Source organism: Anabaena sp. 4-3 (assembly GCF_001597745.1).
Lineage (GTDB): Bacteria > Cyanobacteriota > Cyanobacteriia > Cyanobacteriales > Nostocaceae > Trichormus.
Genome location: NZ_LUHJ01000076.1, coordinates 167,556 through 225,226 on the forward strand (window position 1 = coordinate 167,556; position 57,671 = coordinate 225,226).

The following is a 57,671-nucleotide window of genomic DNA, read 5'->3' on the forward strand; positions in this document are numbered from 1 at the left end:
GGGATAATTCTCAATGCTTGATGCGTCAAACTAATTTGCAGTTACAGTGGTTAGGCATAGTTGCCCCATGCCCAATTCCCGATGCTCATATATGGTAAAATACATCAAGTTAAAACGCTTCAGTGCTATGATTACAGCAGCTATGCTCTGGCAGTTTGGCTGTTCTGTGACGTTAGCGCAGAGTAAAGACCCTCAACAAGCTGATAGATTCCCGCCTAGTCCTTTAGAAATCACTACACCAGATCCACTTTTACCATCTTTACCCAAAAAACAACCTTTAAGTCTTGCAGAACAACAGCAACTTCAGATAGCGTTGGATGAGTTAAATCAACAAGCGACGGCGAAATTGCAAGCTGGAGATAAAAAAGCGGCTTTTGAAATTTGGAACCGGGAGTTACGCTTGCGTCGCTATTTGGGTGCTGTGGGTGAGGTGCAAGCATTGTCACGAGTTGGTGATATTGCTTGGCAACAAAGCGATCGCCAACAGTTATACTATATTACACAACGTTTGCAGACTATTCAAAAACAAGCACAACCCAAAAAGTCTAAAACTCAAACTAACATTGATTTTCCACTGTTACAGGCGTTAGGTGTAGCTTATCAAAAAGTGCGATCGCCTAAACCTGCCATTGAAATTTATCAACAAATTTTGGCAGTGGTGCGACAACAACAAGATACATCTGCGGAAATTGATACCCTGAAAACTCTGGGAGAATTAAATCTGAGTTGGTTTAATTATCCGCAAGCTGCTACTGCTTACGAGGAATTGTTAAATTTTACGACTGCTAGGGGTGCAAGTCAAGATGAGTTAACATATCTGCAACAGTTAGCTTATATCTATCAGCAGGGGAAGCAACCACAAAAAGCTATTGAGGTGCTGAGTAGACTGAAAGCGATATACTCCCAAAATGATGATCAGACACAATTGCCGAGTGTGCAACAGGCGATCGCAGCTAATTATGAAATTCTCGCCCAAGAAAATCCTGATTTACTAGAAGCAGCTTTCACCAACTACCAACAAGCTTATCAAACAGCTTGGCAATTGCAACAATTTGCGCGTGCGGCTGAAGCATTGCAGAAATTAATCCCCTTATATCGTTCTCAAGGACAAATTGATGCAGCTTTGCAAACTAACCAAATTCTTTTAGAAACAGAAGTCAGAGCCGCTAATTATTATGGCATGATGCAAGCTTACGACCAAATGGGACAATTATATTTAGACAAAAAAGATTACCCACAAGCACTAACAGCTTTTCAATACGGTTTAGAATTAGCGCGACACATCAAACATCAAGAAGCATACTTTACTCAGCAAATTGAAACAGTATCAAAGCTAAATCAATAAATAGAAATGAAACCACAGATGCACAAAGATAATTTATCGGCGTTTATCTGTGGTTTCATACAACAAACCAGGATTTTATCAAAAGTTTAATCCTTGAGAGAATATCTGATTGTGAGCAATGCCACAAATATAGTATTGTTTATTAAACAAATTATCAACAATTCTTGATATATCTATTTCATCCGCGTTTATCTGCGTGCATCTGCGTTCACACTTTCACGACTTTTAAACTAGATAGACTACTATCAGCACAGCCTGTGATCAATCCCCCTACGGCTTGAATTTCCTGTAAATAATCAATTGTAGCTGGAGTAATGATTTCCCCAGGCATTAAAACGGGAATACCAGGGGGGTAAGGACAAACAATTTCCGCACAGATGCGATCGCCCGTCTGTTTTAGAGGTAAGATTTCAGTAACGGCAAAAAAAGCCTCACGGGGAGTAATCCCCGGAAAATACCTAAAACAATTGTCATTATCCCATCTCCTCGTCCCTTGCGGCGTAGGAGGTGGGGTTTTTTCTGCTAAACTCCTAAAACCCTGCACTAACTGATGAATATCATCTGCGGTGTTACCCAAGCTAATAATAAACGTGAGATTTTGCAGCGTTGCTAATTCAGCAGTTACACCAAGTTTATCTAAAATTTCCTCAACTGCAAACCCCGTTAAACCCAACCCAGAAACATTAACTGTTAATCTTGTTTTATCCAAATCAACAAACCCAGGTGATAAAGATGCCTCTGGTGGTTGCAAAACTGATAATCTGGGAATGTGACTAATTTTGTGTCTAGCTTCATGGGCTAGTTGCAAAGTGCGAGACATTAACTGTTTCCCTGCTAACGCCATTTGCTGACGCGCTGCATCTAAGGAAGCTAAAAGGATATAACTAGGACTGGTAGACTGTAAAAGTTGCAAAGCTTTATTTATTCGGTCAATATCAATTCTATTGCCTTGGATGTGCAGCATGGAAGCTTGCGTCATTGCACCTAAGACTTTATGAATTGACTGTACAGTTAAATCTGCACCTGCGGCTAAGGCTGAGATAGGTAGTTGGGGATGAAAAGCGAAGTGTGCGCCGTGTGCTTCATCGACCAGTAAGGGAATATGATATTCATGGGTAATGTGAGCGATCGCCTGTAAATCTCCACAAACACCATAATATGTGGGGTAAACTGTCAACACCGCTTTAGCATCAGGATGTTGTTGTAAGGCTGCTTTTACTCCATCAGGCGTGATACTGTGGGCAATATCTAAAACCGAATCATATTCAGGATTAACAAAAATCGGGATTGCACCTGAGAGAATTAAACCAGCGATCGCAGAAGAATGTACATTACGTGGCAAAATAATTTTATCCCCCACACCACAAGTAGCAAGAATCGCCGCCTCAACTCCACAAGTCGAACCATTGACAAGAAACCATGTATGTGCTGCACCAAAAGCTTCAGCCGCTAACTGTTGCGCCTGTTGAATCACACCTTGAGGAGCGGATAAATTATCTAAATCAGCCAACTCCGTTAAATCTGCACCAAATACAGCCTTACCCAGCAAATCAGCCAAAGGTTGATAAATTCCCCGTCCCCGCTTATGTCCAGGGGTATAAAAAGCCGCATGAGGACGTGCTGCACAGAGTTTTAAAGCTTCTAGTAACGGTGCTTGGTGTTGATTCATTTTCAGAAAGCGAGGAAGAAGTGGGGGAGATGAGGAAGCGGAGGAGCAGAGGAGAAGAACTTTTACCCAGTCAACAGTCAACCATCAACCATCAACCATCCCAATTTGTATCTTGCTTTGTTTCTAGCTAAAATAACACTTTTGGGTATAGTCATATAGGGAGATGTCAGGAATTCAGGTTGTCATCTAGTTTGGGAAGGTCGAATAATTGAGATAGATTGATCATGATTCATCCTAGAGCTATTTCTATCCCCGAACCACAAATACCCAATCCTGAACCAAACACATTACCAGAACCGCAACCCACACCGGGGCCTACAATTCCCCGTCCTTTCCCAGAGCCAGTACCAGAAACCGTACCTGCTCCTATCCCGCAAACTGTTCCGGGGCCTGTACCAGAACCAGTCCCTGCACCCATTCCCCAGACTATACCAGCACCCGTGTAGTTTACTTCTGTACATAAATTCAAAATCTAAAATCTAAAATGCTAAGAGCCGGAATTGTCGGACTTCCCAACGTCGGAAAATCTACTTTATTTAATGCTGTAGTGGCTAATGCTAAAGCAGAAGCGGCTAACTTCCCGTTTTGTACTATTGAACCCAATGTAGGCGTTGTTGCAGTACCGGATGAGCGTTTAAACGTGCTTTCTAATATTTCCGGTTCAGCCCAAATTATCCCCGCACGTATTGAGTTTGTGGATATTGCTGGCTTGGTGAAAGGTGCGAGCCAAGGTGAAGGACTAGGTAATCAATTTTTGTCTCATATCCGCGAAGTTGATGCAATAGTCCATGTAGTACGCTGTTTTGAAAATGATGATATTATCCATGTTGCTGGTTCGGTTGACCCAGCACGGGATATTGAAATCATTAGTCTAGAATTGGCGTTAGCAGATTTAGGACAAGTTGAACGCCGCATTGAACGTACCCGCAAACAAGCCCGCACCAGTAAAGATGCTCAATTTGAGGTGACAGTCCTCGAAAAATTAGCGGCTGCTTTAAATGAAGGTAAATCAGTCCGTCAAGTTAGTTTAAATGAAGAAGAAGCCGCAGTTATTAAAGGATTAGGTTTACTCACCAATAAGCCAATTATTTATGCTGCTAATGTTTCTGAAGATGACTTAGCAACTGGTAATGAATTTGTGGAACAAGTGCGACAAATTGCCGCACAAGAAAACGCTCAAGTTGTGATTGTTTCTGCTCAAGTAGAAGCCGAACTTGTAGAATTACCAGAAGAAGATAAAGCTGACTTTTTAGCATCTTTGGGTGTAGAAGAAGGCGGATTAAAGTCTTTAATTAGTGCTACTTATACTCTGTTAGGACTGAGAACATATTTCACCAGTGGACAAAAAGAAACCCGCGCTTGGACAATTCACGCCGGAATGTCAGCACCCCAAGCAGCAGGTGTGATTCATTCGGATTTTGAACGGGGTTTTATTCGGGCGGAAACCGTTGCTTACAATGATTTAGTTGTATCTGGTTCGTTGAATGCTGCTAAGGAAAAAGGCTTAGTTCGTAGTGAGGGTAAAGAGTATATTGTTCAAGAAGGGGATGTTATGTTATTCCGGTTTAATGTGTAGTTGAAGAAAGAATAATTGAACGCAGATAAACGCAGATAAACGCGGATGAATCTGTATTCTATTGGGTGGCAATGGGCTATAATTGCAGGTGTAGATGAGTCTGCACCTGCATCTCATCTTATGAATAAAACGCCAAAAATTGACAGACAACGGGAACATCAAGCCAATGAACGGACTTTTTTAGCTTGGCTGAGGACTTCTATAGCTTTGATTGGATTTGGTTTTGCGATCGCTCGTTTTGGTTTGTTTTTACGTCAGCTTAATTTGGCAATTACCCAAACAGAAACGTCGGTACATCCTATATTTAACTCTCAAAATTTAGGCATTACTTTAGTAATTTTTGGTATTGTCACTATTGCTTTAGCCGCATGGCGATACAATCAAGTTTTTTGGCAAATTGAACGCAGCAACTATCAAGCTAATCGTTGGGCTGTCTGGGTGATGACAGGGGTAGTCATCACTTTAGGTGTTCTGAGTTTGCCGTTGCTGTTGTTAAAAAATCATATTTCTCCTCGTCCATCTTCTCCCCTACAACCCCAGTCTCGCAATTTTGACAGGCGATGAGTTATTTAAAAAAATTGGTTTTCTTGTGGAACAGTCATCTTGACTGTTCTGGGCAGGCAGGATGCCCACCCCACAAGAGGAAATAAAGCTAATACACTATTTTAGCTGTGTCAGTGCATGACAATTTTTAGTCAGGAGTGTGTACACTCACTATCTGCGAACATAGCGACTAGCTAGTTGGATAGCGTCAGCGATATCAACATCACCATCTTTGTCTGCATCGAGGAAGTTATTCAAGACTGGATTACCAGCAGTTTGAGTATTCTGTGCATTAGCCCCAGATTTTAAGAAATTCAGCACTAACGGCACAACTACAGGCAGCAATTGTAAAATGGTGTTGGCATCTAACCCGGTACGCTGGGCTGTTACCCTTGCTACTTGTTCTTGGGTGTCAGGAGAAAATAGGGAATTTACAGCTTGTTCGTCAAAGGTACTACCAGCATACTGATTTACCAAAGCCTGTGCTGTTTCATTACCCTCTGTGGCTTGTTTTTGTTGTAAAGCAGTACGTACATAGTTACCAACAACCCCCATAACCGATTGCATAGTTCCTGGATCTGTACCTGTTGTTGTGCTTAAATCTTGTACACTATCGATAATAGTTTGTATTTGACTGATATTACCTTGTAGATTCGGGTTATTCACAGCATTGAGAACTTGATCAAAAAGTCCCATATTTTTGATTTCTCCTTTTGTTCTATTGGTAAATGGAAAGAAGAGACAAGGTAGACAAGGTAGAATTTTTATTAATCCCCAATGCCCCATGCCCCATGCCCCATGCCCATTGTGCAGAAATCTCACCTGCAAAACCAGGAACTTAAGGCTGAAAAATCGGGAGAGCGATCGCAAATTCTGTATTATGATTTAATTCAGACTTACAGGTGATTTTCCCTCGGTGTTTTTCCACTACAATCTGGTAGGTAATCGCTAAACCTAAACCTGTGCCAATTCCCCGTGGTTTAGTTGTAAAAAATGTCTCAAAAATTTTCCTTTGATTCTCTGGGGAAATACCAACGCCGTTGTCTGTAATTCGCACTCTCACCGTATTATCTTGACAGCGTTCCGTAATAATAGTTATTTCTGGTTGAAATTCGGGATTATTGGCGGCTTTTTCTTCTAAAGCATCAATGGCATTGCTGAGGAGATTCATAAATACTTGATACAATAAACCTTTATAGCCGGGAATGGTGGGGATTTCTCCATATTTGCGAACAACATTAATACCTTTTTTCAGGCGTGTATTCAAAATCAACAGTGTACTATCAATACAAGAATGTAATTCTACCTGTTGCAATTCACCATCATCTAAACGGGAAAAATCTTTTAAACCTCGGACAATTTCTTTAGTACGTTCAGCACCAACCATCATAGAATTAATCAGTTTTGGTAAGTCTTCTAAGAGAAACTCTAAATCAATTTCTTCGGCGACAGTTTCCACCGCAGGTGGTGGTGATGGTACTTCATTTTGATAGGTTTGCAGTAGTGTTAATAAATCATCAATATAGGTTTTGGCGTGGACTAAATTACCAGAAATAAAATTAATCGGGTTATTAATTTCATGGGCGACACCAGCTAGCATCCGCCCTAAGCTAGACATTTTTTCGCTTTGAATTAGTTGTGTTTGGGCTTGGGCTTGTTGTTCTAGCAAAAGCTGCTTGACTTGTTGAATTAACTGATTGAATGAATTAGTTAAACTACCAATTTCATCGGTGGTGGTTACGGGTGCTTGTAAATCAAAGTTGGCTTGTTGGGTGACTTGTTGAGCAATAGCTGTTAGTTTATTAATAGGTCGTGTGATAATGATGCTAGTGTAAGCTGCTAAGAAACTAGCGATCGCCACCGAAAGTAAAATACTAGCAATTATAATTTGCGCTTGCATCATCGCCGCCTGATTTTGGGCTGTATCCGCTTCCTCTTGGCGTTCTCGCACCGTTTTCACCAAGTCAGTCAACTCGTGGGAAAATTCTATTAGCTGCTTGACTTCGGAACTTTTACTAAAGTCGATTAATAATTTTTGTGCGGCGGTTTGTCCTTGGGGTTGTAAACTCAGGGTGATGATTTGCCCGTTGATTTCTATTAGTCGCTGAAAATAAACCTTGATAGTATCATCGTGCTGATTGAGCAATGCTTGTAAATCCTGGCGGGAATGAGTGCGGCTAAACTCACGCAATTGGTTAAGCACAGTTTTAGCTTCGGCTGCATGGGTGAACAATTCGGCATCTTCTTGTTGTAAAGCTTGCTTGTGTCCCAGTATAGAGATGATTTCATGCTGATGGGAATGAATTTCTAACAAAACTCCTTGTAAATCACTTAACAAGCCTCCTTCCTGATCTGCCAAAATCATTTTCTCTCTAGCTTGTTGAAAATAGCGATCGCCTATCACCAACCCCAACATTGTACCAAAAACCGCAATTCCCAACGCCACACCATAGCCACAGACAATTTTTCGCCGAATACTTAATCGGTGAAACTTGTTCTGTATACAATTCCAGGGTTTTAATTGAGATATCGCGCTCATTGTGCAACTTATACCAATTCAAAATTTAAAATTCCGGTATCTGGAAAACCCCTTTCCACACCTCTCCCCTACAAGGAGGAGTCACTGCGTTGCGCGGGTTTCCCGCGTTGTAGCAAGTGGCGTTAGAGGCTTTAACTTTCCCCCTTCCCTGGTAGGGAAGGGGGTTAGGGGGTTAGGTCTTAAGTGGGCATATTTTTCTATTTAGAAGTTCTTACGGTGGTAATGTTTCAGTAAATACCCTAATTGAAAATCACAAATCCAATCTAATTTGATACAAAACGCCCTATCAAGTTTACCAAAAGTTGGAATTTGTACCCTGGTAAGAAACACTGAAACTATTAAGATCAGAAGCATCTGGGTATTTCATATTTACCAATGCCACCCATGCCTCTGTCGCGTCTAATCACCTTAATTGTAGGTTTAATCGTCATTCTGGGACTCGCCCTGTGGCTGATTGATTCCCTCTCACGCCTGTATTGGCAGTTGTCTTACTCGCCATTTTTGGGTAATTTGCTGCTGTTGCTGCTAATTGTCCTGATTGGGGCGTTAGTTGCTGCTTTTGTCTATTACGTGGTAGTATTACAATCTGGTGAACAGCGTTCCCGACGCAACCGCCGACGGGTAACACCAGCACAGATTCCGGCTGCTAAGTCTGATGCGGCTTCTTCCACACTCCAGGCTGTCAGACAGCAAGTAGCACAAATTCAAGATGAAGTTGCACGCCAAGCTTTACTCAGTCGTTCTCAGGAAATAGAAGCTAATTTAGCTAGGGGTGAGATTCAAGTTGTGGTCTTCGGTACTGGCAGTGCTGGCAAAACTTCCCTAGTTAATGCTATAATGGGGCGGATGGTGGGCAGAGTAGACGCACCAATGGGGACAACCACCGCCGGGGAAACCTACTGTCTACGGTTGAAAGGTTTAGAACGAAAAATTTTAATTACCGATACACCAGGGATTTTAGAGGCTGGGGTGGCGGGAACAGAACGAGAACAATTAGCCAGGGCGTTGGCAACCGAGGCAGATTTACTGTTGTTTGTGGTGGATAATGATTTACGACGCTCAGAGTATGAACCACTCAGAGGTTTAGCAGAAATTGGTAAGCGATCGCTCCTCGTTCTCAATAAAACAGACTTGTATACAGACGAAGATACAGAAGCGATATTAGCAAGGTTACGCCAACGGGTGCGGGGATTTATTGCCACAAATGACGTAGTAGCGATCGCCGCTAATCCCCAACCAGCACAACTAGAAACCGGGGAACCCTTCCAACCAGAACCGGATATCGTCCCCTTACTGCGGCGCATGGCGGCAATTTTACGGGCTGAGGGTGAGGATTTGGTGGCTGATAATATTCTCTTGCAATCTCTGCGGTTAGGAGAAGAAGCCCGTAAACTCATCGATGCCCAACGCCGTCGCCAAGCTGATAAAATCGTTGATCGTTTCCAGTGGATAGGCGCGGGAGTGGTATCAGTTACGCCTTTGCCAGTAGTAGATTTACTAGCCACAGCCGCCGTCAATGCCCAAATGGTCGTAGAGATTGGTAGAGTCTATGGTTGTGAATTGAACATGGAACGGGGACGAGAGTTAGCTTTGTCTTTAGCGAAGACAATAGCGAGTTTGGGTATAGTTAAAGGTGCAATACAATTATTGTCTACAGCATTGCAATTAAATGTTGCCACATTTGTGATTGGCAGAGCAATACAAGGAGTAACAGCCGCATATTTAACCAGAATAGCAGGTAAAAGTTTTATTGAATATTTCCGCCATGATCAAGATTGGGGTGATGGTGGGATGACAGAGGTAGTACAGCGACAGTTTCAAATCAATCGCCGGGATGAATTTATTAAAGCATTTGTGCAGGAAGCCATTGCCAAGGTAGTTAAACCATTAACAGAGCGTGGTGAGATAATGGAACAGGAAAATGAGGGAATAGGGAATCGGGAATAGGAAATTGGCTGTAGGGGTTTAGCATTGCTAAATCCCTACTTTGTTAGAGCATCAAGTTTAGCTAATATTTCTAATCCTGCTTCTGCATTACCAATTGCAGCCATTGCTTTAAATCTGGTATGAGCATCAAATTCTGCTAGAGCAATAGTAGAAAGTTCTTCAATCAATTTATTGACACTGATACCTTTGGCTTGAGCAAGTTCTTTCAATCTATTATGCTTATCGTCTGGTAAACGAATCGTTAAAGTTGCCATTTGTGTTTAACTCCTAATAATTTCTTCTGGTTTTAATATAGATAATTTAGGAAATAACAATTCAGAATTCTGGAAATCTTTGACATTGTAAGTGGCAATAATTTGAGCATTTCCGGCAACCGCTAATTCAATTAAGTGATTATCAGCCTCGTCTTTTAAATTAGGTCGCCATAAATAGTATATATAAACCCATTGACTGACGCTCATTAATGATGCTATTAAAGCAGAAATTTCTTCAGTAGTTAAAGGGCATTTGGCGATAACTTCTGAGCGATGAATGACTGACTCATACTCAGAAAATAAAGCATTTCCCATCAAAGGCTGATATTCTCCTTTCAAACAGCGTCGAATCAGTTCTCTACTAGAACCTTGCGAGCTAATCAACGCACTGATAAAAACGCTGGTATCAACTACAATTTTAATCGCCATGTAGCTATGATAGCATATACGCTTTCATAATAGTCCTAGCCAAAAGACTAAAAAGCGATCGCCAAAGTAGTCAAGCCATTAACAGAGCGTGGTGAGATAATGGAACAGGAGAATGAGCAAATAGGGAATTGGGTGTAGGGGTTTAGCATTGCTCAACCCATAAAGTACAGGTTTATTTACGATTAGAAAAGAAACACAAAAAAAGTAACATAATTACAACCTTGTTTTTGCTGGGAACTAGATGTGTTATAAGTGGGTCAGCTTGGTTAAACGTAACTATGTCAATACAAGTTGAACGCCGTAGCAAAACTGGTTTATGCCAGTTGCATAACTCTTGTTCCAGAATCTATGCTAAGGTAATGTATCTTTAAACGATTCCGGAAACTCAGGGCAAGGGTGGGAAACTTAATACCAGGACTAACTCAGTAACCAACTCATGAACCACCACATGATCGGTAAAGTATTACAAGCACGCTACCAAATTGTCCAAAATCTGGGTGCAGGGGTATTTGGACAGACATACTTAGCTATGGATATCCATCACCCACACACGCCCAATTGTGTGGTTAAACAACTCAAGGTTAACAGTTTCCATCCGAGTTACCTAGAAACTATTAGATTACGTTTCTTAACCGAAACCGAAACTCTGAAGCGTTTGGGAACGCACCCCCAAATACCGCAGTTTCTTGCTTGTTTTGAAGAAAATGAGCGTTTCTATTTAGTACAAGAATATATTGCAGGACATTCCTTAACGGCGGAACTCCCGATAAATCAACAATGGGGGTGTTTATGGAGTGAAGACGAAATTATTGCTTTTTTAGAAGATACCTTGGAAATTTTAGAGTTTGTTCATTCCCAAGGTGTGATTCATTGCGATATTAAACCAGAAAATATTATTAGACATGTTGTTAATGGTAAGTTAGTCCTAATTGATTTTGGTTCTATCCAAGCTATAAATTTTGGTATGGATGGTGACTTATCCATTTACCAAGCTCCTGCGACTTCATTAGGTTACATTCCACCAGAGCAATTTATTGGTAAAACCCAGCCCAATAGTGATATTTATGCTGTGGGAATGATTGCTATTCAGGCTCTCACAGGGGTAGAACCATTGCAACTAGAAATAGATCCCCAGACTAATGAAATTCTATGGCGTTCACCCGATACCCTGGTGAGTGATTATCTGGCGGCAATTCTGACTAAAATGATTTGCTACAATTACCAGGAACGTTTTCAGTCTGCAACTGAGGTGTTGCGTCTCCTGAAGCATTTGATATGGGAAACGAAAGTCAAACCAACTACTCAAACACAGCCAATTCAAAATACTCCAGTAGAACCGACTTTAGAAGAATCATCACCTATACTTAAAGGGGTGACTGTAGGAATAGCGGTAAACTCTTTATTAATGGGGTTGGGGGCTTATTCTTTAGTTAATACTTCTCCGTCATATTCGGAAACAGAACTTTTATCCCAAGCTAAAAAAGAATATCAATCAGGAGATTTGCAAAAGGCGATCGCCCTAGCTCAATCAATACCATCTTATAGTAATGTTTATCCAGAAGCTCAAGTCTCCCTGGAAGCTTGGCAACAGCAATGGCAAACAGCAGCACACAAATATATATTAGCAGAAACAGCTATGTCTGAGGGTAGATGGTCAGATGTCCTGACTGCTGCTGCTGAAATTCCAGATATTTCATATTGGCAAACAAAAGCTAAAAATTTAGTCCAACAAGCCAAAACCAATATCGAAACCCAAACACAAGAGTTATTAGGTAAAGCATTCACCAAAGCGCAAGCGAGAGATTTTTCTACAGCGTTAGAATATCTGCGACAAATTCCGAAAGAAAGTTCTGCTGGTGCTTTAGTGCAGAAAAAATTGGTTGAATACAGCGAAAAACGACAAATGAGAGCCGCATATTTTTTACATCAAGCCCACCAACAAGCATTAATTGGGAAGTTTGATAATGCGGTGAAATTTCTCCGCCAAATTCCTCAAGATACCTATGTTTATGCTCAGGCGCAAACTAAGTTGAATGAGTACAATCAAAAGCTACGTATACAGCGTCAAAGTCAAAATCTAGCTTATCAGCTTGGGCGATAGGTGTAAAAGTTACGGTAGTAGCGTGACAAAGCTAAAATGGTGCAAAAATATAGTTTTTGTGGTGTGGGCTTCTAGCCTGCACCGGACGGGCTAGAAGCCCATCCCACAACAGAGTTTTAATGCAACATTTAAGGCTTGTCACGCCACTACTGGCTTAAAATTCACCAGCTAGGGCTGAAACGCAACGTTCACAAATTAGGGGATGCTCTGCTGATTCTCCTACATGGGTGGAGTAATTCCAACAGCGATCGCATTTTTCACCGTCTGCATTCACTACCCCAATTTCCCAAGTTTCAGACTGCAAAGTATATTTGACATCTTGCAGTTTCTCAGGTGAATCTAATAATTCTACCTGGGAAGTCAGGAATAAATAACGCAGTTCATCGATACCGTTACCGCTAACAGGATTTAAAGTTGCAATGGCGTTGCGGGAATTTGCATCTTTGACATAAATCAAAGCTTTGGCTTCTAGGGAAGAACCAATCATTTTGTCTACCCTAGCTTGTTCTAAAACTTTGTTAACATCAGTCCGCAACTGGCGCAATTTTTCCCAAACTTCTGCTAACTCTGGATGATGCCATTTATCTTCTAACTGCACCCAACCAGCTTGAAACACTGATTTGTAGGGTGTTTTGTAGGGGAGATGTTGCCAGATATCTTCTGCCGTGTGACACAATACAGGTGCGATCGCTCGTGCTAAATTCTCTAAAGCGATGTGTATCACTGTCTGACAACTGCGGCGACGGAAAGCATTCGGCGCACTGATATACAGTCTATCTTTCGCCACATCTAAATAGAAATTAGACAAATCCACCACGCAGAAATTCTGCACAGTTTGGAAAAAGCGGAAGAATTGGAAACTGTCAAAAGCTTCGGTTACTTCTTGGAAAACTTCACGGATGCGGTGCAGCATATATTTATCTAGCTGCGGTAACTTCTCAAAGGGTACAGCATCTTTTTCTGGGTCGAAATCGTGTAAACTACCCAACAAAAACCGTGCCGTATTGCGAATCTTACCTCTGACATCGTTGAGTTGTTTAATGATATTACCACCCAAACGCACATCAGCCGTGTAATCTACAGAAGACACCCACAACCGCAACACATCAGCACCATAGGGGGGTTCTTTCTTCTGGTCTTTTCCACCTTGAATCATCACCTGTGGATCAACCACATTACCCACTGATTTACTCATTTTACGCCCTTGTTCGTCAAGAACAAAGCCGTGAGTTAATACAGTTTTGTAAGGTGCGATGCCATTTACTGCTACACTGGTGAGCAAACTGGACTGAAACCAACCGCGATGTTGGTCAGAACCTTCTAAATAAATATCAGCCGGGTAGCGTAACTCTGGACGCTGTTTAACTACAGAAGCCCAAGATGAGCCAGAATCAAACCATACATCCATTGTATCAGTACCTCGGCGGTAAGACCGACCATTATGGCGGTAAGACTCTGGTAATAATTCTTCTACCGACAGTTCCCACCAAGCATCAGAACCTTTTTCCGCGATGATAGCTTGAACGTGGTTGATAGTTTCCTCATTTAATAAAGGTTCGCCGGTTTCCTCATCGTAGAATACCGGGATAGGTACACCCCAGGAACGCTGACGAGAGATACACCAGTCAGAACGTTCCGCTACCATTGGCGTGATGCGATTCTCACCTTGGGCTGGAATCCATTTTACAGAAGCGATCGCCTTGAGTGCCTCATCCCGGAAACCAGCCACCGAAGCGAACCACTGTTCAGTCGCCCGGAAAATCGTCGGCTTTTTCGTCCGCCAGTCGTAAGGATATTTGTGGGCGTAAGCTTCCTCCTTCAACAGCGAACCCGCAGCACTTAGCGCATCAATAACCGCCTGATTTCCATCACCCAAAACATTCAACCCAGCAAACTGTCCCGCTTCCTCGGTAAAATTGCCATTATCATCCACAGGTGCAAGGATAGGCAAACCATAACGCAAACCAACAATGTAGTCTTCTTGACCATGACCCGGCGCAGTATGTACCAACCCTGTACCCGATTCAGTTGTGATGTAATCACCACCCACAACCACCGGACTTTCCCGCTCAAATAGCGGATGACGATAAGTAGTATGTTCTAAATCTTGCCCCTTGAATGTGGCTTTTACAGACAACTCCGCCGAAATAGTAGCCGCCAAACGCTCCACCAAATCCGCCGCCACAATCAAATACTTAAAACCTCTCTGCGCGACGGACACTTTGCTCAAGTCGGGAGACCCGCCCACGCAAGTGTCCTCCTCCGCGTCTGGGCGTGAAACTTCCACCAAAGCATAATTGAGGTCGCCATTAACAGCCACCGCCAAATTACCTGGAATTGTCCAAGGCGTAGTAGTCCAGACAGCCACACCCAAATCAGGCAAATACTCACCCAAAACAGGTTTAACCGCCTCAGCCAAACCCGTCACCGGGAAAGCCGCATAAATACTGCGGGAAGTATGGCCTTCTGGGTATTCCAACTCTGCCTCAGCCAAAGCCGTCTTAGAACTGGGACTCCAGTGAACCGGCTTTAACCCGCGATAGATGTACCCTTTTAAATACATCTGCCCAAACACGCCAATTTGCGCCGCTTCATATTCCGGCTTCAGCGTTAGGTATGGGTTATCCCAGTCACCCCAAACACCATAGCGTTTAAAACTTTGGCGTTGGTCATCCACCGTAGCCAGAGCAAATTCCTTAGCCTTTTGGCGTAATTGCAGAGGTGTTAAATTTTGCCGTTCTGCCGACTTGAGCGTTTGCAAAACCTTCAATTCAATTGGTAAGCCGTGGCAGTCCCAACCAGGCACATAACGCACCTTCCGCCCTTGTAGCAGTTGGTAGCGGTTAATAATATCTTTGAGAATTTTATTTAAGGCATGACCAATATGAAGTGAGCCGTTGGCGTAGGGAGGCCCATCGTGCAGTATAAATAATTCGCCTGGGTTGTTTTGCGACAGGCTGTCAAAAATCTTATTTTCTTCCCAAAACTTTTGAATTTCTGGCTCACGCTTGATGGCGTTCGCCCGCATCTCAAAATTAGTCTTGGGTAAATTTACCGTATCTTTGTAGCTTCCAGGTTCTGTCACAGCTTCATGCCTAAGTTTTATGTGTACAGGTTCTATCAATTATAAGAGATGGGATGAAGTCCCAAATTAGCGATTTTGTTGACTGTTGCAAGTTTTATTAAGTAATAGTAAGCTTGCTGGCTAAAATTGATACAACAAATCCTAACGATAGGTGAAGAATAGATAGATGTTCCCTGATTAACCACCTGTTATCCTTTGTTGTAAAGTTCTAATATGTGGAGTCGATATAAAATGAGTACAAATACACCCAAGTTGTTGGATATAGTAGCACTCACTGTTGATCTGCCGGAATATAATTTGTTACGTGGTCAAGTTGGTACAATAGTCGAAATCCTAGCAGATGGTGCTGCATTTGAAGTAGAATTTAGCGATAGTAACGGGCAAACTTACGAATCTGTTGGTTTGCGTCCAGAGCAAATTATGGTGTTATATTTTGAGCCAGCATCTCCTAGTTCAGTATCTGAAATGGTTACAGCATAACTTAAGCGTAGGCTAGCTTGGGATATGATTTTTTGATTTGGCAAATTTACAAATCAAGTCACTCTTAATCCACCTATGGGATTAACCCTCAACCTACCACCAGAATTAGAACAGTATCTAACACAGGAAGCACAACAGCAAGGAGTTTCTGTCGAAACTTATAGATTGCAATTGCTCCAAAAATGTCTTTTAGAATTAGATAAAAATTCAAATATTGAAGGAATACCCACATAAATTGTAATTGAAGGTATTTATCAGGGAATAAGAGAAGCATTAAGTGGACAAACTATACCCCTTTCACAAATGTGGGAAGGAATAGATGCAGAATAATTAACCTCTGCCAATTGCAATTGCTCTTACTCCTCATTTTACATTTAATGTTGGGTTTCATTTCATTCAACCCAACCTACTGGCTACTACGACCTTGTTGAAATTCCGCGATCGCTTCCTGCGCTAAAGCTTCTAACTTACCATCTGCAATGTCTTTTTCTAACTCCCTCTCAAACTTTGAACAAATTATAGCTTTGTGAGCCAACTAAAAGAGCTAATCCCCCCTAACCGCGAATGACAAGGGGGGAAACAGACACCGAGAAGGCGATCGCCTTATCCTAGTAACAGCGCAAATTTTATCCTAAGCTCCAATCTTGCAACTCTAGTCCTTCAATTCTACCGAAGTGTCGCTGATTGTGAGTAATTAGAACTAGATTATTAGCGATCGCAACACCGGCAATCAGCAAGTCAATATCGTCGATGGGGATACCTTGGAGTCTTAAGTTGGCGTAGATATTTGCGGATATGGTAACTGATTTTTCGCTCAGGGGCAAAACAGAATTTTGGGCAGCAAACTCTAAAAACAAAGCAAGTTGCTTTTGGGCATCCCGATGCTTTAACCCACTCAGGATTTCGTAATAAGTGATGATACTGATGTTGATTTGATTATAAATGGCTAAATAAGCCTGAAACTGGTTGACTACATTAGTATTACCACGAAAAAACAAGGATAAGATATCAGTATCAATCAATGCTGGTTTCACGGCTTGTTCTTTGAGAGAATGCTTGCTGACGACGGATAGCGATATCATCTACAAATTCGCTGTATGCTTCCTCTGATAAATCACTCCAGCAGCCGGCGAACTGCATGATTTTTGTTGTGTTGCTGCTGTTGGTTTCTGCACTCAGTCGAAATCCATGAATCAATTCATACAGTTGTGCTAACTTCGCTTCTGGGATTTGCTGGACTTCTTCCCAGACCTTAATTTTCCATTCCGAAGGGTTCATTGGCTAATTTTTCCCAACTGTTCGACTTTATCTGCAAATATTGTCAGACACAAATTATAGGGGGCGTAGAGCGTGTTTTCAAAGTTTAATTATCCCCCCCTAACCGCGAATGACAAGGGGGGAAACAGACACCGAGAAGGCGATCGCCTTCTCTGAAAATTCAACTACCCTGATGATTGGGTGGTTGTGGTTCCGTTGGTGCTTCAGCCGGGGGAGCTAACGCCGCATCGGGCGCAATTTCTTCCAACGGAATTCGTGTTTTCTCCTCAGTTTTATCATCCGCTTGGGCAACTTCCACCGCTTCCGGGGATGGGGGATGAGGTGGAATAACTTCAGGTACAGTTGCGGCTTCAGGTTCAGTAACAGTTGTAGCTGTTTCCTCTGTAGGCTGTGCTGCTACAGTTGGTGATTCAGATTCAGTAATAGTAACAGGCTCTTGGGCTCGTGTTTCTGGTGTTTCTCTCTTGTCGATAATCTCTACATCTGGTTTTGGCGTAGTTTCCGGTTGGGGAGTTGGAGTTTTTGGACTAACAGACTGTGTTCCTCGGTTTTTCAACCCTGCGAAAATCCCAGCTACACTTTGCTGTAACTGCGCCAACCGTTGGGGTAAAGATAAATTCGCCGCCTGTTCTTGCAGAGTAGTTTTCACAGCTTCAGAACTGGGTAATGGAGTTTGCTGTGCTTGGGGAGTCAACTGACGACGTAGTGCGAGAGTTTGCCAGCCAAACCACACCAAAAGAGCCACACTAGCCACATGACCGAGTAACAGACCTCCAGTAATGCGGGGAGCAAACACCCATAAAACTAGAGCATAAAACAGCCCTACTCCACTCCAAATAAAATCATTCTTGCGGTGGATTTCTGGAAAAAAGAAAGCTGATAGATAGATGGCTAAACTACCAAGGCCGACCACCAAAGCTAGGACATTTGCCAGCATTTTTAGGTTACTCCTTTAACTAGGGATTGGGTATTGGGTATTGGGCATCGCTGCACTGGACATCAAACAAGTCAAAAGCCAAAAGTAAAGAATTTTGAATTTTGAATTTTGAATTGATTTGTCCCCAGTCCCCAACCCCTAATTTCGCAAATTTTGCCAGCTATTTGTGAAGTTAGATACAATTTAATACTTTTGGACTGTGTTTCCAGTGAGCATTTCTTGTTTAGATTAACTCTTAATGTCTTCTTTAGGGGAGAAGAGAAAATCTCGGACTACCCTTAAAGATGAAGGAACCTGCAAGAGTTAGCCAAACATAGTTTATGACCCTACAAAGCTTTGGTGTGATTGGTTTAGCCGTTATGGGCGAGAACATCGCTCTGAACGTTGAGCGTAATGGCTTCCCAATTGCAGTTTATAACCGTTCCAGAGAAAAAACCGATGCTTTCATGGCACAGCGTGCCGGAGGCCGTAATGTTAAAGCTGCTTTTACCTTAGAAGAATTCGTTGCCGCCTTGGAACGTCCCCGCAAAATTCTTGTAATGGTGCAAGCAGGTAAGCCAGTAGATGCGGTCATTCAGCAGCTAAAACCTTTGCTCGATGAAGGCGATATCATCATCGATGGTGGCAACTCTTGGTTTGAAGATACCCAACGCCGGACTCAAGAATTAGAACCCGCAGGTTTGCGGTTCATTGGTATGGGTGTCAGTGGTGGTGAAGAAGGTGCGCTCAATGGCCCTTCACTCATGCCTGGTGGTACACAAAGTTCTTACGAGTACCTGTCACCTATTTTCAACAAAATTGCTGCTCAAGTCGATGACGGCCCTTGTGTAACTTACGTTGGCCCCGGTGGGTCTGGTCACTACGTTAAGATGGTACACAATGGCATTGAGTACGGCGATATGCAGCTAATTGCTGAAGCCTACGATTTGCTGAAAAATGCCGGTGGACTTGACCACAATCAGCTACATGAAGTTTTTGCTGAGTGGAATACTACCGACGAACTCAATTCTTTCTTGATTGAGATTACAGCCAACATCTTCCCCTACATCGACCCAGAAACCAAACTACCCCTAGTAGATTTGATTGTTGACGCAGCAGGTCAAAAGGGTACTGGTCGTTGGACTGTACAAACTGCTCTGGAATTAGGCGTTTCTATCCCCACCATTACCGCCGCCGTAAATGCTCGGATTATTTCTTCGATTCGTGATGAACGAATTGCCGCATCTAAGCAGTTGACAGGCCCCAGTGGTAAGTATAGTGGCTCTACTAAGGAGTTCATCAACAAAGTACGGGATGCCCTCTACTGTTCTAAGATTTGCTCTTATGCTCAAGGGATGGCTCTACTATCTACAGCTTCAAAAGCATATAATTGGAATTTGAATCTGAGTGAGATGGCGCGGATTTGGAAGGGTGGCTGTATTATTCGCGCTGGCTTCTTGAATAAGATTAAGAAGGCATTTAACGAAAATCCTGCATTACCTAACTTGCTACTTGCGCCTGAATTTAAGCAAACAATTCTCGACAGACAAGCAGCTTGGCGGGAAGTGATTATCACAGCTGCCCAACTTGGTATCCCTGTGCCGGCTTTTAGCGCATCTTTGGATTATTTTGACAGCTATCGCCGCGATCGCCTACCCCAAAACCTCACCCAAGCACAACGCGACTACTTCGGCGCACACACCTATCTGCGTACCGACAAACCCGGCAGTTTCCACACTGAATGGGTTCCCATCACTGAAACTAAGAAGTAAGTTTCTAGTTCTCTAAATCTCAATTTATTTGTCAGTGGCTCTAAATATTAGAGTCACTTTTTTCTTACCTATTCACTTCTTTAAACTACCTATTTTATATCATGTCCGGTTAATTACTTATGATAAGTTTTCGATGCTGATATTTTCTCTTTTCTCTTTTCTTGTTCCCTACCCGAACAGATATGATAACTATTCAAACGGACATGATATTAGTTCTGATTTTGTTCACTTAGCGTCTTTTATAGAGGACTAAAGTCCTCACTACATACAAATAGGTTGCTCATGGCATTTATTCGTTATTATTCCCCAGATATTTAGCTTTTAATTCCTCTAATTCTAGGTCTATTTTGCTGTTATTTACAGAAATATTATTCCCGGTTGGCGGTTGTATATTTTGGGGTTGGGGTTTCCCACCAGTCTTAAATTGAGTTTTTAATTCCTCTAGTTCTAAATCTATTTGACTTGGTGAATTTGCTACTAATGTTGGTGGCGAAGTCGGTGTTACTGGATTAATCAATGTCGGTGGGATTGTTGCTGCTGAAGATTGTTGATTCAAATCTTGCAAAACTGCATCGGCTGTCTGATAGCGTCTAGCAGGAATGCTGACTAGCATTTTGTTGAGAATGTTAGTTAAATCCTGACTGATGGGGGTTTTTAAGTATTGCTGCCAAACCCAATTATCATTATTTACATCATAGGAATCAAAAGGTGATCGCCCAGTTAATAATTTAATACAAGTCGCCGCCAAACTATAAATATCACTCGCAAAAATCGCCCTTCCCCTGATTTGTTCTGGAGCAACATATTCAGGACTACCAATACTTGTACCTGTTTGATTTAAAGCGGTTTGAGTCGCCGATTTACAAGCCCCAAAATCTACTACAAATAATTTATTGTCACTGCGCCGCAAAATAATATTTTCTGGCTTAATATCCCGATGAATTACTTGTCTATCATGACAAAATTTTAAGACTGGCAATAAATCATTTAATAATTGCCGAATCTGCTTTTCATCAAAAGCACCTTTGTGTGCTAGTTCCTGGGCTAAGTTGGCTCCATCAATAAATTCTTGTACTAAATATTGTCGATCATCTTGGGTAAAATACGCCAAAAGGTCAGGAATTTGAGGATGACTGCCCAAGTCATCTAACTGTACGGCTTCTTGGTTAAATAATTCTATCGCTTTCTGTACAGTATTAGTGCCTTGGGCTTGGGGGTAAAATTGCTTAATCACACAGGGCGGTTTAGAAGGTTTATCTTCATCCACAGCTAAGAAAGTCCTGCCAAAACCCCCTTGTCCGATGGGTTTGATGGCACGATAACGTTCTTTGAGCAGTAACTTAGAACCACAACTTAAGCAAAACTTCACATCGTTAGGGTTTTCTGGCTTGAGACAACGGGGATTAAGACAGTAACTCATTGGCAGGATGGCGTTTGACATCGCTCTAACTGTCTTTATTTTGCCCTGTGAACCGCTTGGCGGCACTCAAAATTAAAAATTCTGACAATATACTGAGAATCTCACTAGAGCCGATGTCCCCAGTTTGTGTCATAATAAGCCGATCGCTAGAGTAATAAGTTACTAACTGTGCAATCAACGGACGATATTAACTACCTAGCTGCGGCGTTGCAACAGCCTACTGATCTGAGTTTTGAACTGCCAGATCCTGAAGATGAACAGATTCCAGAGTCAGATTTTCAACAACAGCTAGATATAGCTTGGCAGGTGTGCGATCGCTTTGATTTGCAAACTGAAATTTGGCGGGGGCGCATCTTAAGGGCTATCCGCGACAGAGAAAAAAAAAGCGGTGATGGGCGTGGTACTGGTTTCCTCAATTGGCTCAAGCAACGGGAAATCAGCAAAAGTCAAGCCTACGCCTGGATACAATTGGCTAACAGTGCTGATACGCTTTTACAAGAAGGCAAGCTAGAGCCGAGTGCAGTCAATAATTTTAGTAAACGCGCTTTTATTGAAACCTCGAAAGCTGCGCCAGAAGTGCAACAGATGGTGAGTGAAGCCGCTAGTAAAGGCGATCGCATCACTAGGCGGGAAGTCCGTCAACTCACCGACGAATGGACAGCGATGAGTTCGGAGTTGTTACCCGAACCAGTCAAAGTTAAAGCCGCCGAAAATTCCCTTCCCCCCCGCTACATTGCGCCTCTGGTGAAGGAAATGGAAAAACTGCCAGAACCACATCAAAAATTTATTCAAAAAGAAATTGCCGCTAGCCCCGATGTCGATACTATCAAGCAAGTAACCACAGAAGCGCGTCAGCTAGCCAAATATCTCAAGTCGGCGGCGCAAGTGCAAGCATTAACACAGAATGATATAGACATCGAGACAGCCTTAGAAGAAGCCCAAAGAATCGGCTGTTTAAGTGTAGCGGCTGACTTAGTAAATCAAGCCTCCCAAATCGAACAAACCATTGCCAAGTTATACATGACGTGGAAACGCATTAGTAATCTGGCAGATAGATTATATGTAGATACTGGTGCCAGTACCCCCAACTTGCGATCGCTCCTCAGTAGCATCGAACCCCTAGGTAGTGAAGTCATGGAAGTCCAACTTAGTGGTGCTATTGAACACACCGTCCGCCTGCAAATTCAAGAGACAAATTAGGGATGTTGATGGTTGATGGTTGATGGTTGACAGTTGACTGTTGACTGTTGACTGGGTAAAAGTCTTCTCCCCCTGCCCCCACTCCCTACTCCCTACTCCCCAATCCACCGCAAGCCGCCGACTTCAACCCTAGACTATGGGGTACACTGGGTGCTTGAGCAACTAGGACTACATTACCATTGCCATCTACTATCCAACCTTGAGCTTCGACAATTTCACCAGAGCGATCGCTAGCCGCCAATCTCCCTGTATATACTTCTCTATGCTGCTGAATACTACTACCACGATTTCCCGGATCTACTGGTAATTTAATCCAGTCTGCCAGCACCGCATCATCCATCAATGGATCAGTAGGACTCGGTGTAATTCCTCCGCGACCAGTAACAACAAATGAGCTTATTTTAGTGTTTATACCAAAATTACAACTAGAAGATATTTGCTCAGAAGCATCAACAGGACTTGTTGGCAGTTCTACTAAACTTTTACTGGGGTCTACATCAGGTGTATTAATTTTTACAGTACCACTTAATGAAGGATTTTGTTGAGAAAAGGCTGTGATGTCGTTTGTTTCCAGTTTGTTGGGGTTTAATTCCTCTGGATTGTCAGTTCCTAGCAACCTCACCAAATCTGCACGACTACGTACTACAAAACTAAAAATACTCTTAGCGTTGATAGTAACTCTACCGCCATTACCAGAGAAAGCATTAGCGGTGATATCGCTATTTTCTAAAGGAATACCAACAAGGAAACCATTAGGCGCATTGATGGTAATGTTACCACCATCTCCACCGCCTAATGTTTGGCCTGCATTGGTAGAAATTTGACTGTTTTGACGCATCCATAGCAAATCCTGCATATTGAGCGTAATATTTCCCCCTCTCCCGGCTTCACTTTCGGCTACCAGTTGTCCTTGATTTTCTAATCGCATGGAACGAGCATTGACTGTAATCTCACCGGCTGCTCCTAGCTGAGTAGGGTCTCCTAAGTAGATATAATTGTTTGGTACTGCACTACTGACACGTATCGCGCCCCCATCCCGAATCATCAATTGCCCAGTATTCAAAGTTACATTGCCTGCGTTTCCAATACCCCTGGTTGCAGTAGAAATACGACTGGGGACACCATTAGTTGAAGTGCCAATTATTTCTATAGCCTCAGAGGCGTTAACTGTCACATTGCCGCCTCTACCTGTAGCTGGTAAATATTGGTTAGTTCCTGGTAATAGTATACCCGCAGACTCTGTTAATATCCTCGCTCCATTTTCAATACGTAAAGTCCTCGTGTTGATGATTACATCCCCACCATCTCCATTGTCAGGAGTAGCAGTAACTAATCCACTGGATAAAGCCTGACTACCAAGAGGAAAACTACCACTCAACAATACAGAATCTGAGGCATTGATCACTAACTTGCCACCAGAACCCAAGCGTAGCACTTGATTTTGTCCTAAGACATTATCTGGAAACTGCGCTCCTGTGCTGACTTGAGCGAAATTTCTCACAATCAACTTACCTGTTGTAATTGTTAAGTCTCCAGCGTTTCCAGAACCAAAAGTTCTGGTAGTCAAAGGTGTACCACTAACTAACTCCACAAATTCTGAGGCATTAATCGTTAAATTACCTCCTTGCCTAGCACCTAAAGTATTAGCTAAAAGCTGTGAACTGCTATTAATGAAAACTTGCCTACCTTGTAAATGAATACTGCCGCTACCTTCACCACTCACATCCACTATAGATGGACTAGCAGGACTACCTACAGTCCCCCTTGTTAGTTGAATGTTTTGAAAATTGCTCACATTTTCGTATCCCAGAAGCCAACCTTGGTTGATGGGGTTGATACTTACCAAACTATTACCGCCAACACTTCCTAGTTCAATTCTTCCTTCCTTGGCGGTTAAATTTCCACTCTCCAAAATCACATCACCGCCTACCAATGCCAAAGTTTGATTTGACAACACTTGTAAACCAGCCGGGCGGTTTAAACGATTAGTTTCGCCTCTCAGACTTGCTTGGGATTGATTGCGTATTGTAGCCGCCGTAGTGCCAAATTGCAAGCCAATAGGGACATTTACTGCCAATAATGGCACTGTCTGAGGGCTAACAGCACTAAATTGCAGATTATTGCCAAAATGCACACTACTAGCCGTGCTAGCTAAAAATGAACCTTGAATGTCTAACGCCGCATTAGAACCAAAAATAATGCCATGGGGGTTAATCAGAAATAAGTTAGCAGTGCCGTTAGTTCTGAAAATGCCGTCAATATTGGAAACAGAATTGCCAGTGACTCGACTAATAATATTTTGAATATTTGTAGCGTTGTTGAAATAAGCTGTATGAGCATTAGGCACTGAAAACTGCTCAAAACTGTGGAATAAATTACTCCCACGAATTGCCCCCCCATCGATTTGATAAATAGTTTGGTTATTAACCAAGCTAGGTGTGACAACTGTCGTCTCAGCACCCAAGGTGTTGTCTTCTTGGATTTGAGCAAAAGCACCATTTCCAAAAAAAGCAGATATGCTAGCAATTGCTAAAGCACTTACTAGCCCTAAGTTTTTATGGTAGCTTCGGCTGTGATACATGACAAAATGATTACCCCAAGTCGTTACGCACTAGCAATACTGACTGGGATAATCATACTCTGATACGCTATCTGTAGCGGAAATATTTCCGTGCAGAAAAACACAATTTTTTGTTTGACAAATTGTTTAGCTATCTACCCAACACCCATCAGGATAACCTTCTATTGGGCAAGGCTTAAGCAATACTGCACTGGCTTCAATCTGCTGTTGTTCTGTTGTTAATAAACAATCTTTAGATAACTGATTTTGATCAGTTACAATATTTTGTAATTTATTTAAATCCAGTTGATAACTAATTTTCAGAACTTCTGACTGTGATATACCGTATTTTTGCAATACTTTGCTGAGTTGAGAGTTATTTAAGACTTCTAGTAGTTCCTTTTGAATGTCGCTTTGTAGTTGTTTTAAGGTTTGAGAATCTAGCACTGTTTCCTGTAAGTTTTGAGAACTCATAACTATTGTTAATCCTTGTTAGCTATGTAGATGTGGTAGTTCAAGAAATAGGACTTAGGCAATTGTCATCATCAAAGTTGCGTGTAGTCTCGTATAGGGTGCGTCAGAAGCGATAATTGGCTAAAAATAACAGATTTTAAATATCTGACGCACCCTACTAATGTGCCAGTTGCGTAAGTCCTAAGAAAGTTGGAATCATAAATTTTTGCACCCCTGATATTTACAGGGATTGAAAACAGTTGAAGTCCTCAATTTACCTCAACTTCACCTAATTATTGCTACAGCTTGGTTACTTACTATTACGCAATTCGTTACAAAACTTTACATACTTTCTAGGCTAGACTCTAACAGTCAAAGGGAACAGGGAGGAAAAATCTGTTCCCTGTTCCCTGTTCCCTGTTCCCTGTTCCCTGTTCCCTGTTCCCTGTTCCCTGTTTCCTGTTCCCCGTTAATTTTTAATACCTGTCGTAGCAATACCTCTGATAAACTGACGCTGACCGATGAGAAACAACACCATAACTGGCACAGTGGCAATTGTCACCGCCGCCATCATCAAAGGCCAATTATTGGTAAACTGTTCCTGAAACTCAGCCAAAGCTAGCTGTACTGTTCTTAATTCTGGTCGAGTGGTAAATACCAAGGGCTTAAATAAGTCATTCCATTCGCCGATGAATGTAAATAAAAACAGCGTCACCAAGGCAGGGCGGGCTAGAGGTAACATGACTCGCCACAAAATTTGTAGTCGGTTCGCGCCATCAATAGCTGCGGCTTCTTCCAACTCTACGGGAATTGTTTGGAAATATTGACGTAAGAGAAAAATTCCAAACCCGTTAACGGCAGTGGGTAAAATTAAGGCTGCGTAAGTATTAATCAGGTGTCCCCACTTCAGTACCAAAAAGATGGGAATTACCAATAACTGAAACGGAATCACCAAAGTGGCTAAGACTACCAACAACAGTGCTTGTCTACCGCGAAATTTCAGCCGCGCCAAAGCGTAACCCGCCAGTGCTGAAGTAATAATCTGAAATGCCGTCACAGCGATCGCCACCAAGGTAGAATTAGCAAATGCTAACAAAAACTTACCTCTTTGCCACGCATCGCGGTAATTAGCTAAAGACCAATTATCTTTGGGCAAAAGTTCTATGTTGGCTCCCGGAGGTGCAAAGGAAGTGAGAAAGACTACAAACAGTGGTGACAGCACAATCACCGCCCCCAGTATTAGTCCTCCTAGGCTGAAAACATCGGCAGATTTGAGACTCCAGTTTGGTTTAGCCATGAGTTAAATCACTAAGTTTATGGGGTGTAGGGAGTGAAGGCAACAGAGGAGAAAAATCCCATGTCCAATGCTCTAAGCCCATTTTCAACCATTTGCTGCGTCGAAGTGGGAAAATTTGAAGTAAGACCTATTGATTTGATTAAATTGGTAGAGCTATCACTCCTAGCAAAAGCTAATCTATAACATAGTGACTTGTTAAGTAAAATTAAACAACAGTGAGCATTACCCTAAATTCAAGGGGTAAGTCCAACATCGTATCAAATAATTCAGTTTACAGGAGTAAACATAACTATGCAGCAGATGACAGCCGATTTAGAAATTGATTTCCACAGCGAAAAATACAAAGATGGCTATAGCCGGATTAATGCCATCGTGATTGAAGGCGAACAAGAAGCTTATGAAAATTACATTAAACTAGCTGAACTGCTGCCAGAACACAAAGATGAACTGATTCGGCTCTCAAAAATGGAAAATCGCCACAAGAAAGGATTTGAAGCTTGTGGACGCAATCTGAAAGTAGAACCAGATATGCAGTTCGCTAAAGAATTTTTTGCTGATTTACATGGCAATTTCCAAAAAGCAGCAGCTGAAGGCAAGGTTGTGACTTGTCTGTTAATTCAGTCTTTGATCATCGAATGTTTTGCGATCGCAGCATACAACATCTACATCCCCGTAGCCGATGAATTCGCTCGCAAAATCACCGAAGGAGTCGTCAAAGATGAATACAGTCACCTCAACTTTGGCGAAGTTTGGCTAAAAGAACACTTTGCTACCTCCAAAGCTGAATTAGAAGCAGCCAATCGCCAAAATTTGCCCATAGTTTGGCAAATGTTAAACAAAGTAGCAGCAGATGCCGCAACTTTGGCGATGGAAAAAGAAGCCCTAGTAGAAGATTTTATGATTCAGTACGGAGAAGCCCTAAGCAATATCGGCTTCTCGACTGGGGAAATCATGCGCTTATCAGCCTACGGACTTAGAGCAGCTTAAACCTTGCTTGTAGGGGTAACTGACTTTGTTGCCCCTGAGACATCTTACGCTTTGTATAGTATTTTTAAGAGTTAGGTATTGTCTCTTACCCACAAACCCCACGCTTTTAGCAAAGCACACGCCTAAGAATATATCACTAATGTTTGGTCTAATTGGACATTTGACGAGCCTAGAACACGCTCAAGCGGTCGCCCAAGAATTGGGATACCCAGAATACGCCGATCAAGGGCTAGATTTTTGGTGTAGCGCGCCACCGCAAATTGTTGATCACATTAAAGTTACCAGTATCACTGGGGAGACAATTGAAGGCAAGTATGTAGAATCTTGCTTCTTACCTGAAATGCTGGCAAATCGTCGGATTAAAGCCGCAACACGGAAAATTCTCAACGCTATGGCTCATGCTCAAAAGCATGGCATCAATATCACAGCTTTAGGTGGGTTCTCCTCGATCATTTTTGAAAATTTTAACTTGGAGCAGTTTCGACAAGTTCGTAACATTCAACTAGATTTTGAACGCTTCACTACAGGTAACACTCACACAGCCTATATTATCTGTCGGCAGATAGAAGGCGCATCACAACAACTAGGAATAGAACTTTCCCAAGCGACAGTAGCGATATGTGGGGCTACTGGTGATATTGGCAGTGCAGTGACTCGTTGGCTAGATGCGAGAACCGATGTTAAAGAACTGTTGCTGATAGCCCGTAACCAAGAACGCCTCCAGCAATTACAAGCAGAATTGGGACGGGGAAAAATCATGGCTTTGGATGAAGCCTTACCCCAAGCTGATATTGTAGTTTGGGTGGCGAGTATGCCCAAAGGTGTGGAAATTGACCCGACAACCTTGAAGAAACCTTGTCTGTTGATTGATGGCGGCTATCCCAAAAATTTAGCCACTAAATTACAGCATTCGGGTGTGTATGTTCTCAACGGTGGTATTGTTGAGCATTCTTTAGATATTGACTGGAAAATCATGGAAATCGTCAATATGGAAGTGCCAGCACGCCAGTTATTTGCTTGTTTTGCTGAATCGATGCTGCTGGAATTTGAGAAGTTATACACGAACTTTTCTTGGGGGCGTAATCAGATTACCGTAGACAAAATGGAGCAGATTGGTCAAGCATCGGTAAAACACGGGTTTAGACCACTGTTGGTTTAGGGACGAGGGACTGGGGACAAATTAATTCACCCATAGCCTACGGCTAGGCTTACGCCAGCGTAGGGAAGGCTTACGCCTAAAAAATTCCAAATTCTTGCATTAAATGCCCCAGTACCCAATCCCCAGTACCCAATCCCCAATCCCCAATACCCAATCCCTAACTATGGCTACAACTGAGCGTAAACCACTACTTTTAGATTTTGAAAAGCCTTTAGCTGAATTGACAAACCGAATTGAGCAAATTCGGCAATTGGCAGACGAGAACGGTGTTGATGTTTCTGGTGAGATTCGCAAGCTAGAAGCACGCGCCATGCAATTGCGGGAGGAGATTTTTAGTACCTTATCGCCGGCTCAACGCCTGCAAGTTGCTCGTCATCCCCGTCGCCCCAGTACCCTAGATTATATTCAGACTATTACTGATGACTGGATGGAATTACATGGCGATCGCTCTGGTAGTGATGATCCAGCTTTGATTGGTGGCGTGGCGCGTTTAGGTGGGCAACCGGTGGTGATGTTGGGTCATCAAAAAGGACGCGATACTAAAGATAATATCGCTCGTAATTTCGGCATGGCTACCCCTGGCGGCTATCGCAAGGCGATGCGGCTGATGGAACACGCCAATAAGTTTAGTATGCCGATTTTAACGTTTATCGATACACCGGGAGCTTTGCCGACGGTAGCCGCAGAACGTCAAGGTGCCGGGGAAGCGATCGCCTATAACCTACGGGAAATGTTCTCTCTGGATGTACCCATTATCAGCACCGTCATCGGTGAAGGTGGTTCTGGTGGTGCTTTGGGTATTGGTGTCGGCGATCGCCTATTAATGTTTGAACACGCCGTTTATACCGTTGCTACCCCCGAAGCCTGTGCCGCTATTTTGTGGAAAGACGCAAGCAAAGCTCCCCAAGCCGCCGTCGCCCTGAAAATTGTCTCCCACGACTTGAAAAACTTGGGTATTATTGACCAGATTCTCCCCGAACCTATTGGTGGCGCGCATACTGACCCGCTTCAAGCCGCTAACACCCTTAAACAAGCACTCTTAGACAATTTAGATGAACTCAATCGTTTAACATCTCCAGAACGGCGGCAACTGCGTTACGAAAAATTCCGTAAAATCGGCGTGTTTACAGAAATCGCCCATTAATCAGCCTGAGAATTTGATACATTAACTCACAAGCAATGTTATAATGCCTATGGTTCTTAAAGATTTTTAACAATCTTTTCAGCCATAGGCATTGATGTCTGGAACCCAGGGATTTCCCAAGCGTAAATTATCCATCTTGTAAGGTGGGCAGACTACCCGCCCAAAATATGGGACAGGTGGAGACACCCATCCCACAAAAAAATTCGGAGGTTGTTTATTTGTCAGTGGCAAATCCACTCCAGTAGATGAGTGTCATACCAATTTCAAATTCCTAATACCCTAAAGCTGTGTCTAGAAAATGAATAATTGGCTGTGAGTCAATGGTTTGAGTTCTCAAGACAACATTTGTTATCCTGTATAAAAATAATTGAAGAGGACGCTAATAATAACAGATAACATTATCATTTTTCCAGGAAAAACCGGGGAAATTAAGATTAATTTAAGATTTGTGTCATCTAAAATAACACCTAAGATTTTCATAATTGGGTGGTCAAGCCTGGCAAACCTGCCAACAAATTGGGAGAGAGGATGAGTTTGGAGCAGAAACGACGCGCTCTAATTACTGGGGCGAGTAGTGGAATTGGAAAAGCAACGGCCTTAGCCTTTGCACAAGCAGGAATAGATATTGCTTTAGTGAGCCGTTCTCTAGATAAGTTAGAGACTGTAGCAGAAGCAACCAAACATACTGGAGTTACAGCCAAAGTGTATGCTGTAGACTTAGCTGAGGTATCGCAAGTACAAACAAAAATGCAAGCGATCGCCGATGATTTTGGAGAGATAGATATCCTCGTAAATAATGCCGGTATAGGATACACAAACACTCTCAGTCAAACCACTTTAGAAGACTGGCAGCAAGTGATCAATTTAAACCTGACTAGCGTCTTTGAGTGTATTAAAGGTATTTTGCCGGGAATGCGCGCTAGAGGTAATGGCACAATCATCAATGTCGCCTCCATCGCTGCCAAACAAGCTTTTCCTAACTGGGGAGCCTATTGTGTGAGTAAAGCTGGTTTACTAGCCCTTGCTCAAACTTTGGCGCAAGAAGAACGCCCTCAAGGTATTCGTGTCACAACGATTTGTCCTGGTGCAGTCAACACTGAACTGTGGGACACAGAAACCGTTGATGCTGACTTTGACCGTTCCCAAATGCTCACCCCAGAAATTGTGGCCCAGTCAATTCTTCATACTGCTTTATTACCACCACAAGCAGTGATTAACGAATTGATTCTCATGCCCAGCGCAGGTGCGCTTTAATTAGTCCTTTGTTGGTCATTTGTTTATTACAACCCATGACCAATGACTAATGACTCACAACTCACGATAAACCATAACCAAGTATTGATATCATGACTATTGCTAGTTCCAACGGTTCCAATCGCGCTCAGTCTCCTTTGATTCCCGATTTGGCAGAAGCCATCAACACCAGACCAGACCGCAACACCCACGATGGCAAGCAACCCGATTTGCATCAGCCTTCAGAGGAACAGATGGCGCAAATGATGGAGGCCGTGAGAGCAATATTAGTAGGTGTAGGAGAAGACCCAGAACGGGAAGGTCTATTGAAGACACCCAAGCGAGTTGCAGAAGCAATGCGGTTTTTGACCAGTGGCTACAACCAATCGTTAGAAGAACTCATCAATGGAGCCGTGTTTGATGAAGGGCATAACGAGATGGTATTAGTCCGGGATATTAACTTCTTTAGCCTGTGCGAACACCACATGTTACCCTTCATGGGTAGAGCGCACGTTGCTTACATTCCTAACCAGAAGGTTGTGGGACTAAGTAAACTAGCCCGTATTGTCGAGATGTATTCCCGTCGCTTGCAAGTCCAAGAAAGGCTGACTCGCCAAGTTGCCGAAGCCATTCAAACCATCTTAGAACCGCAAGGTGTAGCAGTAGTCATGGAAGCCACCCATATGTGCATGGTGATGCGGGGTGTGCAGAAACCCGGCTCTTGGACTGTCACCAGTGCAATGGTTGGCATATTCCAAGAAGACCAAAAAACCCGCGAAGAATTCTTGAACTTGATTCGTCATCAAGCAGCATTCTTTTAGGGAATCGGGAATCGGGAATGGGGACTGGGAACTGATATGAGTATTCTCCCAGGCTCCCCCTGTTTTCCCTGTCATAGTTGTATAATTTGCATCTTTCACTTTTCTGTATCTGTCGTCTCCGCAATTCATCATTACCGCATAGCGATCGCTGATATCTTGCACCATTCTCAGTAAGCTCCAGGCGATGCACAGCCAAGAACCTAAAACTAAGGCTTTGAGCAACTTGCAAGCAACGCCCACCCTCCAAAAATTATCATCAAGGAACAGGTGCAAGATGTGTGTTAAGCAGGTATCTTGAAATTTTATACTCATATTCAGAAATATCTAATTCCCAATTCTGCTGTTTCACGCTATACTAATTTTTAGTGTTTCCACAGATACGAACTACATATTACGATCAGTGTAGTCAGCTAAATATCCAATTTACTTAAATTCCCTACTGTTGCCGATGAGATTTATTCATCGTGGTTGACAGCAGCACCATAGCTTATATGTAAATTATTTTCATACCTAAATTCAGCAACTCTAATTTCCCTATTATCACAGTGGCTATGACTCAGATAAATCGTTTAATGAACGTAGTATCCTCTGAGGTAATGCTATGGGAAATTGTACTGTAATAATTGTACGTGCTGCTTTTAGAGAAATTCAAAAGCTTTCTTACGTCTATTTTCAAGATGTAGCAGAAATCCTCACACAAATGAGTGAATGTAATCTTGGAGAATATCGAAAACTAGAAGGCTATGAAAATTTATGGAGAACAAAAAGAAAAGATGTTAGAGTCATTTGGGAAAGGTTGAACTCAAATGTATTTTTAATAATTAAAGCAGGTTTAAGAAAAAATGTTTATAAAAACATAATTGAAAACAGGGATAGAAATCAACCGCTAACATTAGCTGATGTATTGGAAATAGATGAAAGGAAAGTAGAAGATATTCCTACATATAAATGGCACAATTATCAATCTGACTCTTGGTACGAATTTGTTTATGGCGGCTATTTATATTCTCCAGTTTTGACGAATGAACAGAAAAGAATTTTTGCTGAACTACAAACAAGCTCGTCTAAAATATCATCAAATTTTACCAATATCAATAGCCTTTTAATACAAAGTGCGCCAGGTACAGGCAAGACTGTATGTGCTGCTTTAATTGCTTGTGAACTTTATCGCGATAATTGGAATATTGTTCTGATACTTCCTGCTAATTTATGTGATGATATTAGGAAATTTACAGAAATCAAGAAAATTATAGCTGAAGAACCGAAAAATTTCTTTATAGGAACTTTTACTGAATGGCTTTCTCAATCTGCACCTGATATATACCAAAAAATTGCCACAACATCAGAAGAATTATCTGCTCTACAAGCAGAAGCACGTCGAAGAGTTCATGATATTCCCCGTTCTCAATATATTGGATATCGAGAATTAATTTTATATAGAAGCTTTGTAATCAACAGGCATAAATCTAACCAATCTAAGCATCCAATTTATTATGAAAATGAATCTTTAATAAACCAATTAAAAACCATTAATGAGAATAACCGAATTTCTCAACTGGCAGGCAAGAGAAATTGGATAGAGGGAGTATATCTAATTACCGAAAATGCTCATAATTTCCCAAATGCAAATAGAACGATTTTTATATTTGATGAAGCCCAAGATTATCTCATAGATGAACTGTGGGCTATCATCAAAATGCTGGAGAGATGGCAAACAGAATATTACCATACTTCTGTGCTTTGTTTATTAGGTGATATGAATCAAAGAATTCAACCTGTAAACTTCGACTGGGGACAGTTACAATTAAATAAAAGAAAATGTTTACAATACAATTATCGCAACACTAAATTTATCTTAAAATTTGCTAATACTTTTCATAGGTTTGCACAAAAAGCAAATTCAGGAAGAAAAAGATTACCTGAAATCAGCAATCCTGAAAATACTTTTGAGGTTGGTGAACCTGTAAGACTTTTAGAATGCAATTCTCAGGCGGAAGCACTAGAAATTTTGGAAATTCTGAGTAAAAAATTTCTATATATCTCATCTTTAGAGCAGCGTTCTCTTCTTAGGCGTGTCTCTAGTCGAGTGAAAATAATTTATAAGAATGTTCCAGAAAATTATAAAAATCTTCCTGGCTTAGACTATTTAAATGTTCAACAAGCTAAAGGTAGAGAATTTGATGTTTGTGTAGCTTTTTGTGTCTTTAATGGTCAGGGATTACCGACATTTGAAGAAGCAAATAATTGGTACACAATTTTCACTAGACCTCGTTATAGATTATTGATAATTGCAATTACTGATGAAATCGAGAGAATTGGAAGATTACATTTTCAGGAATGTCAATGTTCCACATCCCAAAATTTAGAAGCTCTGGATTGGATTATTGAATGGGCGAATGGAGAAAACTTATTTCTAGATATAGACGTTGTATGTGATTTTATTTATGAAGGTTTGAAAAGCCATCCCTTGCAAATTTCCTGGGATACTTATGCTGCATTGAGACTAGCAAGAGTTGATTTAAAAAAACTTGCAGAAATCGAAAATAATGCTATAAGAATTATCCAGAGTCAGCCTAATCATCTGATACATGAGGAATTGTTAAAAGCTGATAACATTCTCAGCTTAGTTGATAAAATTCCTCTTAAATGCCTACTGTTACGGGCTTTAGGTAATTATTGGCAAGCCATCAAAGAAGCTGCACCACTAAAAGATATAGATTTTCAAGAATATCAGAATTTAATCTTAAGGATTGCAGATGAACTTGAAAATAAAGGAATGTTGTATGAAGCTGCACGAGTACGTACCAAGATAGGAATAGAAATGCCTGAACATTTTCCATTTAGACAGGAAATATCAAACCAAGATGGTTCTTTAGTATCCTTACTTTGTCAGGCAGCTATAGATAAACTTTATTATAAAGAGATAAATCATGGATAAAAGCTACTCTACAGATTTACAAGTTGCTGAAGACTTGGAAAATTTAGTAAACATTATCAATAAATCTATAGAGAGTGCGGAAAGGACTTTAAAAAAAGCTCAGGAAATAGATGAAGTTAAGGAATTAATTGCCGAAATTCATTCTAGTCGGGAAGCACTCCTAAAAGTTGAAGAATCTATCAAACAGATTGAAGCTACCGCCAACATTCTGTTGACACAATCACAAAGTATTCAGGTAAATTTAGAAGAGACAATAGCCAAATCTTCTCAAAATGTTGATTATATACAGAAATTTTTACAAGAAATTAATTCTATTGGAGGTTTAGAAAAAATTGGAATTTTGCTGCAAGAAATGCAGAATACACGCTTAAATTTAAAACAATCAGAACAACAGTTATTAAATACACAGGAAAATTTAGTTGCAATCAAAGGATTGGAAGATTATCTTAATAACTTTCAAAGTATTCGCAATCGGAGACAGCTTTGGCAATTTCTGACAAGAGAATTGGGATTTCTAGGAGTGATTGTCTACTTACTCAGCTTAATTACTCCCAGTCGAAAAAAGTAATCAGGACTTACGTAACTGGTATCAGACTATAGCTCGTAGTAGGGGCGGGTTGATAAACAATTCCGTATATCTACAGATTTACTCTTTTAACCCGCCCCTACTTTAGTCCTATTATTTGACAAACTGGGGCATAATTTCGGCGGCTGTAAATATGCCGTGAATGCCTCGTTGATGCAATTGCATACCAGCTTTAAGATAACCAAAAGCGGGGCCGCACACATTAGCAGCCATGCTGGTTTCATCACCTAAAGTGAAGGTATGGGTGGAGATTTTACCCTCAAAAGTGCGTCCTGTAACTTTAACATTGGTGCTGAGGGGTTTTTTCGGGTTGCGGGTATCAACTACACCGCCAACAGTCACGCGATCGCGCTCTACAATCCCGGCTAACTCTAGCATGATATCATCGGCGTGTTCCATATTTTTCAAGGTCAGCACACCGTTAGTTTTATCTAGTAAAGCTTCTACCTCTGCGTCAGTCATTGCCCGTGCAGCTTCTACTGTATAACCAGGGATATGACCAATATCTTCTCGCACAGTGGCGCGGTAAGCTTCCCAATTGGCAATTCCCACGCCAAAAGTAATTTCTACTTGATGAATTTCCGCGTAGCTTTGGGCAGCTAAGGCGGCGGCGGCGGTTAACAGTCCGGGGGTAGCACCACATCCTGTCATGTAGGTAATTCCTGCTGCTTGCAGTTCATCTTTCATCGTAATTAGTTGTTCTACAGCACTGGTGCGTTTAATCGCATCCACCAGCACACCACGCCAACCAGATTTAATAAACTGCCGCGCTACGGAAGGGATAAAGTCATTGGGTAGGTTGGGTAAAGCGAGAAAATACCCGTCTACAGGTTGGCTACTGTCGATTAAATCTTGAATACTGTTGTTAGTTAAATTACCGACTGGTTCTAAATAACCTATTGAACCTTGAGACTGGTAGACAGCAATGCAATCTTTAAAGTTTAAACCTTCAGCTGCGTAAGCGTAACCTTTTTGGTCTGCCACGGCTACCAAGTTCATTTCTCGTTTACCTGCAAGTAGCTTGGCGGCTGCTTGTCCGAGTCCACCGAAACCCAAGACTCCTACACGTATAGCTGGCGTAATATTTGCTGTACTCATAGTCAATTACTGAAGTTGAATCTCCAGCTTTGAGGATGCACTATCTCAGTTTGTCACTGATGGCGATCGCTCAATGCTATAAAGGTTAATTATGCTGCATTATATTGGTTTCTTCTCCTACCAAATTGGTTTTTTCACCAGAAATTCTTTCTCAGTCATAGGCTTGAGCTAATTTTGACAGTTGATGTATGTCGGATAATTAGTGGATAATCAATTGCCACAATCGAGTAAACGCCAAACAGATGCACCACGCCGACAAAAAAAGCGCTCTCAAATTTTTAGACTTGTTTTGTGGAATTGGCGGGTTTCGTGTTGCGGCTGAAATGGTTTGCCAACAACTTAATCTTCAACCCGTCTGCGTTTTTTCCAGTGATATAGATCCTGACGCTCAAAAAGCTTATGCAGCAAACTTTAGCGAGAAGCCCGCAGGCGACATTACCCAGATAGACGCTCAACACATCCCTGAACATGATATTTTGTTCGCTGGGTTTCCCTGCCAACCCTTCAGTATATGCGGAGACATGAAAGGCTTTGATGATATACGTGGGACTCTATTTTTTGAAATAGCCCGTATATTGCAAGCAAAACAGCCTCAAGCCTTTATCCTTGAGAATGTCAAACAGTTAAGAGGGCATAATCAAGGGCAAACACTCAGAGTAATCATGGATACTCTTAGTAGCTTAGGGTACTACGCCGACTATCGGATTCTCAACGCGCTTGATTTTGGTGTGCCACAGAAGCGCGAACGTATTTTTATTGTAGGCTTCCGCAACCGAGTTGATTTCATTTGGCCTGAAGGTGGTGTTCCGATGAAGCCACTGTCAGAAGTTCTGGAAGATAAAGTACCTGATTTTTATTACGCTTCCGAAAAAATTAGGAATAGTCGTCTAGAAAAACGAAAGGGAAAGCAGCAATATAGCGAAATAACTATCTGGCATGAAAATAAAGGCGGTAATATTAGTGCATATCCCTATTCTTGCGCCTTGAGAGCAGGAGCATCTTACAATTACCTGTTAGTCAATGGCGAAAGAAGACTAACAGAACGGGAAATGTTACGACTTCAAGGTTTCCCTGATTCTTACAAAATAGTTGGCAGTTATCAAGCTGTGAGAAAACAAGCCGGTAATGCTGTGGCTGTTCCTTGTGTTGCGGCTGTTATCTGTTTGGTTATAGATGCAATGGCAAAAACTGTTATTGAATCTCAGAAGTTGTGTACAGTCTAGAGCGATCGCCTATCATTTACAATAAAAATGTCGCTATAGCCAATGTCACTAGGATAGAAAAAATGAACTTTGAACAACTCAGTGGCAAAACAATAGAAATATCAGACATTACAGGCTGGGACAAAAACGGACAAAAATTTTTAGTATCAAAAATTAGATCCAGAGACATTGCAGAAGATATTAAATCAAAAGTAGAAGATATTCTCAAGTTTGAGTATGAGCATAATGGAATCATCATCCCTTATGGTATGACTGCTACTCCTCAAACCATTAACATTTTTAAATGGGATGGTAAAAAGTTAGAAACTATCTATACTTTTCCAACTCATGAAGTTATGTCTGAGTACGATTCAGAGTTTGCAAACAAGAGGATTTCTGAATTTTATTTAGAGACATTAGTTGAGAGTTGGTTAAGAGATTTAGCATACCACTGGAAAACAGATAATCCCCCGAAAGCACAAGAGTTAGATTTTTTAGCCAACCTAGCGGATGCAGCGTAATTAAAGGGATGATATCTAGTGGTAATACTTTATATTGAAACTAATTTTTTTAGGCGATCGCATCCCCCAATTTCTTTACACACCCTAATTCAATTTCAGAAATCTTTTAATTTTTTGACACCATTTCCCTAATAAAGATTTAGGCGCAGATTTATACTTAATCCGGGAACCATAAGCCGTTTTTGGGATTTTACCCTCTAACTGTGCGGCTTTATTTAAATCTGATGTGGCTCTATATTCATAACCTAATTGTGAGCAAACAAACCCACGGGATTTATAAGCAGCAGCATAGCGAGGGTTGAGCCTAATTGCTTGGGTGAAATAATCCAGTGCTTGTTGATATTCTCCTTTAGCGACACTCTCCACACCGTAATTATAGAAAGTTTCTGCATCCCAACGATTGACGGTTACTTGTGGAGAATTTTGTTGCACAGATGCAGCAGACTTGACAACAGGCGGATTTTGTGATTTTAGGAGATTATAAGCGGCGTTGATTTGTTTAATTTTTGTCTCTGCTTGTTGTTTCTGCTGGGGATTAGTAAAGCGATCGGGATGCCAAATTTTCACGAGTTGGCGGTAAGCTAGTTTGATCTCTATCTGCGATGCACCAGCTTTTAACCCTAGAATTTCATAAGCATGATTGATGTCAAAGCGATCGCGCATACTGAGAATAAGCTATATATAGATATATGTTAACTATTCCAGTAAACCGTCAACAATCAACTCAAACGCCCCATAGCGGCTACCATTGGGATGGTAGTAGTCGCCGTTTCTTTGAAGGCTGGTATTATCGTGTCACTTTACCCGACTGTGGTCAAACTTTCGCCTTCATGTATTCCATCGAAGATCCTATTGGTGGAAAACCCCATAGTGGCGGTGCGGCTCAAGTCCTCGGTGCGGATGATCAATATGTCTATCGCACTTTTCCCGATGTAACTAAATTTTGGGCTAGTCGAGATGTTTTAGCTTTAGGTCATTGGGGTAAAACTCACCTCAACACTCCACCAATGTACCTTTCCCCCACAGAGTTTACACGCCACATAAAAGAAGGTTATCAAGCCACAGCCAACTTGAACCAAGGTTTTATTCAAGATCCTGCCACTGGTTTTTATTGTCGTTGGGAGTATGAAATTCAGCCTGTATATGGCTGGGGTAATCAAAATAGTATCCAGCAATCAACGGCTGGCTGGCTGTCGTTTTTACAAATCTTTGAACCGGGATGGCAGATTTTGATGGCGCACGGTTTAGCTAGTGGTTGGATTGACTGGAACGGTAAAATTTATCAATTCCAGAATGCGCCAGCTTACGGTGAAAAAAACTGGGGTGGTGCTTTCCCGCAAAAATGGTTTTGGCTCAATTGTAATAGTTTTGACGGTGAACCGGATTTGGCCTTAACTGCTGGCGGTGGTAGACGTGGTGTGTTGTGGTGGATGGAATCTGTGGCGATGGTTGGCTTGCATTATCAAGGTAAGTTTTATGAATTCGTTCCCTGGAATGCAAAAGTTACATGGGATATTCAGCCTTGGGGTAGATGGCAAATGAAAGCCAGAAATTTAGAGTATGAGGTTGAATTAACCGGAACTACCCATCTACCCGGTACACCTCTACGTGCGCCGACAGTCAACGGTTTACAATTCTGTTGTCGGGACACTATGCAAGGCAAGCTGAGTTTAGAGTTGCGGCAAATAAGGGGTAAAAACCCTCTAGTCATTCTCACAGCAGACAGTTATCTTTGTGGGTTAGAAATTGGTGGCGGTGATTGGAACAATTCCTGGCAGTCTAGCTAAAACTACTGCTATCATAATAGGTGCTTCGTAGTTGGGGCTGTAGCTCAGCTGGATAGAGCGAGCGCCTCCTAAGCGCTAGGTCGCCGGTTCGAATCTGGCCAGTCCCGTTATCAACCACTCATTCACTCAAAGTATAGCGATGGCGCAAGCCCCACCCTAGGTGATCGCTATGCCGTTCTCTGGCAAAATTACTCAATATTTGCAAAAACACGCTAATACGCATTTAATTCTGTATTAATTAAATATGCAAATATCTATTTGGGTGAATTTGCCCGTTGAACATTGTTATTTTTCGGATTATTAGAAAAAATTATTTCCACAATCAACGAAGTTATAGAGCCTTGAAGAATAATCTATTGTTTAAAGGTAAGTCATTTCAGTTTGTGGTTCTGTTTATACCACTACTAATGTTTTTGGGATACCAAGAAGCCAAAAACAATGACAAACAACCCGAAGCAATCATAGTGTTAGGCGGTTCTACCAAACACCTAGAAAGAGAAAAGTTTACAGCTAAATTTGCTAGTCAGCATCCAAATTTACCTATTTTAATTTCTGGCGGTAGTCCGCCTACATTTACCAGACGGGTTTTTGCCAAAGCTGGCATTAATTCCCGGCGATTACATTTAGATTATGAAGCGGTAGATACAGTAACAAATTTTACCACTTTAGTAGATGATTTACAAGCTCGCAATATAAAGAGTGTGTATTTAATTACCTCAGATTACCACATGCGCCGCGCCCGTGTAATTGGTGAGATAGTCTTGGGTAGTCGGGGAATTGGCTTTAAACCCATATCAGTACCTTCAGAAAACCCACCGGAACCGATTCAAAAATCAGTCCGAGATGGAGCTAGAGCCTTGTTATGGGTAGCAACTGGTTACACAGGCGCGGATAAGAAAAAACACGGACAGTAGAGGATGAGGGAGACAAATCAATTCAAAATTCAAAATACCCTACGGGAAGGCAAGCCTACAAAATTCAAAATAGTTAACAGTTGACTGTTGACGGTTGACTGTTGACTGGGAAAATATCATCTTATATGCCCAGTCCCCAATCTCCAGTCCCCAATCCCCAATCCCCACTCCCTGTTTTCACATCAAGCGGCGATTTCTTGCACTAGAACATAAGGCTGAAGGATGAGAGTGTTAAAACGCTTTTGGCGATCGCTATTCCATTCTCCCATTTGGGTAACTGAAGGTTTAGTGAGTAATTGCTCATTTATCCATTGTTCCACTGATGAGGTGTTATCAGAGGCGATCGCTTCTCCCACAGCCAATAAATCTAAGTCTTGTGACACCACAATCACCGCATCTCGTTGCACATGAGGAATTAACCATTCCCACTCTGCTTCATCCAAGGTTTCTCTTAATTCTTCTCTTAAATCTGACATGATTTTTTGTTTTTGTGTGTATATCTTGATTTTACAGTAATTAGCTAAGGGGAATGGGGAATGGAGAGTAGCGGACACAGAGGAAATGCCGAAAAAAACTAATAACTAATAACTAATGACTAATGACTAATGACTAATAACTAATATCTAAACCTCTGATTTCATTGCATTAATTTCAAACAAAGAAACAATTACTCCTGTAATGGGAATTGAAATAAAAACCCCTAATAATCCTGCGACTCTTGCACCTACTAATAAAGCAAAAAATACCACTACCGGATTTAGATTGAGTGTCCCTTGCATCACACGGGGAGCAATTATATTGTCTTGGATTTGCTGGAGAACTATGCAAGCTGCTAAGACTCTTAATGCTAACCAAACATTTTGAGATAACACAATTAAAGTAATGGTGCTGATGCCTAAAGTAGCTCCTATCCCTGGAATAATATCCAATATTCCCACTATTAAAGATAATAATAAAGCAAAAGGTACTTTAAATAATATAAAGACAATAAAAGTTGATGTAGTTAGAAATAAAGTTAATAATAATTGACCTCGAAAAAAGCCTAAAAAATTCCGGCGAATCACCTTAGTAAATTTACCACGATGCTGTTTTGGTACGATTCTGAGAATAAAATTCCACAGTTTTTCGCCGTCCAGTAGCATAAAAAAGGCGACAACCGCAATTATTATAAATGTAATAAAATTAGTCAAAATTTGTTGCACAATGGCTAAACTTGTGACTAAAGTTGATACAGCTTGATTGCGTAACTGTTCTTGAATTACGCTTAAATCTATTTGTAAATTCCGGTTACGTAAAATTTCTTCAACTCTTTCTAAAAAAGGAATTAAAGAAGCCAAAAAATTAGAGATACTATCAATTAACTGTTGTCCTTGAGATAAGACTGCTAGACCGACTGTGATAAATAACCCAGACAGGAGAAAAATACTAATCAGGAAAACTACAACAACGGCTATACCTTTAGGTACAAACCGCCGTAACCATTTGACAGGGTAGCTGAGTAAAAAAGCCAAAATTGTGGCGAAGGTAAAAATAATTATTAAGGTTTGAAAATAGGCTAAAAGTTGAATAATAGTCCAGCCAACGGCAACTAAGAGCAGAAAGCGGACTAAGACCCAATTATTTAAGCGATTCCACAGGTTTTTGGCTTCAAAGCCACTCATAGATGATTGAGATAAGTTGAGCAACTGACTTTGAATTTACAAAAACCAACAGGCGATCGCTACTTTCTTAAAGCATATTTTCTAGATATTTTCACTAACGCCCTAAATCGTGCATCTCATTAATCACTGCGGCGCACTTTTGCGTCACCGTCTCCAATTCCTCTTTATTGGTTGAACTAGGAGTAGGAATTAACTGACCGATTCTCACAGTCAGGGGAACTGCACGAGGTAGGGGTGAACCTTTTTGTAAAATCTGCTCTGAACCCCACAAACATACAGGTAATATCGGTGCTTTAGCCTTAGCGGCTAACAAAGCTGCACCCCTTTTCGGATCTTGAATCCGACCATCTGGGGTACGAGTACCTTCTAAAAACACACCCACAGCCCAGCCATTATCAAGATACTCTAGGGCGGCGCGGATAGCATTGCGATCGGCACTTCCCCGACTGACTGGGTAAGCACCATACAATTTAATCGCCTGTGCCAACACTGGAACATTAAATAATTCTTCTTTAGCCATGTACGCCACAGGGCGACGCACACAATTAGAAACAATCGGCGGATCAAAGTAGCTAGCATGATTACTCACAACTACCAAGGGGCCAGATTGGGGGACATTTTCCACACCGTAAATCAGTCCCCGAAAATAAGCGTGAAGCATGGGACTGACAACTGACCACTTAAAAGCGTGGTAGAGTGCCAGACTAATAAACGGTTCGCGGCTTCGAGACATAAGGGATTGGGGGTTGGGCATGGGGCATGGGGCATTGGGCATGGGGTATTGGGCATGGGGCATGGGGCATTGGGCATTGAATTTTACTCTCTGCTTCTCTGCTTTCCCAGTCCCCAGTACCCAGTACCCAGTCCCTAGTCCCTAATTTGGTAATTCCGCAACCTTGCGGACGTTTTCTAAAATTAAATCAGGTGTGGTGCGTTTAATCAAACCTGTGAGGACGTTACCAGGGCCGATTTCTACTACTTTCTCAATGCTGTTGGCTGGTAGTTGTAAAGCAATTTCTCGCCAGCGTACTGAACCAGTCATCTGTTGACTGAGACGTTGCTTTAAAATTTCGGCATCAACGGCGGGAACTGGTTCAACGTTAGATAATACTGGTACTGTGGCAGACTGAAACTCTACAGTGTCGAGAACTTCTTGAAACTCCCTAGCAGCAGCAGCCATAAAGTGTGAGTGAAATGCACCGGAAACTTTCAGGGGAATGGCACGTTTAGCTTTCACTTCAGACATAACTGTTTGTACTGCCTCTGGAGTGCCAGAGATAACTACCTGTGCTGGGCTGTTGTCATTTGCTAACACTACATCAGGAGTTGTGGCAATCACTGTTTCTAATTGTTCGCGCTCAAAGTTCATCAAAGCTGCCATCATCCCCCCGGCAGCATTATCCATCAGTTCAGCGCGTCGCTTGACTAGCTGTAATCCCACTGACCACTCGAACACACCCGCAACGTAGAGAGCAATATATTCTCCTAAACTGTGACCTGCAACTAAATCAGGCTGGTGTCCTTTTTCTCGAATTAGGTCGGCGAGGATACTCTCAACCACATAAAGACAGGGCTGAGTGTAGAGTGTTTGGGATAATTTTTCTTCTTGGTTTTGGCAGATGTCTGTTACCGACCAGCCTAAGATGCTTTCAGCTTGGGCAAACTTGTCTTTGGCAGCAGGTATATCTAATAAGTCGGTTCCCATTCCTAATGCTTGAGAACCTTGTCCGGGAAACACCCATGCAGTTTTAGTCATTGGTCAATCGCTTCGCTCAAATTCAAAATTAAAAATGCAAAATTCAAAATGAAGAATCCAATTTTTGAATTTTGCATTTTGTAGGCGCAGCCTTCCCGCAGGGTATTTTGAATTGTTTATCGTCCCCATTGGAAAATTGCTGCGCCCCAGGTTAAACCTGCTCCAAAGCCGGAGGCGGCGATAATGTCGTTGGTTTTGATGTTACCTTGCCGCACGGCTTCATCTAAAGCGATGGGAATGGAGGCGGCGGAGGTGTTACCGTAGTTAGCAAGATTACTGATAACTTTGTCATTAGGAATCTTGAGGCGTTGGGCAACTGCGTCAAGGATGCGCTGATTCGCTTGATGTAGTAGCAGCCAGTCGATTTGGTCAACGGTGAGGTTGGCGGCAAATAAGGCTTTATCAATGATTTCTGGGACTTTTTGGGCGGCAAATCGATAAACTTCTTTACCGTTCATGGTGATGGGTTGATAAGTGCCTTGAGTAACGTTTACGCCTGGGATGATTTCTTGAGAAGTGCCTTGATAGCCGAGGTTGAGGTAGTGGTTTTGAGTCCCGTCACTTTTGAGGGCAAATCCTAGTAAGCGATCGCTTGTATTTGCCTGTAAGACAACTGCCCCAGCACCATCGCCAAACAATACGCAAGTGCGTCTGTCTTGCCAATCTACCCAACGAGAGAGGATATCTGCCCCGATTAATAGTACATTGCGGTATGCGCCTGTTTTAATGTATTGGGCGGCTGTGACTAGCCCAAACACAAAGCCAGAACAAGCGGCTGTCAGGTCAAAGGCTACTGCTTGGGTAGCACCTAACGCTGCTTGAACTTTACACGCACTACCAAATAAATCATCTGGGGTGGAAGTTGCCAGCAAGATTAAATCTATATCGGCTGGTGTAATTCCGGCGGAGGCGATCGCTTGAAGGCTGGCAGATGTCGCTAACCCACTCAAGGAATCTGTGGGATTGGCTAAACGTCGCTGACGAATTCCGGTTCTGGTAGTAATCCACTCATCAGAGGTGTCTACCAGTTCCGTCAGTTGTTGATTGTGAAGGGAAGTTGTGGGTACTGCCGAACCACTTCCTGTAATTGCTATACCTAAATTTTGCACTCCTAATCTCCCAAGCTATCAGCTGTTAGTCATTAGTCATCAGTCATTAGTCATTAGTCTTTAACTGCTAACCAATGACTTGTTACTAGCTGTCATTACTAGTTTTTTGGCTGATTGCTAACTACTCTCACTCTGTAGCATCTCATATCGGGATTGCAATTGTTGCATGACCTGATTATCTACAGCTTCTTTTGCCATGCGAATGGCGTTAAAAACTGAAGGTGCTTGAGAACTACCATGACCAATCAAACACACACCTGACACACCTAACAGCAACGCGCCGCCATGTTCGGCGTGATCCATACGTTGCTTAATGCGCTTCAGGTTTGGTCTTAAAATCGCTGACCCAATTTGACCGTGCAAACCTTGGGGTAATTCTTCCCGCAAAATTTGTAAAATCACGCCGCCAACCGCTTCGGCAAATTTGAGTAAGATGTTGCCCACAAAGCCATCGCAGACAATCACATCAAATTCACCAGACAGAACATCTCGTCCTTCCGCATTGCCTAGAAAGGCAATATGGGGATTAACTCGTAACAGTTCGTGAGTACGTAGGGCTAACTCATTACCTTTAGTATCTTCTTCGCCAATGTTCAACAAACCCACCTTGGGTTCATTTGTACCGAGAACATACTGACTATAAATCGAACCGATGACGGCGAACTGTTCTAAAAACTTAGGACGACAATCTACGTTTGCGCCCACATCCAGAATGAGAACTGGCTTACCTGCTTTGACGGTGGGAAAAACTGTCCCAATTGCCGGACGGTCAACCCCTGGCAATCTTCCCAAGCGAAGTAGGGCTGATGCCATTGCTGCCCCCGAATGACCAGCAGAAAATACCGCATCTGCCTGTTGTTGCTTAACTAAATCCATCGCCACATTAATAGAAGCCTTGCGTTTGCGTCTCACCGCATTCAAAGGCTCCTCATCCATTGCGATCGCATCCTCAGCCGGAATGATTTCCACTCCTGCCACATTAGTTTTTGGGGGCAAGGCAGCTTTAATTTGTTGGGGATCACCCACCAATAAAACTTTCACACCTAATTCTTCACTGGCTCGCACCGCGCCAGTAACGATTTCACCGGGAGCGTTATCCCCTCCCATTGCGTCAATTGCTATCCGCACGCCAGTCGATCCCATTGCTCAGTGCTTTTTAGAAACCTTACAAATTTTACCAGATGCCTTTGCTAAAAAATCTTAACTTTCCATCTGCCGATTACTGTTGTGATTTTTGCAACAAGTTCTCACGGTAAACCCACGATAACACGAAATATTGGGGATTGGGGATTGGGGATTGGGGCATCAATCAATTCAAAATTCAAAATTCAAAATTCAAAATTGAAAGAATTCTAAGGAAAAAATTTCCCCCTGCCCTTAAGAGGCTCCCTCATCCCCCTCATCTCCCTCATCCCCCCTGCTCTCCAGTCCCTTCCAGTACCTAGTCCCCAGTACCTAGTACCCAATCAACTAGGGTTCTGACACCGAAACCAGTGGCACCAGAGCCGTTATAACCACTGTCTTTGTCTGCCCAAACTGGCCCGGCTATATCTAGGTGCGCCCAAGCTGTGTCTTTGACAAACTGTTTGAGGAACAAGGCGGCGGTAATCGAACCACCAGCACGCGGCCCGGTGTTTTTCATGTCCGCAATCCCAGATTTGAGTCCCTCAAAATATTTGTCTTCCATTGGCAGCCGCCAAATTTTCTCACCTGAACTGTCGGCAGCTTGTTCTAGTTGTGCTGCTAAACCATCATCAGGAGTAAATAAGCCAGCAATATCATCTCCCAAGGCAACCACACAAGCCCCGGTAAGGGTGGCTAAATCAACAACGGCATCTAATTCTAATTTGTCGGCAAAAACTAAGGCATCTGCTAGGGTTAAACGACCTTCAGCGTCGGTGTTATTGACTTCAATGGTTTTGCCATTGGATGCGGTGAGGATGTCTCCTGGGTGCATGGCGTGGCCGCTAATCATGTTTTCTGTCACAGCCGAAATAAAATGCACTTCCACATCTGGCTTGAGTTGACCTATGGCTTTGGCAGCACCTAATGTAGCGGCTGCGCCTCCCATATCGATTTTCATGGTTTCAATACCGCTACCCGCACCTTTGATGTTGAGTCCACCAGAATCAAAGGTTAAGCCTTTGCCAATAATGCCTAGTTTACGCTTGGCTGTACCTTGGGGTTTATATGTCAGGTGGATGAATTTTGGCGGCAAATCAGAAGCTTGGGCTACTCCCAAAAAAGCACCCATGCCTAATTTTTCACAGTCTGCTTTTTCCAAAATCTCGATTTGCAAACCGTGTTCTTGGGCAATTTGTTGGGCTGTTTCTGCCATTGTAATCGGGGTGACGGCGTTGGCTGGGGCTGCTACTAACTCTCTAGCCAAGATTACCCCAGAGACGATTTGATTGGCTTTGGTAATTGCTGGTTCTTGTCCGGCGAATCCTAAAAACTCGATGGTTTCGACTTGTGCGCCTTTGTCTTCTGATTCTGATTTAAAGCGATTGTCTTTGTAAAGGGCTAGTTGCACACCTTCAGCTAGTGCTTGCACAGATGCAGATGGGTCATTGTTCCATAAAGGAAAACTACAGCCTAAAACTTTGGTTTTTTGTTTTTTGGCAACTTTCCCGACTGTCGCTGCCGCTTGTCTGAGGGTGTCTAGTTTGAGGGTATCGGGTTTTCCTAAACCTACTAAAATCACTTTTTTGATGGGGCTAGCACCTGTGACGCGAGTAAAGATGCTGCTGTTGGCTTTGCCTTTAAATTCTTCTTCTGCAATGACTTCTTTTAAAATGCCGGCAAACTTCTCATCTAAAGTTGCCAGTTCCCCTGTTAACTCTACTGCTTCTTCAAATAATGCGATCGCTAGCGTATCGCCAGCCCACTCTAGCAGAGGTTTGTCACTCAGTTGAATTGCCATTTTTGGATTTCGCGTAAATATTCCTTCTTGTACAAGTATTGCTCAAAATTTTCCGAGTGAGGGATTGGGGACTGGGGATTGGGGATTGGGGACTGGGGACTGGGGACTGGGGAGATGAGGGAGAAATTCTTTCTCAGTCAACCGTCAAAAATTAACAATTAACAATTAACAATCACCAATTTTGAATTTTGAATTTTGAATTGAGTTATGCCCCATGCCCAATCTCTAATGACTCATGACCTTTTGACACTCTCCGCCCTAAAAGTGCGGAGATTCTTGGGCTGAATCCTGCCTCCACCAACGATGTTGATTTTGGTCTTACAGTTTCATGTCTAGTCCGAAACATATCTCTCGATATACCCCACTTAAGGACTACTCCCCAAGCGTAAATTTGGGTATGCCCTACCCTATTTAATTGCTTTTCGACCTTACAGTTTGGACTTATTTTTACACCATTGACTGTTAGGCATTTTGAGATCACGGAGTAGGACGTTTTACCTGTTTCCTCCCTGCGGGACGCTACGCGAACATCGTTCTCACGGTCTACAACCTACTGCTAGTATACCAGAAAGCCGTCGTAGAACGACGGGGTTTTCAACCCAAATTTTCGATAATTGAAACAGTTAAAGCAGCGATTGCGTTCTCTCGGTGTTGATCCTGAGCAACGCTAATAACTATTGACTGTTGTCTTGATTTTGATTTAAGTCAATATCAAATTTGTTAGCGATCGCTCTGATAATTTCTTGCTCTACTGCTGTGGTTTGCTTGTCTATTTGAGCAATTCTCTGACATTGTGCTAATAAGGGTACGGCAAAATCAGGATCTAGTTGATTAAGTAGTTGCTCTAAGGGTGGGGGTGATTTGATGTTTTTGGCGATCGCTGATAATGAAGTTTCACTCAGGTTAGCGGCTTTGAGTTCTGGTAATATTTGTTGCCAAGTTTTTTCCGGGTGACTCGCTAAAATAACATGGACTAATATCTGATCCATGACGGCTTGTTGCGCGATCGCCGTTTCTAAATATTGTTCACTCTCGGCTTTTAATTTCGCCAGCGTTTCCGGTGATTCTACGGACACTGATTCGTCTAGTTTGGCTTCATAAAACCGACAAGCCGCATACCCTAAAGAATAACTCATTGTAGCATTGGCACTGGCGGCGATCGCTGCCCCAGCAAAGGGGACATTTCGCAACCAAACTAATCCGGCGGCTTTTAACAGCCGATTCCCACCTAAACCCAACCCAAAAATCGTCAATAGTTCCCCTTTACGTGCTGGATCTTGTAAGTCTAGTCCATACACCCCGGCAATTTGATACAGCATTTCTGTCTGCAATTTCATGGTTGCAGCTAAGTCTACTGCTAGCAACGCAACTGCTACTCCTGGCAAAATACTACTTGCTAACCCAATTCCACCGGCTTTAGTGGCTTTTTCCATCATGATGCGGTGAGCAATTTGTTGAGGTGATTCTTGGGGGTATTTCTGCTTGAGTTTGTTAACTGCAATTTCCACTTTTGCTAAATCAACATCCTCACTCGCACCGATCAGCCAGTTGAGATTTAAAAACCCAGATATTCTTCTAATTAACCAATTTTGCCCAATCTTATTGATAACTTGTCCTGTGATTTTAGTTGCTTGCCCAAATAAATTATATGTAGTTTGTGCTGTTGCTGTCCCTACTACCACTGCTGTATCTACAACTGTTTTTCCAGTATTAACAGCAGTTTCAGCCAAAGTATCTATTAGAGACGTTTGATTTTTATCTGCTTCAGTTTTTTGAGTTTCAGGTGAATTAACTGATGGGTTGATATTTGTGTTTTTATATGGGGATTCTTCAGACATTTTGGATAATTATCCTCATTACAGCCTCTCTTTTTCGGTTGTAATGAAAAATTTACCCGCTTGACATCTTCCAACCAGTGCAAATTATTTTTGCATGGGATGAAAAATTACAGCAGGTTACAGATTAACTTACTATCAAAGTATCTTTTGATGCAGTTTATGCTCTTGTAGTTCTAGGAAGTTATGAGCCTGAAGAATTTGGTAGAGGTTCACATCGTTCTCTAGTAAGCAAGCGTGTCCGCTTTCAGGTAGAATAACGGTTTTGGCGTTGGGGATGATATTCGCTATACGTTTGACTTCGGTGACGGAAGGTAAGAGGCGATCGCCAGCACCAGCAATTAACAAGACTGTTTGTTTCAGAGAACTCAACTTTTCTTCATCAACGCTAAACTCTCTTAACAAAGATATCCGCCAATTCACTGTCTCTGGTGGTACAGAACGCATTGTTTTCAGCAATTCATATCTAATACTGCGAGAAATTCGCGGCAAAGATGCCAAGAATGGTAATAAACCCAGTGCGCCAATCTCGTAAGCACATTCTGGAACTATATCCATCAGTTGAGATGTCCAATTTAACCAAGGCCGTAATTTAAAGGCGGATGCTGGGTTAATTAAAATCATCCGTTTAAACAATTGTGGGGCTTGGGTGGCGACTTTCATCGCCAAGCAACCACCAAAGGACTCACCACACAAGTAAACTGATCTCTGGGAACTTTTCTCTAATTCCGCATGGATTAAGTCTAAAACATTACTTGTGAGGATTTCCCAACTCGTGAGGTCTTTCCGTGGTATTGCTAAACAACGAACATCAAAGCCAACTTCTAATCCCGTAGTTTGCGATCGCAATAGTTGACCTGTTCCATCCATTCCAGGCAAATACACAAACAACGGATATTCTGGCTGAATGCGTCTAGGTGTAAGGAAACACGGCTTTAGTTCAACTTCTGGCATTATGGCAAAATAAACGTCAATTTCCTAGTTGTATCGGCTTCAAGCTATGACCATCTCATACTTTGTAGAGTGAGGATAAAAGCAGGTGACAGCACAATCATCAAGGTTAAGTTCCTGATCAAATCATAGCTTTAAATGTAACAAATACTTTAGATATAGTTAAACTGTTTAATAAAAAATTAACTTAAATTCAGCATTGCCCAGCCTCCTTATGAGATATAAGTGTTAACACAAGGTTGTCCAAGAGTATTGATGATTTCCCTAGAGATAATTCTAGAAAGAGCAGATAATTTTTCGATTCTTGGTGATGCTTCTAAGCAGTTATGTAACAGCATCTGCAACTTTAATAACACCCCTGAATTAATAAGTTAGCAATTTCACTGTGACAATATGTGGTGAGATCAGCCACTACATTTTTTGCCTGTTTACCGTAATATTGTTGTTGATGTTGCGGTGTAATCCAATAGGGACGACCAATTAACACTGCCACCCGATGATAAATTACTAGAGGATGCCAACCAGCTTGATTAAATAACGGTTCGCCAGGATCAAATAAACTTAAAAATTTTAAGGGAAAAGCAGCAGTGTTCACTTCTTCTAAAGAGGCGATCGCGATTGGTAAAACGGCTAAATCTGGTACGGCAGAACGTAATGCCAGATGAGCAAAACCCCGACGAAATTCACCCAGATGATTGGCTCTTGTGTATTTCACCATCGGATCTGCACCTTCGGGAAACACTCCCACCATCTGTTTTCTTTTTAATAGCTGCTGGGACTGTACAAAAAAGCTATGCTGGCGGTTTTGGTTGTCTTCTAAGGGAAAGCAGCCTAATTGTCCTGTAACAATCTCGCGCAGAATTGGCACTTGCCCCATGTAATGATGGCAAGCAAAGCGGATTGGACTGCCTAAAGCTGCCATTAAAATTAGAGCATCCATAAAACTGCGGTGATTGCTCACTATTAACAAACTGGCATCTTCAGGGATGCGATCCTCATAATAACGAAACATTCTGACTGAGAGTGCTGTTAAAAATGAGCGAGAAATATCTAGGGGTCTATTTATGCTCATAGTTCATCAATCTATTTTTTTTGGAAAATATCGCAGTTTATCTTGATTTAATTTTTACATTTCTTTACCAATACCATGACCGTCTTAAGGTAGAAATGTTTGAGCAGCAGAAGCAGCCCCAGAGCAAAGATTTCGGGGTTTTCATACTCTGCCACCAAAGATGTAAAAAAACATCCCCCAAGATTTCGAGGAGTGAATTCCCGTCTTTTGGCTGAAAATTTAGCGGAATTTATAAACATTAAAAAATCATGCTTAACCAGGGAAATTTGCTAATATTAAGTTAGAGTTTGAAAAAAAAGGTAGTAATGTTATATAATTGCTTGGTTTTACCTAACAGTAAACAAGAAACGTTTTAATAATTTGATTTTTATTTTGCATGAATATAGTGGATCAAACAGAAAAGACATTTGCACTCACAACACCTCTGTATTATGTAAACGATGTTCCCCACGTAGGCAGTGCTTATACAACGATGGCGGCGGATACACTGGCGCGGTTTTATAGACTGTTGGGGCGAGAGGTACTGCTGATTACAGGTACAGATGAACATGGGCAGAAAATCCAGCGTTCAGCAGAGAGTATTGGGAAAGCACCACAAGAGTTTTGTGATGGCATCTCTGCCAGTTTTGCCTCCCTGTGGGAATTACTGAATATTAAGTATGATCGCTTTATTCGCACTACTTCATCACGCCATGAAGCCATAGTGAAAGAATTTTTTCAGCGAGTCTGGGAATCTGGGGACATCTACCAAGGACAGCAAAAAGGCTGGTATTGCGTATCCTGCGAAGAATTTAAAGAAGAAAGAGACTTGTTAGAAGGGAAGCGTTGCCCCATACATACTAACAAAGAAGTTGAGTGGCGAGATGAGCAAAACTATTTCTTCCGTCTTTCTAAATATCAAACTCAATTAGAAGAATTTTACCAGTCGCGCCCGGATTTCATCCAACCAGAAAGTCGTCGCAATGAAGTTCTGAACTTTGTTAGCCAAGGTTTACAAGACTTCTCGATTTCTAGGGTGAATGTAGATTGGGGTTTTCCAGTACCCACGGATGCCAAACATACCCTATATGTCTGGTTCGATGCCCTGCTGGGTTACGTCACAGCACTGTTAGATCCTGATGTACCACCCACATTAGAAAACGCCCTAGCTAAATGGTGGCCGATTAACCTGCACTTAATTGGTAAAGATATATTAAGGTTTCATGCAGTTTATTGGCCTGCCATGTTGATGTCGGCTAAATTACCGTTACCCGAAAAGGTGTTTGGGCATGGCTTTTTGACCAAAGATGGTCAGAAAATGGGTAAAAGTCTGGGTAATACCCTAGATCCTGTCGCACTCGTTCAGCGTTATGGTAGTGATGCCGTTCGTTATTACTTCCTTAAGGAAATCGAATTTGGCAAAGATGGCGATTTTAATGAAGTTAGATTCATTCATGTTCTGAATGCAGATTTGGCAAATGACTTAGGTAATTTGCTCAATCGCACCTTGAACATGGTGAAAAAATACTGTGCTGACAATACTCTGTCAGTCGGTAATCCAGACATTCCTGCGGAAAATGCTTTGAAAGCGATTGGTTTAAATTTGGGTGAAAAAGTCAAACAAGCTTATGCAACACTAGCTTTCAACCAAGCTTGTGAGATGGTGCTGTCACTGGTGCAAGCCAGCAATAAGTATATTGACGAGCAAGCTCCTTGGACATTATATAAACAAGGAAAACAGCAAGAAGTAGAAGCCGTACTGTACACAGTTTTAGAATCTGTGAGACTAGCTGCTTATCTGCTTTCCCCAGTCATTCCTAATATCAGTAGTGATATTTATCAGCAACTAGGCTGGGAAATTGATTTTAACGAACAAATAGCAATTGCAATTAATGCTCCTTTTTCCACCCATGCAGCATGGGGATTACTTTCTAGCGCGCAAAATTTGGGTAAACCCCAACCAATTTTTAAACGCATAGAACCCATAAAAAACGATTGATAACTTGAGTTTTTGCTTGATGGCAATCTAGTTCAATCTCTTATTATTTTCGCAAAAAATTAATGGGGCTGAACTTGAAATTAGCCCCAGTAAATTATCATAAACCAATCTAGCATTCTTTCCTTGAAAACTTGTATCAAAAATATCAAAGATAAAATTGAGGTATGACAACAATGTTGAATAACTTAGAAAATGATTCCATATTCACACCGGAACAGGTGTTAGAAAATCGGGGTCGAGTAGCTATATTTATTGATGGCTCAAATCTATTTTACGCTGCTTTGCAACTAGGAATTGAAATTGATTACACGAAATTACTATGTCGCTTAACAGGTGGTTCTCGATTGTTGCGGGCATTTTTTTACACAGGTGTAGACCGCACTAACGAGAAGCAACAGGGGTTTTTGTTGTGGATGCGGCGTAACGGTTATCGAGTGATAGCTAAAGATTTAGTACAGCTACCAGACGGTTCTAAAAAAGCCAACTTAGATGTAGAAATAGCCGTAGATATGATGGCTTTGGTAGATTCCTATGATACCGCCGTTTTAGTCAGTGGTGACGGGGATCTAGCTTATGCAGTTAATTCTGTGAGTTATCGTGGTGTGCGGGTAGAGGTGGTCAGTTTGCGTTCTATGACAAGTGATAGCTTAATTAATGTCAGCGATCGCTATATTGATTTAGAAGCTATAAAAGAAGACATCCAAAAAACCCCACGCCAAAGCTATCCCTATCGACCCTTATCTGGTATGGGATTTTTAGATGACCCTAGCGATGGACAACTAGAAATTCAAGATTAATGACCAAACACCAAGGTAGACAAGGAAGAAAAGCCTATTGTCATCGGGGGGAACTAACAACAGTTTCCCCCATTTCTGTAGATTTGAATAGCCAGTTTTTCTTAAAAATCAGAAATTTTTGCCATTTTAAAACAAATTGGTATTACCTGCCTGTAATTGTTTTCTTAATCATGGGTTTAGTGGCTTGTGGAGGTAAACCACTCCAAAATGCCCAACCAAATAATTCTGAATCTCCTCAAGATAGTAATTTAACTTTCTTTGATGTGATTCTGGAACAAGCAGATGAAGTAGGGCGACCAGTTTGGAGAGTCAAAGCTAAACAAGCACAATACACCAAAGAAAAACAAATTGGTGAAGCTCAAAGTCCCTACGGGGAACTCTATCAAGATGGCAAAGTAATTTACCAAGTCACAGCCGAAACCGCCGACATCGAACAGGATGGGAAGCAACTATTTCTCAAAGGAAAAATAGTGGCGACAGACCCAATTAATGGCATTGTGTTACGAGGCAATGAATTAGAATGGCGACCCCAAGAAGATTTATTAATTGTCCGCAACCAAATTAATGGTACCCATAAACAACTCAATGCAGTAGCACAGGAAGCCAAAGTTAAAACCCGTGAACAGCGCATGGAATTTTTTGGCGGTGTAGTGGCAAATTCTGCCGATCCCCAGATGCAAATGCGGACTGAGCATTTAATTTGGCAGATTCCAGCCGAAAAATTAATTGCCAATCGCCCTTTACAAATTGACCGTTACAAGAATAATCAAATAAGCGATCGCGGTCGGGGTAACGCCGCCGAAGTCAACTTAAAAACTAAGATTGCCACAATTAAACAAAATGCCCAATTAGATTTATTAGATCCTCCAGTTCAAATTGCCAGTAACTCCATGACTTGGAATATCAACGGCGAAAAAGTTACTACAAATTCCCCCGTGCGCGTGTTGCATCGAACCGAAAACATCACCGTCACTGCTAACCGAGGGGAAATGCAAATTCCCCAAAAAACAGTTTATTTAACCGGGAAAGTTAATGCTGTCGGGCAGCGTCGCCAAACCCTTAACGCTCAAAAAATGACTTGGTATTTAGACAAAAAATTATTAGAAGCCCAGGGAAACGTCGCTTATCGACAAGTTGATCCACCCTTAAATTTTCAGGGTGAAACAGCTATAGGTAATCTACAAACAGAAAATATTGTGGTTAAAGGTGGCGGTTCTAGAAACAGAGTGGTGACTGAGATTATTCCAGAGACTAGGAATTAGGAATTGGGGACTGGGGACTGGGGACTAGGGACTGGGTAAAAGATTCTCCCTTGTCTTCCTTGTCTTCCTTGTCTCCCTTGTCTCCCCTGCTCCCCTGCCCCCCTGCTTCTTCTCTCTAGCCTAACCTTGATAGACAATTTCCTGGCGACTGATATTACCTAAATCCGGTAATGATTTAGTTGTATGCGGGGTGAGAGATGTTGGTACTGTGGGAGCTACTTCTAATTGTTGTACTAAACGTTGCAAAAGCTTGTCTTGTTGATTGCGGAAGGCTGTGATTTGTGAACCACGGTTGATGATGGCGAACCAAACCAAACCGCGATCGCGTGTGGGGACGACACCAGCTAAAGCACTCACATCTCGCAAAGTCCCGGTTTTCATCACAGTCGCACCCGGTAGATTTCTATATTGCATTGTGCCTCGCTGATCAAAACCAGAGGTGGGGAATAAATCAGCCAAGTTGAGTTGATGAGCAGCTGCTTCTTGTTGCAGTGCCATTAACATTGCACAAGCAGCCCTAGGCGAAATGCGGTTTTCTTGTCCGAGTCCTGAACCATTAATTAATTGAATTTCTGTCTGTGGTACATTAGCTAGTTGGGCAGCTTTTAACTGCACCACGGTATGGCCGCCTACTGATTCTGCTAGCATTTGCGCCATCTCGTTATTACTGTAAACGTTCATCTCCTTGACTAATTGGTGCATAGGTAGAGAACGATGGCGGATGAGCAAGGTTTGTTGAGGGTTGGGTTGGGCGGCGACTTTGACTTGACCGGCGATCGCTACTTGGGGTTTAGGTGTACCCTTGGGCATAATCGAGTGGGTGTAAGTTGCCGGACGAGTCCAAGTTTTAGAGTTTAGGGCTTGTCTGAGCATTTGCCCAGCTAACAGGGGTTGACGCTGGAAATTCATGGCGAAATTGCCAGTAATTACCAAATTTCCTTTTATCTGCTTAATCCCCATTTTATTGAGAGTATTACCCAAGGCGATCGCCTCCTCCCAGACAAACATCGGATCACCACCACCAGTAATCACTAAATCTCCCTGCACCACCCCATTGACTATCGGCCCTGTAG

At 42.1% G+C, this 57,671-nt stretch carries 51 protein-coding genes and 1 tRNA gene (1 of these 52 only partly in view); 25 read left to right on the top strand and 27 right to left on the bottom strand.

The genetic code is table 11. The features are described 5' to 3' along the window. Window positions 1-91 precede the first annotated feature (91 nt). Window positions 92-1,345 carry a lipopolysaccharide assembly protein LapB gene (locus tag A3775_RS22915; RefSeq protein ID WP_066426991.1) on the top strand — a complete coding sequence of 418 codons (1,254 nt, stop codon included), beginning with the start codon at window positions 92-94 and terminating at the stop codon, window positions 1,343-1,345. A 208-nt stretch (window positions 1,346-1,553) separates the two neighbouring features. On the opposite strand, the gene A3775_RS22920 is transcribed toward A3775_RS22915, so the two are convergent. Next, on the bottom strand, window positions 1,554-3,014 hold the full coding sequence (locus A3775_RS22920) for an aminotransferase class I/II-fold pyridoxal phosphate-dependent enzyme (RefSeq protein WP_066426993.1): 1,461 nt from the start codon (window positions 3,012-3,014) through the stop codon (window positions 1,554-1,556). A gap of 224 nt (window positions 3,015-3,238) precedes the next feature. Between A3775_RS22920 and A3775_RS22925 the strand changes: the two genes are divergently transcribed. From A3775_RS22925 to A3775_RS22935, 3 genes are all read left to right on the top strand, one after another. Further along, window positions 3,239-3,460 (top strand): hypothetical protein, encoded by a 222-nt coding sequence (locus tag A3775_RS22925; RefSeq protein WP_066382026.1) that lies wholly within the window; start codon window positions 3,239-3,241, stop codon window positions 3,458-3,460. 38 nt (window positions 3,461-3,498) lie between these two features. Further along, window positions 3,499-4,590 (top strand): redox-regulated ATPase YchF, encoded by a 1,092-nt coding sequence (gene ychF / locus A3775_RS22930; protein ID WP_066426995.1) that lies wholly within the window; start codon window positions 3,499-3,501, stop codon window positions 4,588-4,590. 120 nt (window positions 4,591-4,710) lie between these two features. Next, a complete protein-coding gene (locus A3775_RS22935) occupies window positions 4,711-5,154 on the top strand; it encodes a YidH family protein (protein WP_066382373.1) in 444 nt (147 codons plus the stop codon). 150 nt (window positions 5,155-5,304) lie between these two features. On the opposite strand, the gene A3775_RS22940 is transcribed toward A3775_RS22935, so the two are convergent. Continuing rightward, window positions 5,305-5,829 (bottom strand): DUF937 domain-containing protein, encoded by a 525-nt coding sequence (locus tag A3775_RS22940; RefSeq protein ID WP_066382022.1) that lies wholly within the window; start codon window positions 5,827-5,829, stop codon window positions 5,305-5,307. A gap of 142 nt (window positions 5,830-5,971) precedes the next feature. Then, entirely contained in the window at window positions 5,972-7,672 is a 1,701-nt protein-coding gene (locus A3775_RS22945; RefSeq protein ID WP_066426997.1) for an ATP-binding protein, read from the bottom strand. A gap of 384 nt (window positions 7,673-8,056) precedes the next feature. On the opposite strand from A3775_RS22945, the gene A3775_RS22950 reads away from it, so the two are divergent. Then, window positions 8,057-9,619: a YcjF family protein gene (locus A3775_RS22950; protein WP_066382371.1), complete on the top strand. Its 1,563-nt coding sequence runs from the start codon at window positions 8,057-8,059 to the stop codon at window positions 9,617-9,619. A 35-nt stretch (window positions 9,620-9,654) separates the two neighbouring features. Here the strand turns inward: A3775_RS22950 and A3775_RS22955 are convergent, their stop codons facing one another. Beyond that, window positions 9,655-9,873: a toxin-antitoxin system HicB family antitoxin gene (locus A3775_RS22955; protein WP_066382019.1), complete on the bottom strand. Its 219-nt coding sequence runs from the start codon at window positions 9,871-9,873 to the stop codon at window positions 9,655-9,657. A gap of 6 nt (window positions 9,874-9,879) precedes the next feature. Then, window positions 9,880-10,302, bottom strand: coding sequence for a putative toxin-antitoxin system toxin component, PIN family (locus tag A3775_RS22960; RefSeq protein WP_066382018.1), 423 nt, complete (start codon window positions 10,300-10,302; stop codon window positions 9,880-9,882). Between the two features lie 436 nt (window positions 10,303-10,738). Here A3775_RS22960 and A3775_RS22965 point away from each other — a divergent pair, with 436 nt between their 5' ends. Then, window positions 10,739-12,403: a serine/threonine-protein kinase gene (locus A3775_RS22965; RefSeq protein ID WP_082803835.1), complete on the top strand. Its 1,665-nt coding sequence runs from the start codon at window positions 10,739-10,741 to the stop codon at window positions 12,401-12,403. A gap of 154 nt (window positions 12,404-12,557) precedes the next feature. On the opposite strand, the gene ileS is transcribed toward A3775_RS22965, so the two are convergent. Further along, a complete protein-coding gene (ileS, locus tag A3775_RS22970; RefSeq protein ID WP_066382009.1) occupies window positions 12,558-15,488 on the bottom strand; it encodes an isoleucine--tRNA ligase in 2,931 nt (976 codons plus the stop codon). A 231-nt stretch (window positions 15,489-15,719) separates the two neighbouring features. On the opposite strand from ileS, the gene A3775_RS22975 reads away from it, so the two are divergent. Together A3775_RS22975 and A3775_RS25165 are read left to right on the top strand one after the other, a co-directional pair. After that, entirely contained in the window at window positions 15,720-15,968 is a 249-nt protein-coding gene (locus tag A3775_RS22975) for a DUF4926 domain-containing protein (protein WP_066382008.1), read from the top strand. Window positions 15,969-16,043: 75 nt separating this feature from the next. Further along, entirely contained in the window at window positions 16,044-16,202 is a 159-nt protein-coding gene (locus tag A3775_RS25165; RefSeq protein WP_231867068.1) for a hypothetical protein, read from the top strand. Between the two features lie 172 nt (window positions 16,203-16,374). On the opposite strand, the gene A3775_RS25340 is transcribed toward A3775_RS25165, so the two are convergent. From A3775_RS25340 to A3775_RS22990, 4 genes are all read right to left on the bottom strand, one after another. After that, a complete protein-coding gene (locus tag A3775_RS25340) occupies window positions 16,375-16,503 on the bottom strand; it encodes a hypothetical protein (RefSeq protein WP_255362913.1) in 129 nt (42 codons plus the stop codon). Window positions 16,504-16,594: 91 nt separating this feature from the next. Beyond that, a complete protein-coding gene (locus A3775_RS22980) occupies window positions 16,595-17,002 on the bottom strand; it encodes a type II toxin-antitoxin system VapC family toxin (RefSeq protein ID WP_066382007.1) in 408 nt (135 codons plus the stop codon). Next, window positions 16,983-17,246, bottom strand: coding sequence for a hypothetical protein (locus A3775_RS22985; RefSeq protein ID WP_066382006.1), 264 nt, complete (start codon window positions 17,244-17,246; stop codon window positions 16,983-16,985). The genes A3775_RS22980 and A3775_RS22985 overlap by 20 nt, the downstream gene beginning before the upstream one ends. A gap of 160 nt (window positions 17,247-17,406) precedes the next feature. After that, window positions 17,407-18,183 carry a Ycf66 family protein gene (locus A3775_RS22990; RefSeq protein ID WP_066427000.1) on the bottom strand — a complete coding sequence of 259 codons (777 nt, stop codon included), beginning with the start codon at window positions 18,181-18,183 and terminating at the stop codon, window positions 17,407-17,409. A 320-nt stretch (window positions 18,184-18,503) separates the two neighbouring features. On the opposite strand from A3775_RS22990, the gene gndA reads away from it, so the two are divergent. Next, complete coding sequence (gene gndA / locus A3775_RS22995) at window positions 18,504-19,934, top strand: NADP-dependent phosphogluconate dehydrogenase (protein ID WP_066381999.1); 1,431 nt, start codon at window positions 18,504-18,506, stop codon at window positions 19,932-19,934. Window positions 19,935-20,223: 289 nt separating this feature from the next. Here gndA and A3775_RS23000 read toward each other — a convergent pair whose 3' ends face one another. Next, the gene (locus tag A3775_RS23000) at window positions 20,224-21,354 is read right to left on the bottom strand and encodes a serine/threonine-protein kinase (protein WP_066382367.1); all 1,131 of its coding nucleotides are present in this window, start codon (window positions 21,352-21,354) and stop codon (window positions 20,224-20,226) included. Between the two features lie 168 nt (window positions 21,355-21,522). Here A3775_RS23000 and A3775_RS23005 point away from each other — a divergent pair, with 168 nt between their 5' ends. After that, window positions 21,523-22,554, top strand: coding sequence for a hypothetical protein (locus A3775_RS23005; protein ID WP_066427002.1), 1,032 nt, complete (start codon window positions 21,523-21,525; stop codon window positions 22,552-22,554). 85 nt (window positions 22,555-22,639) lie between these two features. Here A3775_RS23005 and A3775_RS23010 read toward each other — a convergent pair whose 3' ends face one another. From A3775_RS23010 to A3775_RS23020, 3 genes are all read right to left on the bottom strand, one after another. Beyond that, window positions 22,640-25,135 carry an S-layer family protein gene (locus A3775_RS23010; RefSeq protein WP_066427003.1) on the bottom strand — a complete coding sequence of 832 codons (2,496 nt, stop codon included), beginning with the start codon at window positions 25,133-25,135 and terminating at the stop codon, window positions 22,640-22,642. 126 nt (window positions 25,136-25,261) lie between these two features. After that, window positions 25,262-25,588: a hypothetical protein gene (locus A3775_RS23015; protein WP_066381997.1), complete on the bottom strand. Its 327-nt coding sequence runs from the start codon at window positions 25,586-25,588 to the stop codon at window positions 25,262-25,264. 448 nt (window positions 25,589-26,036) lie between these two features. Beyond that, on the bottom strand, window positions 26,037-26,864 hold the full coding sequence (locus A3775_RS23020; protein WP_066381995.1) for a carbohydrate ABC transporter permease: 828 nt from the start codon (window positions 26,862-26,864) through the stop codon (window positions 26,037-26,039). Window positions 26,865-27,155: 291 nt separating this feature from the next. Between A3775_RS23020 and A3775_RS23025 the strand changes: the two genes are divergently transcribed. The 7 genes from A3775_RS23025 (at window position 27,156) to A3775_RS23055 (ending at window position 35,714) form a co-directional block, all read left to right on the top strand. Next, window positions 27,156-27,851, top strand: coding sequence for an aldehyde oxygenase (deformylating) (locus A3775_RS23025; protein WP_066381994.1), 696 nt, complete (start codon window positions 27,156-27,158; stop codon window positions 27,849-27,851). A 139-nt stretch (window positions 27,852-27,990) separates the two neighbouring features. After that, a complete protein-coding gene (locus A3775_RS23030) occupies window positions 27,991-29,010 on the top strand; it encodes a long-chain acyl-[acyl-carrier-protein] reductase (RefSeq protein ID WP_066381992.1) in 1,020 nt (339 codons plus the stop codon). A 163-nt stretch (window positions 29,011-29,173) separates the two neighbouring features. After that, window positions 29,174-30,154: an acetyl-CoA carboxylase carboxyltransferase subunit alpha gene (locus A3775_RS23035; RefSeq protein WP_066382363.1), complete on the top strand. Its 981-nt coding sequence runs from the start codon at window positions 29,174-29,176 to the stop codon at window positions 30,152-30,154. Between the two features lie 528 nt (window positions 30,155-30,682). Next, window positions 30,683-31,408, top strand: a complete 726-nt coding sequence (locus A3775_RS23040; RefSeq protein ID WP_066381990.1) for an SDR family oxidoreductase — start codon at window positions 30,683-30,685, stop codon at window positions 31,406-31,408. Between the two features lie 92 nt (window positions 31,409-31,500). Next, complete coding sequence (folE, locus tag A3775_RS23045; protein ID WP_066381988.1) at window positions 31,501-32,208, top strand: GTP cyclohydrolase I FolE; 708 nt, start codon at window positions 31,501-31,503, stop codon at window positions 32,206-32,208. Between the two features lie 601 nt (window positions 32,209-32,809). Next, on the top strand, window positions 32,810-35,146 hold the full coding sequence (locus A3775_RS23050; protein WP_066427004.1) for a hypothetical protein: 2,337 nt from the start codon (window positions 32,810-32,812) through the stop codon (window positions 35,144-35,146). Beyond that, complete coding sequence (locus A3775_RS23055) at window positions 35,139-35,714, top strand: hypothetical protein (protein ID WP_066381984.1); 576 nt, start codon at window positions 35,139-35,141, stop codon at window positions 35,712-35,714. Before A3775_RS23050 ends, A3775_RS23055 begins: the two co-directional genes overlap by 8 nt. A gap of 111 nt (window positions 35,715-35,825) precedes the next feature. Here the strand turns inward: A3775_RS23055 and A3775_RS23060 are convergent, their stop codons facing one another. Then, entirely contained in the window at window positions 35,826-36,830 is a 1,005-nt protein-coding gene (locus A3775_RS23060) for a saccharopine dehydrogenase-like oxidoreductase (protein WP_066381983.1), read from the bottom strand. A gap of 242 nt (window positions 36,831-37,072) precedes the next feature. On the opposite strand from A3775_RS23060, the gene A3775_RS23065 reads away from it, so the two are divergent. Together A3775_RS23065 and A3775_RS23070 are read left to right on the top strand one after the other, a co-directional pair. Then, complete coding sequence (locus A3775_RS23065) at window positions 37,073-38,053, top strand: DNA cytosine methyltransferase (RefSeq protein WP_066427006.1); 981 nt, start codon at window positions 37,073-37,075, stop codon at window positions 38,051-38,053. A gap of 62 nt (window positions 38,054-38,115) precedes the next feature. Beyond that, window positions 38,116-38,553, top strand: coding sequence for a hypothetical protein (locus A3775_RS23070; RefSeq protein WP_066427053.1), 438 nt, complete (start codon window positions 38,116-38,118; stop codon window positions 38,551-38,553). An 84-nt stretch (window positions 38,554-38,637) separates the two neighbouring features. On the opposite strand, the gene A3775_RS23075 is transcribed toward A3775_RS23070, so the two are convergent. Further along, on the bottom strand, window positions 38,638-39,216 hold the full coding sequence (locus tag A3775_RS23075; RefSeq protein WP_066381982.1) for a DnaJ domain-containing protein: 579 nt from the start codon (window positions 39,214-39,216) through the stop codon (window positions 38,638-38,640). A gap of 26 nt (window positions 39,217-39,242) precedes the next feature. Here A3775_RS23075 and A3775_RS23080 point away from each other — a divergent pair, with 26 nt between their 5' ends. From A3775_RS23080 to A3775_RS23090, 3 genes are all read left to right on the top strand, one after another. Next, window positions 39,243-40,340: a tocopherol cyclase family protein gene (locus A3775_RS23080; RefSeq protein WP_066427008.1), complete on the top strand. Its 1,098-nt coding sequence runs from the start codon at window positions 39,243-39,245 to the stop codon at window positions 40,338-40,340. Window positions 40,341-40,373: 33 nt separating this feature from the next. Further along, a tRNA-Arg gene (locus tag A3775_RS23085) sits at window positions 40,374-40,447 on the top strand. Window positions 40,448-40,747: 300 nt separating this feature from the next. After that, window positions 40,748-41,254 carry a YdcF family protein gene (locus tag A3775_RS23090; RefSeq protein ID WP_231867069.1) on the top strand — a complete coding sequence of 169 codons (507 nt, stop codon included), beginning with the start codon at window positions 40,748-40,750 and terminating at the stop codon, window positions 41,252-41,254. Window positions 41,255-41,436: 182 nt separating this feature from the next. On the opposite strand, the gene A3775_RS23095 is transcribed toward A3775_RS23090, so the two are convergent. From A3775_RS23095 to A3775_RS23140, 10 genes are all read right to left on the bottom strand, one after another. Next, window positions 41,437-41,730, bottom strand: coding sequence for a DUF2288 domain-containing protein (locus tag A3775_RS23095; RefSeq protein ID WP_066427011.1), 294 nt, complete (start codon window positions 41,728-41,730; stop codon window positions 41,437-41,439). 147 nt (window positions 41,731-41,877) lie between these two features. After that, window positions 41,878-42,915: an AI-2E family transporter gene (locus tag A3775_RS23100; protein WP_066427013.1), complete on the bottom strand. Its 1,038-nt coding sequence runs from the start codon at window positions 42,913-42,915 to the stop codon at window positions 41,878-41,880. A 94-nt stretch (window positions 42,916-43,009) separates the two neighbouring features. Next, a complete protein-coding gene (locus tag A3775_RS23105) occupies window positions 43,010-43,648 on the bottom strand; it encodes a 1-acyl-sn-glycerol-3-phosphate acyltransferase (protein WP_066382358.1) in 639 nt (212 codons plus the stop codon). Between the two features lie 141 nt (window positions 43,649-43,789). Continuing rightward, a complete protein-coding gene (gene fabD, locus A3775_RS23110; RefSeq protein WP_066381972.1) occupies window positions 43,790-44,671 on the bottom strand; it encodes an ACP S-malonyltransferase in 882 nt (293 codons plus the stop codon). Window positions 44,672-44,787: 116 nt separating this feature from the next. Then, window positions 44,788-45,780: a beta-ketoacyl-ACP synthase III gene (locus A3775_RS23115; protein ID WP_066381970.1), complete on the bottom strand. Its 993-nt coding sequence runs from the start codon at window positions 45,778-45,780 to the stop codon at window positions 44,788-44,790. Window positions 45,781-45,897: 117 nt separating this feature from the next. Then, complete coding sequence (plsX, locus tag A3775_RS23120; RefSeq protein ID WP_066381968.1) at window positions 45,898-46,923, bottom strand: phosphate acyltransferase PlsX; 1,026 nt, start codon at window positions 46,921-46,923, stop codon at window positions 45,898-45,900. Between the two features lie 298 nt (window positions 46,924-47,221). After that, entirely contained in the window at window positions 47,222-48,703 is a 1,482-nt protein-coding gene (locus tag A3775_RS23125; RefSeq protein ID WP_066427015.1) for a leucyl aminopeptidase, read from the bottom strand. 674 nt (window positions 48,704-49,377) lie between these two features. Further along, the gene (locus A3775_RS23130) at window positions 49,378-50,541 is read right to left on the bottom strand and encodes a hypothetical protein (RefSeq protein WP_066427018.1); all 1,164 of its coding nucleotides are present in this window, start codon (window positions 50,539-50,541) and stop codon (window positions 49,378-49,380) included. A 135-nt stretch (window positions 50,542-50,676) separates the two neighbouring features. Further along, the gene (locus A3775_RS23135) at window positions 50,677-51,492 is read right to left on the bottom strand and encodes an alpha/beta fold hydrolase (RefSeq protein WP_066381964.1); all 816 of its coding nucleotides are present in this window, start codon (window positions 51,490-51,492) and stop codon (window positions 50,677-50,679) included. Between the two features lie 343 nt (window positions 51,493-51,835). Further along, window positions 51,836-52,561, bottom strand: a complete 726-nt coding sequence (locus A3775_RS23140; protein WP_066381962.1) for a 1-acyl-sn-glycerol-3-phosphate acyltransferase — start codon at window positions 52,559-52,561, stop codon at window positions 51,836-51,838. Window positions 52,562-52,937: 376 nt separating this feature from the next. Here A3775_RS23140 and metG point away from each other — a divergent pair, with 376 nt between their 5' ends. From metG to lptC, 3 genes are all read left to right on the top strand, one after another. Beyond that, a complete protein-coding gene (gene metG / locus A3775_RS23150) occupies window positions 52,938-54,539 on the top strand; it encodes a methionine--tRNA ligase (RefSeq protein ID WP_066381957.1) in 1,602 nt (533 codons plus the stop codon). Between the two features lie 173 nt (window positions 54,540-54,712). Continuing rightward, window positions 54,713-55,336 carry an NYN domain-containing protein gene (locus tag A3775_RS23155; RefSeq protein WP_015140250.1) on the top strand — a complete coding sequence of 208 codons (624 nt, stop codon included), beginning with the start codon at window positions 54,713-54,715 and terminating at the stop codon, window positions 55,334-55,336. A gap of 170 nt (window positions 55,337-55,506) precedes the next feature. Then, window positions 55,507-56,598 (top strand): LPS export ABC transporter periplasmic protein LptC, encoded by a 1,092-nt coding sequence (gene lptC, locus A3775_RS23160; protein ID WP_066382357.1) that lies wholly within the window; start codon window positions 55,507-55,509, stop codon window positions 56,596-56,598. A gap of 120 nt (window positions 56,599-56,718) precedes the next feature. On the opposite strand, the gene A3775_RS23165 is transcribed toward lptC, so the two are convergent. Continuing rightward, window positions 56,719-57,671 carry the 3' portion of a D-alanyl-D-alanine carboxypeptidase/D-alanyl-D-alanine-endopeptidase gene (locus tag A3775_RS23165; RefSeq protein ID WP_066381954.1) on the bottom strand. 367 nt of this gene lie beyond the right edge of the window, so only the last 953 of its 1,320 coding nucleotides appear in the window; its start codon lies off the right edge, out of view — the gene reads right to left on this strand; its stop codon occupies window positions 56,719-56,721.

Bases quoted from the DNA above. Each gene is read 5' to 3' on its own strand.
- A3775_RS22915 (WP_066426991.1), top strand. From the start codon at position 92: ATGGTAAAATACATCAAGTTAAAACGCTTCAGTGCTATGATTACAGCA.
- A3775_RS22920 (WP_066426993.1), bottom strand. From the start codon at position 3,014: ATGAATCAACACCAAGCACCGTTACTAGAAGCTTTAAAACTCTGTGCA.
- A3775_RS22925 (WP_066382026.1), top strand. From the start codon at position 3,239: ATGATTCATCCTAGAGCTATTTCTATCCCCGAACCACAAATACCCAAT.
- ychF (WP_066426995.1), top strand. From the start codon at position 3,499: ATGCTAAGAGCCGGAATTGTCGGACTTCCCAACGTCGGAAAATCTACT.
- A3775_RS22935 (WP_066382373.1), top strand. From the start codon at position 4,711: ATGAATAAAACGCCAAAAATTGACAGACAACGGGAACATCAAGCCAAT.
- A3775_RS22940 (WP_066382022.1), bottom strand. From the start codon at position 5,829: ATGGGACTTTTTGATCAAGTTCTCAATGCTGTGAATAACCCGAATCTA.
- A3775_RS22945 (WP_066426997.1), bottom strand. From the start codon at position 7,672: ATGAGCGCGATATCTCAATTAAAACCCTGGAATTGTATACAGAACAAG.
- A3775_RS22950 (WP_066382371.1), top strand. From the start codon at position 8,057: ATGCCTCTGTCGCGTCTAATCACCTTAATTGTAGGTTTAATCGTCATT.
- A3775_RS22955 (WP_066382019.1), bottom strand. From the start codon at position 9,873: ATGGCAACTTTAACGATTCGTTTACCAGACGATAAGCATAATAGATTG.
- A3775_RS22960 (WP_066382018.1), bottom strand. From the start codon at position 10,302: ATGGCGATTAAAATTGTAGTTGATACCAGCGTTTTTATCAGTGCGTTG.
- A3775_RS22965 (WP_082803835.1), top strand. From the start codon at position 10,739: ATGAACCACCACATGATCGGTAAAGTATTACAAGCACGCTACCAAATT.
- A3775_RS22975 (WP_066382008.1), top strand. From the start codon at position 15,720: ATGAGTACAAATACACCCAAGTTGTTGGATATAGTAGCACTCACTGTT.
- A3775_RS25165 (WP_231867068.1), top strand. From the start codon at position 16,044: ATGGGATTAACCCTCAACCTACCACCAGAATTAGAACAGTATCTAACA.
- A3775_RS22985 (WP_066382006.1), bottom strand. From the start codon at position 17,246: ATGAACCCTTCGGAATGGAAAATTAAGGTCTGGGAAGAAGTCCAGCAA.
- A3775_RS22990 (WP_066427000.1), bottom strand. From the start codon at position 18,183: ATGCTGGCAAATGTCCTAGCTTTGGTGGTCGGCCTTGGTAGTTTAGCC.
- gndA (WP_066381999.1), top strand. From the start codon at position 18,504: ATGACCCTACAAAGCTTTGGTGTGATTGGTTTAGCCGTTATGGGCGAG.
- A3775_RS23000 (WP_066382367.1), bottom strand. From the start codon at position 21,354: ATGAGTTACTGTCTTAATCCCCGTTGTCTCAAGCCAGAAAACCCTAAC.
- A3775_RS23010 (WP_066427003.1), bottom strand. From the start codon at position 25,135: ATGTATCACAGCCGAAGCTACCATAAAAACTTAGGGCTAGTAAGTGCT.
- A3775_RS23015 (WP_066381997.1), bottom strand. From the start codon at position 25,588: ATGAGTTCTCAAAACTTACAGGAAACAGTGCTAGATTCTCAAACCTTA.
- A3775_RS23020 (WP_066381995.1), bottom strand. From the start codon at position 26,864: ATGGCTAAACCAAACTGGAGTCTCAAATCTGCCGATGTTTTCAGCCTA.
- A3775_RS23025 (WP_066381994.1), top strand. From the start codon at position 27,156: ATGCAGCAGATGACAGCCGATTTAGAAATTGATTTCCACAGCGAAAAA.
- A3775_RS23030 (WP_066381992.1), top strand. From the start codon at position 27,991: ATGTTTGGTCTAATTGGACATTTGACGAGCCTAGAACACGCTCAAGCG.
- A3775_RS23035 (WP_066382363.1), top strand. From the start codon at position 29,174: ATGGCTACAACTGAGCGTAAACCACTACTTTTAGATTTTGAAAAGCCT.
- A3775_RS23040 (WP_066381990.1), top strand. From the start codon at position 30,683: ATGAGTTTGGAGCAGAAACGACGCGCTCTAATTACTGGGGCGAGTAGT.
- folE (WP_066381988.1), top strand. From the start codon at position 31,501: ATGACTATTGCTAGTTCCAACGGTTCCAATCGCGCTCAGTCTCCTTTG.
- A3775_RS23050 (WP_066427004.1), top strand. From the start codon at position 32,810: ATGGGAAATTGTACTGTAATAATTGTACGTGCTGCTTTTAGAGAAATT.
- A3775_RS23055 (WP_066381984.1), top strand. From the start codon at position 35,139: ATGGATAAAAGCTACTCTACAGATTTACAAGTTGCTGAAGACTTGGAA.
- A3775_RS23060 (WP_066381983.1), bottom strand. From the start codon at position 36,830: ATGAGTACAGCAAATATTACGCCAGCTATACGTGTAGGAGTCTTGGGT.
- A3775_RS23065 (WP_066427006.1), top strand. From the start codon at position 37,073: ATGCACCACGCCGACAAAAAAAGCGCTCTCAAATTTTTAGACTTGTTT.
- A3775_RS23070 (WP_066427053.1), top strand. From the start codon at position 38,116: ATGAACTTTGAACAACTCAGTGGCAAAACAATAGAAATATCAGACATT.
- A3775_RS23075 (WP_066381982.1), bottom strand. From the start codon at position 39,216: ATGCGCGATCGCTTTGACATCAATCATGCTTATGAAATTCTAGGGTTA.
- A3775_RS23080 (WP_066427008.1), top strand. From the start codon at position 39,243: ATGTTAACTATTCCAGTAAACCGTCAACAATCAACTCAAACGCCCCAT.
- A3775_RS23090 (WP_231867069.1), top strand. From the start codon at position 40,748: ATGTTTTTGGGATACCAAGAAGCCAAAAACAATGACAAACAACCCGAA.
- A3775_RS23095 (WP_066427011.1), bottom strand. From the start codon at position 41,730: ATGTCAGATTTAAGAGAAGAATTAAGAGAAACCTTGGATGAAGCAGAG.
- A3775_RS23100 (WP_066427013.1), bottom strand. From the start codon at position 42,915: ATGAGTGGCTTTGAAGCCAAAAACCTGTGGAATCGCTTAAATAATTGG.
- A3775_RS23105 (WP_066382358.1), bottom strand. From the start codon at position 43,648: ATGTCTCGAAGCCGCGAACCGTTTATTAGTCTGGCACTCTACCACGCT.
- fabD (WP_066381972.1), bottom strand. From the start codon at position 44,671: ATGACTAAAACTGCATGGGTGTTTCCCGGACAAGGTTCTCAAGCATTA.
- plsX (WP_066381968.1), bottom strand. From the start codon at position 46,923: ATGGGATCGACTGGCGTGCGGATAGCAATTGACGCAATGGGAGGGGAT.
- A3775_RS23125 (WP_066427015.1), bottom strand. From the start codon at position 48,703: ATGGCAATTCAACTGAGTGACAAACCTCTGCTAGAGTGGGCTGGCGAT.
- A3775_RS23130 (WP_066427018.1), bottom strand. From the start codon at position 50,541: ATGTCTGAAGAATCCCCATATAAAAACACAAATATCAACCCATCAGTT.
- A3775_RS23135 (WP_066381964.1), bottom strand. From the start codon at position 51,492: ATGCCAGAAGTTGAACTAAAGCCGTGTTTCCTTACACCTAGACGCATT.
- A3775_RS23140 (WP_066381962.1), bottom strand. From the start codon at position 52,561: ATGAGCATAAATAGACCCCTAGATATTTCTCGCTCATTTTTAACAGCA.
- metG (WP_066381957.1), top strand. From the start codon at position 52,938: ATGAATATAGTGGATCAAACAGAAAAGACATTTGCACTCACAACACCT.
- A3775_RS23155 (WP_015140250.1), top strand. From the start codon at position 54,713: ATGTTGAATAACTTAGAAAATGATTCCATATTCACACCGGAACAGGTG.
- lptC (WP_066382357.1), top strand. From the start codon at position 55,507: ATGGGTTTAGTGGCTTGTGGAGGTAAACCACTCCAAAATGCCCAACCA.